Annotated in this window: 47 protein-coding genes and 1 rRNA gene (1 of these 48 only partly in view); 24 read left to right on the top strand and 24 right to left on the bottom strand. The window is 71.4% G+C overall.

The annotated features are described in order from the left end of the window. Positions 1-1,065 carry the 3' portion of a DEAD/DEAH box helicase gene (locus tag BXA11_RS34380; protein ID WP_030511864.1) on the top strand. 651 nt of this gene lie to the left of the window's left edge, so 1,065 of the gene's 1,716 nt are visible here — the last part of the coding sequence; the start codon falls outside the window, past its left edge; its stop codon occupies positions 1,063-1,065. Positions 1,066-1,090: 25 nt separating this feature from the next. Here BXA11_RS34380 and BXA11_RS34375 read toward each other — a convergent pair whose 3' ends face one another. Next, a complete protein-coding gene (locus BXA11_RS34375) occupies positions 1,091-2,953 on the bottom strand; it encodes a bifunctional copper resistance protein CopD/cytochrome c oxidase assembly protein (RefSeq protein WP_143734687.1) in 1,863 nt (620 codons plus the stop codon). An 810-nt stretch (positions 2,954-3,763) separates the two neighbouring features. Here BXA11_RS34375 and BXA11_RS34370 point away from each other — a divergent pair. The 3 genes from BXA11_RS34370 (at position 3,764) to BXA11_RS34360 (ending at position 7,323) form a co-directional block, all read left to right on the top strand. After that, a complete protein-coding gene (locus BXA11_RS34370; RefSeq protein WP_083744787.1) occupies positions 3,764-5,518 on the top strand; it encodes a glycoside hydrolase family 27 protein in 1,755 nt (584 codons plus the stop codon). A 377-nt stretch (positions 5,519-5,895) separates the two neighbouring features. After that, positions 5,896-6,486 carry a hypothetical protein gene (locus tag BXA11_RS34365; protein WP_076441322.1) on the top strand — a complete coding sequence of 197 codons (591 nt, stop codon included), beginning with the start codon at positions 5,896-5,898 and terminating at the stop codon, positions 6,484-6,486. Positions 6,487-6,588: 102 nt separating this feature from the next. Beyond that, positions 6,589-7,323, top strand: a complete 735-nt coding sequence (locus tag BXA11_RS34360) for a YcnI family copper-binding membrane protein (RefSeq protein ID WP_076441320.1) — start codon at positions 6,589-6,591, stop codon at positions 7,321-7,323. Positions 7,324-7,350: 27 nt separating this feature from the next. Here the strand turns inward: BXA11_RS34360 and BXA11_RS34355 are convergent, their stop codons facing one another. Beyond that, entirely contained in the window at positions 7,351-7,647 is a 297-nt protein-coding gene (locus BXA11_RS34355) for a hypothetical protein (protein WP_076441317.1), read from the bottom strand. 492 nt (positions 7,648-8,139) lie between these two features. On the opposite strand from BXA11_RS34355, the gene BXA11_RS34350 reads away from it, so the two are divergent. From BXA11_RS34350 to BXA11_RS34335, 4 genes are all read left to right on the top strand, one after another. Next, the gene (locus tag BXA11_RS34350; RefSeq protein ID WP_159454891.1) at positions 8,140-10,590 is read left to right on the top strand and encodes a DUF222 domain-containing protein; all 2,451 of its coding nucleotides are present in this window, start codon (positions 8,140-8,142) and stop codon (positions 10,588-10,590) included. 313 nt (positions 10,591-10,903) lie between these two features. Then, positions 10,904-12,226, top strand: coding sequence for an alkyl sulfatase dimerization domain-containing protein (locus tag BXA11_RS34345; protein ID WP_076441313.1), 1,323 nt, complete (start codon positions 10,904-10,906; stop codon positions 12,224-12,226). A gap of 67 nt (positions 12,227-12,293) precedes the next feature. Continuing rightward, positions 12,294-13,127: a HipA family kinase gene (locus tag BXA11_RS34340; RefSeq protein ID WP_076441311.1), complete on the top strand. Its 834-nt coding sequence runs from the start codon at positions 12,294-12,296 to the stop codon at positions 13,125-13,127. Next, a complete protein-coding gene (locus tag BXA11_RS34335) occupies positions 13,124-13,555 on the top strand; it encodes a DUF3037 domain-containing protein (RefSeq protein ID WP_076441309.1) in 432 nt (143 codons plus the stop codon). The genes BXA11_RS34340 and BXA11_RS34335 overlap by 4 nt, the downstream gene beginning before the upstream one ends. Here BXA11_RS34335 and BXA11_RS34330 read toward each other — a convergent pair. The 3 genes from BXA11_RS34330 to ispG all read right to left on the bottom strand — a co-directional run bounded on the left by BXA11_RS34330 (position 13,536) and on the right by ispG (position 17,405). Beyond that, positions 13,536-14,378 carry a GNAT family N-acetyltransferase gene (locus BXA11_RS34330; protein WP_076441307.1) on the bottom strand — a complete coding sequence of 281 codons (843 nt, stop codon included), beginning with the start codon at positions 14,376-14,378 and terminating at the stop codon, positions 13,536-13,538. The genes BXA11_RS34335 and BXA11_RS34330 overlap by 20 nt on opposite strands. A gap of 56 nt (positions 14,379-14,434) precedes the next feature. Continuing rightward, the gene (locus tag BXA11_RS34325; protein WP_076441389.1) at positions 14,435-16,114 is read right to left on the bottom strand and encodes an alpha/beta hydrolase; all 1,680 of its coding nucleotides are present in this window, start codon (positions 16,112-16,114) and stop codon (positions 14,435-14,437) included. A gap of 124 nt (positions 16,115-16,238) precedes the next feature. Further along, positions 16,239-17,405: a flavodoxin-dependent (E)-4-hydroxy-3-methylbut-2-enyl-diphosphate synthase gene (gene ispG, locus BXA11_RS34320; RefSeq protein WP_076441305.1), complete on the bottom strand. Its 1,167-nt coding sequence runs from the start codon at positions 17,403-17,405 to the stop codon at positions 16,239-16,241. Between the two features lie 336 nt (positions 17,406-17,741). On the opposite strand from ispG, the gene BXA11_RS34315 reads away from it, so the two are divergent. Next, positions 17,742-18,902 (top strand): lytic polysaccharide monooxygenase, encoded by a 1,161-nt coding sequence (locus BXA11_RS34315; protein ID WP_208865592.1) that lies wholly within the window; start codon positions 17,742-17,744, stop codon positions 18,900-18,902. A 48-nt stretch (positions 18,903-18,950) separates the two neighbouring features. Here BXA11_RS34315 and dxr read toward each other — a convergent pair whose 3' ends face one another. Together dxr and BXA11_RS45045 are read right to left on the bottom strand one after the other, a co-directional pair. Beyond that, positions 18,951-20,138: a 1-deoxy-D-xylulose-5-phosphate reductoisomerase gene (gene dxr / locus BXA11_RS34310; RefSeq protein WP_076441303.1), complete on the bottom strand. Its 1,188-nt coding sequence runs from the start codon at positions 20,136-20,138 to the stop codon at positions 18,951-18,953. 193 nt (positions 20,139-20,331) lie between these two features. Continuing rightward, entirely contained in the window at positions 20,332-20,952 is a 621-nt protein-coding gene (locus BXA11_RS45045) for a hypothetical protein (protein ID WP_239105314.1), read from the bottom strand. Between the two features lie 16 nt (positions 20,953-20,968). Here BXA11_RS45045 and BXA11_RS45040 point away from each other — a divergent pair, with 16 nt between their 5' ends. Beyond that, complete coding sequence (locus BXA11_RS45040; RefSeq protein ID WP_239105315.1) at positions 20,969-21,505, top strand: trypsin-like serine peptidase; 537 nt, start codon at positions 20,969-20,971, stop codon at positions 21,503-21,505. 51 nt (positions 21,506-21,556) lie between these two features. Further along, positions 21,557-22,675: a trypsin-like serine peptidase gene (locus BXA11_RS45035; RefSeq protein WP_204054068.1), complete on the top strand. Its 1,119-nt coding sequence runs from the start codon at positions 21,557-21,559 to the stop codon at positions 22,673-22,675. A gap of 51 nt (positions 22,676-22,726) precedes the next feature. On the opposite strand, the gene ppk2 is transcribed toward BXA11_RS45035, so the two are convergent. Further along, the gene (gene ppk2, locus BXA11_RS34295) at positions 22,727-23,665 is read right to left on the bottom strand and encodes a polyphosphate kinase 2 (RefSeq protein ID WP_081904006.1); all 939 of its coding nucleotides are present in this window, start codon (positions 23,663-23,665) and stop codon (positions 22,727-22,729) included. A gap of 92 nt (positions 23,666-23,757) precedes the next feature. Beyond that, complete coding sequence (locus tag BXA11_RS34290) at positions 23,758-24,723, bottom strand: aldo/keto reductase (protein ID WP_076441299.1); 966 nt, start codon at positions 24,721-24,723, stop codon at positions 23,758-23,760. Positions 24,724-24,818: 95 nt separating this feature from the next. Between BXA11_RS34290 and BXA11_RS34285 the strand changes: the two genes are divergently transcribed. Beyond that, positions 24,819-25,391: a TetR/AcrR family transcriptional regulator gene (locus BXA11_RS34285; RefSeq protein ID WP_076441297.1), complete on the top strand. Its 573-nt coding sequence runs from the start codon at positions 24,819-24,821 to the stop codon at positions 25,389-25,391. Between the two features lie 11 nt (positions 25,392-25,402). Here the strand turns inward: BXA11_RS34285 and BXA11_RS34280 are convergent, their stop codons facing one another. Both BXA11_RS34280 and BXA11_RS34275 read right to left on the bottom strand, forming a co-directional pair. Further along, the gene (locus BXA11_RS34280; RefSeq protein WP_076441295.1) at positions 25,403-26,494 is read right to left on the bottom strand and encodes a HAMP domain-containing sensor histidine kinase; all 1,092 of its coding nucleotides are present in this window, start codon (positions 26,492-26,494) and stop codon (positions 25,403-25,405) included. After that, positions 26,491-27,144 carry a response regulator transcription factor gene (locus tag BXA11_RS34275; protein ID WP_076441293.1) on the bottom strand — a complete coding sequence of 218 codons (654 nt, stop codon included), beginning with the start codon at positions 27,142-27,144 and terminating at the stop codon, positions 26,491-26,493. The genes BXA11_RS34280 and BXA11_RS34275 overlap by 4 nt, the downstream gene beginning before the upstream one ends. 87 nt (positions 27,145-27,231) lie before the next feature. On the opposite strand from BXA11_RS34275, the gene BXA11_RS34270 reads away from it, so the two are divergent. Next, positions 27,232-28,587: a S41 family peptidase gene (locus BXA11_RS34270; RefSeq protein WP_076441291.1), complete on the top strand. Its 1,356-nt coding sequence runs from the start codon at positions 27,232-27,234 to the stop codon at positions 28,585-28,587. A gap of 24 nt (positions 28,588-28,611) precedes the next feature. On the opposite strand, the gene BXA11_RS34265 is transcribed toward BXA11_RS34270, so the two are convergent. Then, entirely contained in the window at positions 28,612-30,057 is a 1,446-nt protein-coding gene (locus tag BXA11_RS34265; protein ID WP_030511997.1) for an aldehyde dehydrogenase family protein, read from the bottom strand. Positions 30,058-30,275: 218 nt separating this feature from the next. Here BXA11_RS34265 and BXA11_RS34260 point away from each other — a divergent pair, with 218 nt between their 5' ends. After that, positions 30,276-30,905, top strand: coding sequence for a TetR/AcrR family transcriptional regulator (locus tag BXA11_RS34260; RefSeq protein ID WP_030511998.1), 630 nt, complete (start codon positions 30,276-30,278; stop codon positions 30,903-30,905). 28 nt (positions 30,906-30,933) lie between these two features. On the opposite strand, the gene BXA11_RS34255 is transcribed toward BXA11_RS34260, so the two are convergent. Further along, the gene (locus BXA11_RS34255) at positions 30,934-32,682 is read right to left on the bottom strand and encodes a PucR family transcriptional regulator (RefSeq protein ID WP_076441289.1); all 1,749 of its coding nucleotides are present in this window, start codon (positions 32,680-32,682) and stop codon (positions 30,934-30,936) included. A 129-nt stretch (positions 32,683-32,811) separates the two neighbouring features. On the opposite strand from BXA11_RS34255, the gene gabT reads away from it, so the two are divergent. After that, the gene (gene gabT, locus BXA11_RS34250; protein WP_076441287.1) at positions 32,812-34,170 is read left to right on the top strand and encodes a 4-aminobutyrate--2-oxoglutarate transaminase; all 1,359 of its coding nucleotides are present in this window, start codon (positions 32,812-32,814) and stop codon (positions 34,168-34,170) included. A 161-nt stretch (positions 34,171-34,331) separates the two neighbouring features. Further along, positions 34,332-34,580: a hypothetical protein gene (locus BXA11_RS34245; RefSeq protein WP_030512001.1), complete on the top strand. Its 249-nt coding sequence runs from the start codon at positions 34,332-34,334 to the stop codon at positions 34,578-34,580. Between the two features lie 142 nt (positions 34,581-34,722). On the opposite strand, the gene BXA11_RS34240 is transcribed toward BXA11_RS34245, so the two are convergent. Both BXA11_RS34240 and BXA11_RS34235 read right to left on the bottom strand, forming a co-directional pair. Next, complete coding sequence (locus tag BXA11_RS34240) at positions 34,723-37,590, bottom strand: lectin (RefSeq protein ID WP_143734686.1); 2,868 nt, start codon at positions 37,588-37,590, stop codon at positions 34,723-34,725. A gap of 408 nt (positions 37,591-37,998) precedes the next feature. Continuing rightward, entirely contained in the window at positions 37,999-38,589 is a 591-nt protein-coding gene (locus BXA11_RS34235; protein ID WP_030512003.1) for a TetR/AcrR family transcriptional regulator, read from the bottom strand. A gap of 86 nt (positions 38,590-38,675) precedes the next feature. Here BXA11_RS34235 and BXA11_RS34230 point away from each other — a divergent pair, with 86 nt between their 5' ends. Then, positions 38,676-39,299, top strand: coding sequence for a hypothetical protein (locus BXA11_RS34230; protein ID WP_076441282.1), 624 nt, complete (start codon positions 38,676-38,678; stop codon positions 39,297-39,299). A gap of 48 nt (positions 39,300-39,347) precedes the next feature. Here the strand turns inward: BXA11_RS34230 and BXA11_RS34225 are convergent, their stop codons facing one another. The 4 genes from BXA11_RS34225 to BXA11_RS34210 form a co-directional block, all read right to left on the bottom strand. Then, the gene (locus BXA11_RS34225; RefSeq protein WP_083744785.1) at positions 39,348-40,544 is read right to left on the bottom strand and encodes an extracellular solute-binding protein; all 1,197 of its coding nucleotides are present in this window, start codon (positions 40,542-40,544) and stop codon (positions 39,348-39,350) included. A 79-nt stretch (positions 40,545-40,623) separates the two neighbouring features. Further along, positions 40,624-42,117, bottom strand: coding sequence for a CoA-acylating methylmalonate-semialdehyde dehydrogenase (locus BXA11_RS34220; RefSeq protein WP_076441277.1), 1,494 nt, complete (start codon positions 42,115-42,117; stop codon positions 40,624-40,626). Further along, complete coding sequence (locus tag BXA11_RS34215) at positions 42,104-43,399, bottom strand: aspartate aminotransferase family protein (protein ID WP_076441275.1); 1,296 nt, start codon at positions 43,397-43,399, stop codon at positions 42,104-42,106. Before BXA11_RS34215 ends, BXA11_RS34220 begins: the two co-directional genes overlap by 14 nt. Before the next feature lie 69 nt (positions 43,400-43,468). After that, positions 43,469-44,938, bottom strand: a complete 1,470-nt coding sequence (locus BXA11_RS34210) for an MFS transporter (protein WP_076441385.1) — start codon at positions 44,936-44,938, stop codon at positions 43,469-43,471. Positions 44,939-45,021: 83 nt separating this feature from the next. Here BXA11_RS34210 and BXA11_RS34205 point away from each other — a divergent pair, with 83 nt between their 5' ends. From BXA11_RS34205 to BXA11_RS34190, 4 genes are all read left to right on the top strand, one after another. Continuing rightward, complete coding sequence (locus tag BXA11_RS34205; protein ID WP_076441272.1) at positions 45,022-45,744, top strand: TetR/AcrR family transcriptional regulator C-terminal domain-containing protein; 723 nt, start codon at positions 45,022-45,024, stop codon at positions 45,742-45,744. Positions 45,745-45,807: 63 nt separating this feature from the next. Further along, entirely contained in the window at positions 45,808-47,418 is a 1,611-nt protein-coding gene (locus BXA11_RS34200) for a PucR family transcriptional regulator (protein ID WP_076441270.1), read from the top strand. Positions 47,419-47,654: 236 nt separating this feature from the next. Next, on the top strand, positions 47,655-47,858 hold the full coding sequence (locus BXA11_RS34195; protein ID WP_076441269.1) for a hypothetical protein: 204 nt from the start codon (positions 47,655-47,657) through the stop codon (positions 47,856-47,858). Between the two features lie 132 nt (positions 47,859-47,990). Further along, a complete protein-coding gene (locus BXA11_RS34190; protein ID WP_076441267.1) occupies positions 47,991-49,460 on the top strand; it encodes a phosphodiester glycosidase family protein in 1,470 nt (489 codons plus the stop codon). A 42-nt stretch (positions 49,461-49,502) separates the two neighbouring features. On the opposite strand, the gene BXA11_RS34185 is transcribed toward BXA11_RS34190, so the two are convergent. After that, positions 49,503-50,393, bottom strand: coding sequence for a phenylalanine 4-monooxygenase (locus tag BXA11_RS34185; RefSeq protein ID WP_076441265.1), 891 nt, complete (start codon positions 50,391-50,393; stop codon positions 49,503-49,505). A 131-nt stretch (positions 50,394-50,524) separates the two neighbouring features. On the opposite strand from BXA11_RS34185, the gene BXA11_RS34180 reads away from it, so the two are divergent. Then, positions 50,525-50,995 carry an Lrp/AsnC family transcriptional regulator gene (locus BXA11_RS34180; RefSeq protein WP_076441263.1) on the top strand — a complete coding sequence of 157 codons (471 nt, stop codon included), beginning with the start codon at positions 50,525-50,527 and terminating at the stop codon, positions 50,993-50,995. 143 nt (positions 50,996-51,138) lie between these two features. Here the strand turns inward: BXA11_RS34180 and BXA11_RS34175 are convergent, their stop codons facing one another. The 3 genes from BXA11_RS34175 to BXA11_RS34165 are packed head-to-tail and all read right to left on the bottom strand — an operon-like array spanning position 51,139 to position 53,675. Further along, positions 51,139-51,804, bottom strand: a complete 666-nt coding sequence (locus tag BXA11_RS34175) for a formylglycine-generating enzyme family protein (protein WP_076441261.1) — start codon at positions 51,802-51,804, stop codon at positions 51,139-51,141. A gap of 4 nt (positions 51,805-51,808) precedes the next feature. After that, positions 51,809-52,969: a sensor histidine kinase gene (locus BXA11_RS34170; protein ID WP_275409788.1), complete on the bottom strand. Its 1,161-nt coding sequence runs from the start codon at positions 52,967-52,969 to the stop codon at positions 51,809-51,811. Positions 52,970-52,979: 10 nt separating this feature from the next. Then, complete coding sequence (locus tag BXA11_RS34165; protein ID WP_076441259.1) at positions 52,980-53,675, bottom strand: response regulator transcription factor; 696 nt, start codon at positions 53,673-53,675, stop codon at positions 52,980-52,982. A 102-nt stretch (positions 53,676-53,777) separates the two neighbouring features. On the opposite strand from BXA11_RS34165, the gene BXA11_RS34160 reads away from it, so the two are divergent. Together BXA11_RS34160 and BXA11_RS34155 are read left to right on the top strand one after the other, a co-directional pair. Then, positions 53,778-54,482, top strand: a complete 705-nt coding sequence (locus BXA11_RS34160; protein WP_076441383.1) for an ABC transporter ATP-binding protein — start codon at positions 53,778-53,780, stop codon at positions 54,480-54,482. After that, complete coding sequence (locus BXA11_RS34155; protein ID WP_076441257.1) at positions 54,482-56,893, top strand: ABC transporter permease; 2,412 nt, start codon at positions 54,482-54,484, stop codon at positions 56,891-56,893. The genes BXA11_RS34160 and BXA11_RS34155 overlap by 1 nt, the downstream gene beginning before the upstream one ends. A 346-nt stretch (positions 56,894-57,239) precedes the next feature. Here the strand turns inward: BXA11_RS34155 and rrf are convergent. Continuing rightward, positions 57,240-57,356 (bottom strand): 5S ribosomal RNA (gene rrf / locus BXA11_RS34150). Between the last annotated feature and the right edge of the window lie 133 nt (positions 57,357-57,489).

Genomic DNA, 57,489 nt, shown 5'->3' with positions numbered 1-57,489 from the left:
CGGATCAGGATCGAGCGGGAGGCGCCCGCCGCCGGCGAGGCCCCGCTCATCCGGCAGAGCGCCTACATCGTGAGCCGGGCGTACAAGCCGGCCGCGCTGGGCCGCGTGCTCGACGTGGAGGCGCCGACCGCGGCGATCGTCTTCTGCCGCACCCGTGAGGAGGTCGACAGCCTCACCGAGACCATGAACGGCCGCGGCTACCGCGCCGAGGCCCTGCACGGCGGCATGGGCCAGGAGCAGCGCGACCGGGTCATGGGCCGGCTGCGCAGCGGGACGGCCGACCTGCTCGTCGCGACCGACGTGGCCGCGCGCGGCCTCGACATCGAGCAGCTCACCCATGTCATCAACTACGACGTGCCGTCCGCGCCCGAGTCGTACGTGCACCGCATCGGCCGGGTGGGCCGCGCCGGGCGCGAGGGCGTCGCGATCACGCTCGCCGAGCCGCGCGAGCACCGCATGCTCAAGACCATCGAGCGCGTCACCCGCAGCAAGATCGCGGTCGAGAAGGTGCCGACGGTCGCCGACCTGCGCGCCCGGCGGCTGGAGCTGACCAGGGCCGCGCTGCAGGAGAGCCTGATGGAGGACGGCGACCTCGACCGCTTCCGCGTGGTGGTCGAGACGCTCGCCGACGAGTTCGACCTGGTCGACATCGCGCTCGCGGCGGTCAAGCTCGCCCACGAGTCGACCGGCGCCGCCGCCGACGAGGAGGAGATCCCCGAGGTCACGCCGCGCCCGCAGCGGGCCGAGCGCGGCGCGCGCGACGACAGGCAGGGCCGCGACGACCGGCGCGGGCGGCGCGGGGGCGGCGCGATGAGCCGCGTCTTCGTCGGCGCGGGCCGCAGCGCGGGCGTGCGTCCCCAGGACATCGTCGGCGCGATCACCGGGGAGACCCGGGTCAGCGGGCGCGAGATCGGGGCGATCGAGATCGCCGACCGGTTCACCCTGGTCGAGATCCCGGACGGCGCCGTGGACGAGGTGGTCGCGGCGCTGCGCCACACCACGATCAAGGGCAGGAGGCCGATCGTGCGCAGGGACCGCGACGGGGCTCCCCGAGGCCGCCGCTGACCTTCCCGCGCGGCGCCGCGCTCCGTCAGCGGGCGCCCACGGACGTCCCCGAGGGGGCGGCAGCGGCGGTCCTGCGCCGCGCCGCCCGCCAGCGGACGAGCAGCAGTGCGAGCAGGCCCGCGAGGACGGCGACGGTCACGCCGGTGCCGAGCAGCGCCCCCAGCCGCTGGTCGGCCGCCCGGTCCGGCGCCCACGGCAGTCCGAGCGCCGCATACCACTCCGGCGCCTGCGGCGGCCCGGCCAGCACCACCAGGCCCGCCCACGCGCGTACGGCGATCGCCCCGGCGAGCATCCAGGCGCGGATCTGCGGCCGGATCGCGCGGGGGAGCGGGTCCACGCCGGCGGCCACCGCGAGGAACAGCACCGCGGTGACCGTCACCGCCGTCTGCGCGGCCAGCCGCAGGGCGAGGCTCGGCTGGGCGTCCCCGAACAGGCCGGTCAGATACAGCGCCGGATACGGCAGCGCGTATAGGACCAGGGCCGTCACCGGGTGGGACAGCGCGCGGCCGGCGGGACCGCCGGTGGGGTCCGCATCCGGACGGGCACGTCGCCACAACGTCATCGGCGCGCCGAACACGAGCAGCACGGGGCCGACGGCGCCGAGCAGCGCGTACTGCGCCGCGTGCGCGGAGAACAGCGCCGGCGCGTACGCCGCCACGCCTCCCGAGGTGGCATAGCCGATCACGGCCAGACCGGCCACCCAGGAGGCGGTCCGCCAGGCCGGCCACCCGTCGCCCTCCCCCGGAGCGCGCGACAGCCGCCGTACGCCGGACAGGTACGCGGCGAGCGCGGCGGCCAGCAGGAGCAGCGCGAGCGGATCGGGCCGCACCTCGGTGACGAGCGCGCCAGGGGTGAAGGGAGGCAGGGCGTACCCCAGGGCGTCGTGCTGGTGGACGGCCGTCTCCGTGGGCGGCGGGGGCGTGCGTCCCAGTGCCACGGCCAGGCCCAGCGTGCCGGCCATCACCGCGATCTCGCCGCAGGCGAGGCGGAGGAACGGCGCGCGGGCCCCGCCGGTGTCCATCGCCTCGATGGTCCTGCGCCGGTGCCGCCACCCGAACCAGCCGAGCGCCGCGAGCGCGGCGATCTTGGTCAGCACGAGCAGGCCGTACCTCGACTGCCACAGCAGAGGCACAGAGCCGAGCCGCACCCAGGCGTTGAGGGCGCCGGACGCCCCGACGGCGACGAAGCAGCCCAGCGCGAGCGTGCTGAAGCGGCGCACGGCGACGGTGAGCCCGGGCGCGGCGCGCAGGTGCGCCACGAGGGCGTACAGTCCGCCGGTCCACAGCGCGACGGCCGCGACGTGCGCCATCAGGCTCAGTACGGCGAGATTGTGGTCGGCGGCCGACGCGGAGTGGCCCACGTACACCGGGGGCAGCACCGTGAGGAGCGCCACCGCGAGCAGCGTGAGCCGGAGCAGGGGACCGTCCGGCAGACGCGTCCCGGCGGCGACCGCCAGGGCCGCGAGCGTCACCGTCAGGAACGCCTGACCCTGCGGGATGTGGAGAAGGAAGGCGGGCAGCGCGCCGGAGCGCAGTGCGTCTCCCGGAGGCAGTCCGATGAAGTCCGACAGCGTCAGGACCTCGGTGACCGCCGCGCTCGCCGCCCAGCCGAGCGCCCAGTCTCCGGCCGCCCGCACGACGGCCCGGCCGCTGGCGGGGGCCAGCACGACGGCCGCCAGCAGGGTCCCGACGGTGGCCGCGGCGCAGACGTCGTGGACGAGTCGCGCGACCGGCAGGCCCCAGGTCGTCAGGGCGCCGGGGGAGGGCAGGCCCTGGATCGCCGGTTGCGGTCTGCCGCCGCCGAACCACAGGGCGAGCGCCAGTACGGCGAAGGCCGTCGCGGCGACAGCGGGGACTACCACGCCGTGGCGGCGCTGGGGGGGTGTCATCGTCGGACGTCCTCGGCTCGGCACCGTTGATCGTTAGCGAGTATGACCGAAATGTCGTTCTCAGGGGAGTCCCCGCGGCGGGATCGGCCGCCATCCCCGATGCCCCGACTGAACCGTTATGTCGGGCTGAAACGTGCAACGCCCACTTTTGTGGTCGATGTCCGAGCTCTCTTTCCTCCCTCAGGGTGAGCCGGGTGGGGGACGGGCCAGTGTGTTCGCGCTGTCTCGCGGGGTCGGACGCGAGACGCCGCGCGCTTGCGGGACGGCTGGGCATTCCTTCCGGCGGTTCTCGCCGAGTGTGGTTCTCGCGGAGTTGTTAGCGTTAACAATTCGGGGGCGGAGATGTCCTCCTTCCGGGAGTCACCCGAGGGCGTGGTGCAGCGGAGCAAATACGACGCGGCGGGCACTGTCAAGAGCCCGGGCCGGGCCACCCGCCGGATTGCCGTCCATCGGAATGCTCGCGTTCTCGTCGGCCGCGAAACGTGCTGAAACTTTCAGCCGCCGGGGCCGGGATGCTGAGCACCGCGCGAAACGATTCGCTCAACGGTCTTGACACGTCCCGCGGTGGTTTCGACACTGAATCCGCGTTCGGCTTCCTCCTGCCGGGGTCGGTGATGAGCGGCAGGGGCCTGCGGTGGCGCCGGTCGTGTCGCGTCCGGCGACCAGCCATGCGGTGGATCTCGCGGGTGTCTCCGGCTTCCTTGCCGCCGTACCGCCATGCCGCTCGGACCTGGACGCGGGATCAGCCGTCTCTCCGGAGATCGGCCGTGCCCGCACCTGTCGAGGGCCCCCTACCAGAAGGAGAAACGAATGCGCCTGCGCAGGCCTGGCCGGCGACGGCCCCCCGCGCACACCGTGAGCGGCACTTCCCCCCGCGTCCGGCGGCTGCGGCGGCTGGTCGCCGCCGTGCACCTCGCGATCGCGGCGATGGTGCCGGCGGGGTGGGTGGTCGCGGACGGTGCTTCCGCCGCCACGACGAGAACGGTCACCGCCGCGGCCGTGGCGGCCGTGGCGACGCCGCCGATGGGCTGGGCGTCATGGAACACCTTCGCGGCCCAGATCAACTACAACGTGATCAAAGCTCAGGCGGACGCGATGGTGTCGTCCGGGATGAAGGACGCCGGCTACGAGTACGTCAACATCGACGAGGGCTGGTGGCAGGGAACGCGTGACGCCTCCGGCAACATCACGGTCGACACGGCGGAGTGGCCGGGCGGGATGAAGGCGATCGCCGACTACATTCACAGCAAGGGCCTGAAGGCGGGCATCTACACGGACGCCGGCCGGAACGGATGCGGCTACTACTACCCGACCGGCCGTCCGGCCGCGCCCAACACGGGCAGCGAGGGCCACTACGACCAGGACTTCCTGCAGTTCTCCCGATGGGGCTTCGACTTCGTGAAGGTCGACTGGTGCGGGGGGAACGCCGAGGGTCTCAACTCCCGCACCGCCTACCAGGCGATCAGCGACGCGATAGACCGGGCCACGGCGCAGACCGGGCGGCCGATGGTGCTGTCGGTGTGCAACTGGGGTGTCCAGAACCCCTGGGACTGGGCGCCCGGAATGTCAACCATGTGGCGGACCAGTGGCGACATCATCTACTGGGGTCAGACCGCGTCGATGGACCGGGTGCTGGCCAACTTCGACTCCGCCCAGCATCCCGCGGCCCAGAGCCCGGGGCACTACAACGACCCCGACATGCTCGTCGTCGGCATGAACGGCTTCTCGGCCGCGCAGAACCGCACGCACATGGGCCTGTGGGCGATCTCGGGCGCGCCGCTGCTGGCCGGCAACAACCTCGCCACGATGAGCGCCGAGACCAGGGCGATCCTGACCAACCGGGAGGTGCTGGCGGTCGACCAGGACCCCCTCGGGCGGCAGGGGGTGAAGGTGGCCGAGGACCAGAGCGGACGCCAGGTGTACTCCAAGGTGCTGTCGGGGACCGGCCGGCGCGCGGTGCTCCTGCTCAACCGGACCACGTCGTCCGCCGCCATCACCGCCCGCTGGGCCGACCTCGGCCTGACCGGGCCGGCGACCGTACGGAACCTCTGGACGGGGACCGACTCCGGCACGTTCGACGGCGGCTACACCACGACCGTGCCCGCCCGTGAGGCCGTCCTCCTCACCGTCACGGGGACCGGCGCCACCCCGTCCGCCAGCCCTTCGCCCACTCCTGCCGGGGGGAGCGCGATCAAGGGTGTGGGGTCGGGCCGGTGCCTGGACGTCAGCGGCGTTTCGCAGGCCAACGGCGCCCAGGTGCAGCTGTGGGACTGCAACGGCCAGTCCAACCAGCGGTGGACGCCGAGCGCCTCGGGTGAGCTGCGGGTCTACGGCAACAAGTGCCTGGACGTGTACAACGCCGGCACCGCCGACGGCAGCAACGTGGTCATCTGGGACTGCAACGGGCAGAGCAACCAGCAGTGGCGGCTCAACTCCGACGGCAGCATCACCGCCCTCGGCGCGAACAAGTGCCTGGACGCCTACAACGCCGGCACCGCCAACGGCACGAAGATCATCATCTGGACGTGCAACGGCCAGTCCAACCAGCGCTGGACCCGCGTCTGAACCCGCTCCGCTGAATCCGCTCCGTTGACCCCGCCCTGCTGAACCCTCTCCGCTGACCCTTCTCCGCGCATGTCCTTCGCGCGGGACGGCACGATCCGTGCCGGCGAAGGCCGTGCGCGGCAGCGGCGGGCCACGGCGAAGCGCGGCTCCTTCCCCCGCCGACGCCGCCGTGGCCCGCTGGGGTGGTCCGCCGCCCCGGCCCGCCGGGGTGGCCTGCCGCAGTGGTCCACCGCCGTGGTCCCGACGCCGTGGCCTGCTGGGTGGCCTGCCGCAGTGGCCTGCCGCAGTGGTGCGCCGCGGTGGTCCGCCGCCGTGGTCGGTGGCGCGATCGGCGGCGGACCGCCGAGATCGCCGGGGTGTGAGACAATCCCGGCGTCATGCGCGCCACGCTCTCCTTCAGGCTCGCGCGGTCGGCCGCCTTCTCCGCCGTCTGCGTGCTCCTCGCCGTCGGCGCGCACCGGTTCGCCGGAGGAGGCGGGCCGGCGCCCGCCGCGCTCCTCACGGGGGTGCTCACGGTGACGGCCGGCGCGGCCGTCGCGGCGGGCCGGGAACGGTCACCCCAGGCGATCATCGGTCTGCTGGTCGGCGCCCAGGTGTTCCTGCACTGTCTCCTCGACATGACGGGGCCCGGCGCGGCGTCGCACCCCACCTGGCACGGCGGCCTGACCGCGCAGACCGGCATGCTCACCGCCCACCTCACCGCGGCGCTGCTCACCGGATTGTGGCTGTCGCGCGGCGAGGAGGCCCTGTGGTCCGTGCTGCGCGCGATCGGCGCCGGGGCGGTCCGCTGCCTGCGGACGGTGGCCGTGCTGGCCCGTGCGCTGCTGGCGCTGTGGGGGGCCGATCTCGCGGGCACCGGACGTCCCCACCGGCCCACGGCACCGGGTTCCGGGCGCGCACCCCGCACCGCGGGCGTGCTGCGGCATGCGGTCGTCCGCCGCGGGCCACCGCTTCTCCCCGTCTTCTGAGCCTCACGCGCGAGCGGCGCGTACCTCCCCACGGGACCCTCTTGTCCCCCGAGGGCCATGCTCGCGCGCCTCCGTAATCTCGCAGACGACTGGAGAACCCCCATGACCTCGTACGTCCGTCGTGCGGCCGCCGTCACCGCCGGTGCCCTCGCGCTCACCGTCGGTCTGGCCGTGCCCGCCCTCGCCCACATCACCGTCAACCCCGGCACCGCCGTGCAGGGCTCCTGGACGAAGATCGCCTTCCGGGTGCCCAACGAGCGCGACAACGCCTCGACCACCAAGGTGGAGGTCGATTTCCCCACCGACCACCCGCTGCCGTTCGTCTCGGTCCGCCCGGTGCCCGGCTGGGACGTCAAGCTCACCCGCGGCAAGCTGCCCAAGCCCGTCGTCTCGGACGCCGGCGACACGATCACCGAGTCGGTGCTGAAGATCACCTGGTCCGGCGGGAAGGTCGAGTCCGGCCAGTTCCAGGAGTTCGAGGTGTCGGTCGGCCCGCTGCCGAAGAACGTGGACGCGCTGGCGTTCCCCACCGCTCAGACCTACTCCAACGGTGAGGTCGTCAAGTGGGAGGACGCGGCGACGACCGACGGGTCCGAGCCCGAACACCCCGCGCCGACGCTCAAGCTGGTCGCCGCCGAGGAAGGGGAGGACGACGAGCACGGCGCGGCCCCGGCCTCGCCGGCCGCCGCCCCCACCGTGGCGGCTGCGGCGAGTGACGACGACGATCGCGAGGGCGGGAACAGCACCCCGGCCCTGGTGCTCGGCGGCCTCGGCCTCGTCGCCGGACTGGTCGGAGCCGGGGCGGGCGTCACCGCCCTGCGCCGTTCGCGCGGCTGAGTCGCCCTACCGGGAGCCCGTCCCGGGTCACACGCGACCCGGGACGGGCTCCCTCTTCTCCGGCATGCTTCTCTGGGCGTGCTTCTCCGTGCGTGCCGTTGTGTGAGCTGGCCGGTCGGCAACGCCCGCGCCCACGGTCACGTCAGCGTTGAGGTCCGCGCCCGTGCCCGCGCCAGTGTTGAGGTCCGCACCCGCGCCCACGCTCACGTCAGCGTTGAAGTCCACACCCACGCCCACGTCAGCGTTGAGGTCCACGCCTGCGTCAGCGCCGACTCCGAGGCCAGTGTCGGCCTGCCGCACGCTGCCTCTGAGAACGCCCTCCATTCGCGGCCGGTGCGATCCCTCGCGAGTGGCTGTGACTCCACGTTTGTGCTGGTAGAGGGTTGGAGTCGATAGCCTGTTCGAGATATGGTGAGGGCAGCCGTTACAGGTGAGCCTAGTGGGCGGGCCCTCAGTGGCCGTACGCCGTGTGTTGAGCCGAGTCTGCGTGAAGGAAGTCCCGGTCCGGGCGGCCGGGAGCCGTTCAGTCGCCTTCGTCTCCGCTCCCGGGGGTCCCGCACCGTGTCCACGCCCATCTCGGCGTCTGCGTCCGCGCCTGTGTCCGCGTCTATATCCACGCCTGTGTCGGCGTCTATGTCGGCGTCTGGGTGGGGGCCGGGTTCGACGTCTGGTGCCGCGGGGTCGTCTTCGTGTCGGGGGGGCGGGGCGCCGCTGGCGATTCCTGCAGGGCTGGCGGCGATGCCGCCGGGGGCCGAGCTCGCCCGGGTGCTGGACGGTATCGATGTGGGGCGGGTGTCGGGGTTCGACACCGTCGAGGTGCTCAAGGCCGCCTACCGCCAGTCCTGCCATGAGCGGGCGCGTTTCCTGTACGCGCTGTTGGAGGTCGGGCTGCGTGAGCAGTTCACCGGCGACCGCGTGGTCCGTCTGGAAGTGCCCGATGAGTTCGCTCCCGATGAGGCGCGGGCGGCGCTGGTGTGGTCGCGCCGCCGGGCGGACTCGGCGTTCGACCTGGCGTGGAACCTGCACCGCCGCCTTCCTGTTCTGGGTGAGGCCATGCTGGCGGGGGAGCTGGACGAGCCGCGGGCGGCGGCCTTCATCCGCTGGACGGGTGGTTTGACCGATGCCCAGGCCGGCTGGGTCTGCCAGCACCTGATCGGTCGTGCTCCGGCCTGGACGGTGGGGCAGCTGATCGAGCACATCCAGCGTCTGGTGCTGGCCATCGACCCTGATTGGGCGGAGAAGCGCTACCGGGAGGCGGTGCGCAGACGGCGCGTGGTCGGCATGCGCACCGACGACGGCACCGCGACGGTTTCGGGGCTGGATCTGCCGCTTGATCGGGCGGTGGCCGGGTGCGAGCGTATCGACGAGCTGGCTCGCGCCTGCAAACGCGCGGGAGACCACCGTCCCGTCGACCACATCCGGGCCGACCTCTTCCTCGGCAGCCTGGACGGCAGCTTCGAGGGCCTGTCCGACGCCGAGATCGTCACCCACGTCCGCACCCACCCCTTCCTGGACGCCACCCCCTCCGATGCCCCAGCCGACACCCCCGACCTCCGGCCTGCAGACGGCACCACCAACGCCACCGACACCACCGCCGAGCCCACCGCCGCGTCTGATGACACGGAGGCCGGCACGGCCGCCGACGCCGCCACGGAGCCCGCCGCCACGCCCTGCGGCGCGAGGAGCTGCTCTGGAACCCAGAGTGGGACACGTCCTGAAGCCCACAGCGGGACCGGAGGCTCGACCAGCATCGGAATCCACGGGCAGGCGCGCGATGGAGATCTCCCACAGGCTCGCCCCGACAGCCACACGGGCGACCACACCGCTCTTGCCGGCGACCACGCCGACGATCACGCCGGTGTCGCCGTTGGCGGCCGTGCAGGCAGGGCCGATAACACGAGCGACGGCGAGACCCGTGACCACGACGAGACCCGTGACCACGACGAGAGCGCCCCCGCTGATGTCGGAAACGATCCTCCCAGGCGGGAGGGCGTTGGCGGCCACGCCGATGACCGTGGCCGCGACATCGCCGACAAGACTGGCGGCAAAGCCGCTGACCGGGCTGCCGACGAGGCCGTTGACATGGCCGTTGACGTGGCCGCCGACGACGGCGAGACCGCACTCGCTGACAGCCGTGCCGGTGGCGGAGAAGGTGACGACAGTGCCCAGTCCAGCCCGGTGTCACCGCTTGCAGCAGACGCGTGGCCGGTGCAGGCGTGGTTGGTGCGGGCGTGGTCGGTGCGGGAGATACGGGTGGAGCTGACCACCCTGCTCGGCCTCGATGAGCACCCGGCCCATCTGCCCGGCTGGGGCATGGTCCACGCCGCTCAGGCCCGCCGGATCGTCGCCTCCATGCTCACCGGGCAATGGCGCTATGCCGTCTGTGCCGACAACGGGCATCTGCTGCTGACCGGCATCACCGGGCGGCGCCCCTGCCCGCCCGCACAACGACCCGCACGCGATACACGACGCGGCGGCATCGTCGAGCTCCAAATCACCCTCACACGACTCCGCGAACTGGCCGCCACCCCCACCGCCACCGGCGTCTGGGCCCCCCTGATCGCCGACCTGACCCGCAACGCCCAGCACGCCGAGACCCGACAATCGCAAAACGGCCGCCCCCGCACTCATCCACCCGACGCAGCCCAGCCCACTCAGTCCACCCAATCCGCCCAGCCCACTCAGCCCGGTGAGTCCGCACAGCCTGCCGAGTCCGGCGAGTCCGGCGAGTTCACCGAGTCCGAGTCCATCGAGTCCGATGAGTCCGCCGGTCGGCGGCATGCCGGTGCGGCCTTACGCCGCTATGTCCAGATTCGCGGCCGGGTCTGCTCCTGGCCGGGCTGCCGCATGCCCGCCACCCGGACCGACCAGGACCACATCCACCCCTGGGCCGACAACGGCGCCACCACCGCCGACAACCTGCACCTGGCCTGCCGCCACGACCACCGCGCCAGGCACATCGGCGGCTGGCGGGTCACCTCGGCCGGCCCCCAGCTGATCGTATGGACCAGCCCGCTCGGACACACCTACCCCAGCCCGCTCCCGAAGATCATCCAACCCGCCCCCGAACCCCAGCCCCGCAACTGGCCCGGCGCCCCGCCCGGACGCCCGCCCGCCGACCCCGCCGGAGCACCGGACACGATCATGGCTCCACCAAGCCCTCCTCCGCCCCACAACGGCGGACGTGACGGCACGACCAACGGCGCGGCGGACGGCGCAGCCGTAGCGATATCCTTCGACACCGACCTCGACGTGCCGCCGTATTGAACGCCACATGTCTTTGGCACCGGCCCTCGGGACACCGGTGCCGATGGCTCGGCTCCCGGGCCGGACCGCCACGTCGGCACCGGCACCGGCACCACGGTCGACACCGGCACCGGCACCGGCACCGGCACCGGCACCGGCACCGGCACCGGCACCACGGTCGACACCGGCGCTGGTCAGCACAAGTCGGCACGGTCGGCAGGTCGGCACAGGTCGGCGCTGGTCGGCACGGGGCGGTGCGGGGGGCGCGGGTGCGGCATGGACATTAGGGATCTCCCTACTGTGCACCGTCCGCCCCGAGGATCAGGCTCTGACCATGGAATCGCCGATCCTTTCGTACGCCGACGAGGTCTGGCGTGGTTCGGTGCGCCCCGAGGACGTGCCCTACGCGGAGCTGCGCCGCGACGGAGTGCAGGAGATCGCCTACGGCGTGGCGATGTGGCCGGCGTGCGGCAACGTGTACGTGGTCCGTGGCGAGGACGGACTGGGTCTCTTCGACACGGGCGACGCCCGTGAGGCCGAGCAGTCGTACCGCGCGATCAGGAAGTGGTCGTCGGAGCCGCTCAAATACGCGATCTTCTCCCGCAGCCGGGCCGACCGGCTGGCGGGGATGGAGGAGTTCGACGCGGAGCCGGGCCCCCGCCCGCTGGTGGTGGCGCAGGAGGGGCTGGCCCGCAGGCTCACCCAGCAGGGCAGGACGGCCGGATACAACGCGATCGTCGACCTGCGTGAGCAGGGCCTCCCCCGGCTGGTCTGGCCGCCACCGCAGCGACTCCCCGACCTGACCTACCGCGAGCGGCTGTCCCTGTCGCTGGGAGACGTCACCTTCCAGCTCAACCATGCCTGCGGTGACACCGACGACGCCACCTGGGCGTTCCTGCCCGAGCGGGGCGTGCTGCTGACCGGCGACCTGTTCGCGTGGACGGTCCCCGGGGCGGGCCACCCACAGCGGATCCAGCGCTATCCGGACGACTGGTCGGTGGCGCTGAGGGCCATGGCCGCGCTCGACGCCGACCTGCTGCTCCCCGGGCGTGGGCTGCCGATCCGCGGGCCGGCCCGGGTGCGCCGGGCGCTCAACGACACGGCCGACTATCTCGACAGCCTGGTCGAGCAGACCCTCGACCTGATGAACGCCGGCGCGCGCCTGGACGAGGTCCTGCACTCGGTCAAGCCGCCGCCCGCGCTCGCCGGACGGCCCTACCTGCGCGAGCGCCACGACGAGCCCGAGTTCATCGTGCGCAACATCTGGCGGCTGCACGGCGGCTGGCACGACGGCAACCCCGCCAACCTCAAGCCCGCACCGGCCGCCGTGTTCGCCCGCGCGGTCGCCGAGCTGTCGGCGGGGGCGGCGTCGGTCGCGGGCCGGGCCGTCGCCGCCGCGGCCGACGGCGACCTGCGTCTGGCCTGCCAGCTCGCGGAGCTCGCCGCGCAGGCCGAGCCGGAGAACCGGAGGGTGCACGAGATCAGGGCCCTCGTCTACGCGATGCGGGTCCAGCAGGAGCGCGGCTCGATCGCACGCGGCGTGTACGCCTGGGCCGCCGCCGAATCGCGCAGCAAGATCACCGGAATGGACCTGCTCGACGTCTACCACGACGTCGCGGAGGGCCGGATGTGGTGGCTGCCGAGCAAGGCCAACTGAGCCGGCCGGGTGGCCGGCGGGCGCGGGGAGGGGAGCGCCCGCCGGCCCTGCCGGTAGCCTTCCTTCCGTGCTCGAACAGATCACGGCGACCCGGTATGTCGCGCCCCTGCGCGAGGGCGGGTCGCTGCCCGGAGTCGTCGAAGCCGACGACCTCGGCACGTACGTCGTGAAGTTCCGCGGTGCGGGACAGGGCCGGCGGGTGCTCGTGGCCGAGATCGTCTGCGCAGAACTCGCCAGGCGGCTCGGCTTCGCCACTCCCGAGCTCAAGGTCATCGACCTCGACCCGCAGCTCGGCGTCCGCGAGCCCGACGAGGAGATCCAGGACCTGCTCACGGCGAGCGCCGGGCACAACCTCGCGATCGACTTCCTGCCCGGAGCGCTCGGTTTCGACCCGCTCGCCTGGGAGCCCGACGCCGAGTTCGCCTCCCGGGTGCTGTGGTTCGACGCGTTCGTCCACAACGTGGACCGGAGCTGGCGCAACCCGAACCTGCTCGTCTGGCACGGCGGGGTGTGGCTGATCGACCACGGCGCCGCCCTGTGGTTCCACCACAACTGGCCGACGGCCGACCCGCGCCGCCGGTTCGACGGCCGCGACCACGTGCTCGCGCCGTTCGCGACGAAACTGCGGCAGGCCGACGACGAGCTGGCCGCGCTCGTCACCCGGCCGCTGCTCGACGAGGTGACCGCGCTGGTGCCGGACGAGTGGCTGGAAGACGAGCCGGGCTTCGCGGACGCGCACGCCGTACGGCGGGCCTACACCGAGCACCTGCTCGCGCGGGTCGCCGGGCCCCGCGACTGGCTGCCCGACACCGCCGGCGCCGCCGCTCCCGCTCCGCACCGGGGCCGGCCGGGCGCGACGATCGGCGGCTTCTGGCGTACGGCGCGAGAGGGCGGCCGATGAGCGACTTGGACGTCTACGAGTACGCGGTGATCCGCGTGGTGCCCAGCGTGGAACGGGGCGAACTGGTGAACGCGGGGGTCATCCTCTACTGCCAGCCGCGCGGCTACCTGTGCGCACGGGTGGAGCTGGACGAGGCGAGGCTGCTGGCGCTGGGCGTGCCGGTGGACCTGCCCGGCGTACGGCTGGCCCTGGCCGCCTACGAGCGGGCGTGCGGCGAGGAGGCGGGCCCCCTGTGCGGGGAGCCGCTGGGCGCCCGGTTCCGCTGGCTGACCGCGCCGCGCAGCACGGTCGTGCAGACCGGGCCGGTGCACGCCGGGCTGACCGGCGACCCGGCGGCCGAGCTGGACCATCTGCTGACCCGGCTGGTGCGGCCGGCGCAGGCCGGCCTCGGCTCGGGCGAGAACCCGGCTAGAACAGCACGGACATGAACGTGTCGACCTCCTGGAAGCCCACCTTGCGGTAGACGGCCCTGGCCGGGAGGTTGAAGTCGTTCACGTAGAGGGTGACGACCGGGGCGAAGTACTTCAGCGCCTGCTCGACCACGGCGGCCATGCCCGCCGCGGCGTGGCCGCGCCCGCGCAGGCCGGGGTGGACCCACACGCCCTGGATCTGGCACGCCTGCGGCGTCACCGCGCCGATCTCGGCCTTGAAGACCACCTGGCCGTCGTCGATCCGCGCGTACGACCGTCCGATGCGGATGAGCTCGGCGACCCTCGATCGGTAGAGTGCTCCGCCGTCGCCGTTGTCCGGCGACACGCCCACCTCTTCGGTGAACATCGCCACGCAGGCGGGCAGCAGGATGCCGAACTCCTCGGGACGGACCCTCCGTACGAGCGGGTCCGGCTCGACGGCGGGCGCGGAACTCGTGGCCATGACCGGCTGGGCCCACCGGATCGCCCGGGCGCCGCCCCAGTGCGGCTCCAGCCGCTCCCAGAGCTGCTCCACGGCGCCGGCCGGGCCCACGATGGACGAGCAGCGACGGCCCTGCTTGCGCGCCCGGTCGGCGAAGGCGTGGACGGCCTCGCGGGTGGCGTTCACGGGCACCAGGTTGGCGCCCGCGTAGCACAGGGACACCAGCCCTCCGCGGGGGCCGTAGCCCCACATCTGGCCGCCGAGCCGTGAAGGGCTGAGGCCGACGGCCCTGACCCGGGCCGCTACGAACACATTGGCGACCGGATCGGTGTCGAGGAGTGCCAGCACCTCGTCACGATCGCTGTCGTCGAGCACGCGCGACGCCGATGTTCGCAGCATCACGGGCCCAGCCTACGCGAACGGTTCCCGTTTGGGAGGTATCGGCCCGGCCGGGCTCACCGCCGTGTGGCGGAGACGTGGGACGTCGTTCCCGGCGCACCCGTCGTGACCTTCATCAGCGTGGCACGCGGCTCCGGCTGGCCCGGGCAGGTCGCGTCGGCGCCCCGCCTGCCTCTGCGCTGCGGCGACAGCGCCGCGTCGCGCAGGTAGGCCGCCAGTTGCCGGTCGACGCACGCGTTGCCGGCGAGCGACACTCCGTGGTTGCCGCCGCCCGAGGTGAGCAGGCGCGCGGTCGGGAACAGGCCGCGCATGCGTAGCGCCCCCTCGTACGGCGTGGCGGCGTCGCGCTCGGCCTGGATCAGCAGGACGGGCGGCAGATGCGACGTGCCCACCTTGACCGGGGTGCCGCCCTTCTCCGGCCAGAAGGCGCACGGCGCGTTGTAGACGGCGTTGGGCCAGGCCATGAACGGCGCCTCGGCGTGCGCCCGGCGCGTGTCGGTCCGCCAACGGTCCCACGACCGGGGCCAGGCCGCGTCGCGGCACTCCACGCCCAGATAGACCGCGTAGGAGTTCTCCTCCTCCGCGTCGATCTCGGCCTCCGCGTGGAACAGTTTCACCAGGACCGAGGCGTCGCCGTTGCGGACGTACGACGAGAAGGCGGAGCCCAGGTAGGGCCAGAGCCGGTCGCTGTAGGCGCCGTTGGAGAAGACGTCGTCCAGTTCGCTCGGGCCCACGACCCCGCCCGCGGGTCTGCCGCGCAGGCGGGAGCGCATGGAGTACCACGCGAAGGACACCGCCGCCTGCGTCGCCCCCAGCTTGTAGACGTCGTCGTGCTCGGCCACCCAGGCGAGGAAGTCGCGGTGCCGCCGGTCGAAGCTGTGGTCCTGGGCGATGTTGGCCGCGTACCAGACGCCGCCGGGGTCCACCACGCTGTCGAGGACGAGGCGGCGCACGCGCTGCGGGAACAGGGTGGCGTAGACCGCCCCCAGGTAGGTGCCGTACGAGTAGCCGAGGTAGCTGATCTTCTCCTCGCCGAGCGCCGCGCGCACCGCGTCCATGTCCCGCGCGGAGTTCTCGGTGGTCAGGTAGGGCAGGAACCAGGCCCAGCGGTTGCCGCACCCCTCGGCGTACTGCTTGGCCCTGCCGACCAGCACCTGCTCCTCGGCGTCGTTCTTCGGCACGTTGTCGGGGCGGGGCGCCGCGTAGAAACGGGCCGGGTCCACGCACGACATGGCGGGCTGGCTGGGCGCGACCCCGCGCGGCGCGAAACCGATGATGTCGTATCGGGCCGCGACCTCCTTGGGCAGCCGCGCCGCGACATACCTGGCCAGGCTGAGGCCCTCGCCGCCCGGTCCGCCGGGGTTCACCAGCAGTGCGCCGAGGTGGTTGGCGTCACGTGAGACGGTGCCCCTGACGCGGTTGAGCGCCAGCGTGATCTGCTGGCCGTACGGCTCGCGGTAGTCGAGCGGGACCCGCAGCTCCGCACACTCCTGCACGGGCTCCCGCCGAACGGCCCGCCGGGCCGGCTCGGCCGGCTCGACCCGCCGGGCCGAGCCGAGGCCGAGCAGGCCGCCTGAGGCCGACTTGGTCTCGGGCGGGCACTGCTTCCATTCGAGCGGACGCTGCGGCGGCCCCCAGTGCCCCGGCCGGTCCGACCCGGCGGCAACCCCTTCCGGCCCGACCAGCCCGGCGACCAGCGTCGCCACGCCCGCGACCACACCAACGACCCGCTTCACCGGCATTGCTCCTCTGCTTCCGAACAGCAGAGGACAGCTTCGCCATGTGATCGACCGAGTACGGTCCGTACTACCCGTTCATTGCCATTGTGTAGTCAGAGCATTGCGAACTGTAATGCCGGGGTCAGCGGACGACGACCTCGGGACCGGCGGCCTCGTCGTCGTCGAGGTCCACGTCGACACCCATCTCCTCGGCGAGGCGCAGGGCCTCCTCGATGAGGGTCTCGACGATCTGCGACTCCGGAACGGTCTTGATGACCTCGCCCTTCACGAAGATCTGGCCCTTGCCGTTGCCGGAGGCGACGCCGAGGTCGGCCTCCCTCGCCTCGCCCGGGCCGTTGACCACGCAGCCCATCACGGCCACGCGCAGCGGCACCTTGAGCCCGGTCAGCCCGGCCTGCACCTGCTCGGCGAGGGTGTACACGTCGACCTGGGCACGGCCGCAGGACGGACAGGAGACGATCTCCAGGCCGCGCTCGCGCAGGCCGAGCGACTCCAGGATCTGCGTGCCGACCTTGACCTCCTCGACCGGAGGCGCCGACAACGACACCCGGATGGTGTCGCCGATCCCCTCCGCCAGCAGCGCGCCGAACGCCACGGCGGACTTGATCGTGCCCTGGAAGGCCGGCCCCGCCTCGGTCACGCCGAGGTGCAACGGGTAGTCGCAGCGCTGGGCGAGCAGCCGGTAGGCCTGGATCATCACGACCGGGTCGTTGTGCTTGACCGAGATCTTGATGTCGCGGAAGCCGTGCTCCTCGAACAGGGAGCACTCCCACAGCGCCGACTCGACCAGGGCCTCCGGGGTGGCCTTGCCGTACTTCTGCAGCAGGCGCGGGTCGAGGGAGCCGGCGTTGACCCCGATCCTGATCGGCACGCCGGCGTCGGAGGCCGCGCGGGCGATCTCGCCGACCTTGTCGTCGAACTTCTTGATGTTCCCGGGGTTCACCCGGACCGCCGCGCATCCGGCGTCGATCGCCGCGAAGACGTATTTGGGCTGGAAATGGATGTCCGCGATGACCGGGATCTGGGACTTCCTCGCGATGGCCGGCAGCGCGTCGGCGTCGTCCTGCGAGGGGACCGCGACGCGGACGATCTGGCAGCCGGTGGCGGTGAGCTCGGCGATCTGCTGCAGGGTGGCGTTGACGTCGGCGGTCAGCGTGGTGGTCATGGACTGCACAGAGACCGGCGCGTCCCCGCCGACGGGGACCGAGCCGACCATGATCTGACGTGACACCCGCCGCTTGGCGATCGGCTGGGTTCGTACGGCGGGAATCCCGAGATCAACAGACATTTCTGCACCTTGTTTGATAGGCGACGCCCGGTGGGGGGCCCTCCCAGTCTAAGGAGTGCCGCGACGCCGGGCGGCCCGAAACCTTTTCACGAGGAATGAAGGTTTCATGACCCGCGGCTGAAGGAAGAGCCGCCACCTGCGAGGACGGGCACGGCGGCCGTCGCCCGGGTGGGCAGGCGGCGGAGGCCGACCTAGAGTCCGAATCGCGAGAGCGCTCTACGCACCACCTGGTCGGTAAGTCAAACGGCTGTCCCCCCGGGCCGACGTGCTCGCGCCGTCGGCGGTGCCGTGCTGCACCACGAGTGCGGCAGCCATGACCACGCGAAAGGGTAGCCCGTGGGTAGACCACGAAGAAAACTGTCGACAGCGACGATCGGCCTGATCGTCGCCGCGCTGTCCGCCCTCGTCTCCGCCGTCGTGATCGCCTCCCCGGCGTCCGCGCACGGCGCCCCGATGATGCCCGGCAGCCGCACCTACCTGTGTTGGAAGGACGGCACGACCTCAAGCGGAGCCATCCAGCCGAAGAACCCCGCCTGTGCGGCCGCGGTCGCCAAGGGCGGGACCAACGCGCTGTACAACTGGTTCGCCGTGCTGCGCTCGGACGGCGCGGGCCGGATGTCCGGCTTCATCCCGGACGGGCAGCTGTGCAGCGGCGGTGCGGTCGTCTACGACTTCAGCGGTTTCGACCTCGCCCGCGACGACTGGCCGGTCACCCACCTGACCTCCGGGGCGACCGTCGAGTTCAAGTACAACAAGTGGGCCGCGCACCCCGGCACGTTCCGGTCGTACATCACCAAGGACTCCTGGAGCCCGACCCGCGCGCTGGCGTGGAGCGACCTGGAGTCGACGCCGTTCGACAGCGTCACCAACCCGCCGAGCGTCGGCTCGGTGGGCACCGAGGACGGCCACTACTACTGGAACGCCCACCTGCCCTCGGGTAAGAGCGGCCGCCACATCATCTACACCGTGTGGCAGCGCTCGGACAGCAACGAGACGTTCTACAGCTGCTCCGACGTCGTCTTCGACGGCGGCAACGGCGAGGTGACCGGCGTCGGCACGGGCAACCCGAGCCCGTCCCCCAGCCCGCGCGTCTCCCCGTCCCCCAGCCCGCGCGTCTCTCCGTCGCCCGGCACCTCCCCCAACACCTCGCCGAGCCCGAGGGTCAGCCCCTCGGCGAGCCCGACCCCCGGCGGCAACGGCGGAGCCTGCTCCGCCACCTACAAGGTCGTCAGCTCGTGGGGCGGCGGATACCAGGGTGAGGTGACGGTGACGGCCGGCTCCTCGTCCATCGGCAGCTGGGCGGTGAGATGGACCCAGCCGAGCGGCAGCACGATCACACAGGTCTGGAACGGCACGCTCAGCCAGTCCGGCAGCGAGATCAGTGTGAGGAACGTGAGCTACAACGGCAGCGTGGGCGCCGGCGCCTCGACCACGTTCGGCTTCCTGGCCAACGGATCGAGCAGCGGTTCCCCGACGCTGAGCTGCTCGACGGCCTGACCCGTCCGCCCGTGGCGCGGCCCGCCTGACCCGGGTCGCGCCAGGGGCTCAGCTCGTCAGCTCGGCCGCCCGCGCCCTCGCCCACGCGTCCGCCGCGAGGACCTCCTCCACGGACGCCGCCGGGCCGGGGGTGTGGGCGGCCACCACGCGTTCCACGGTGTCCACGATGCCGAGGAACGGCAGAGCGCCCTTCAGGAACGCCTCCACGCACACCTCGTTCGCCGCGTTGTAGACCGCCGGCGCGGTGCCGCCCAGGGCGCCCACGTGACGGGCCAGCGCGACCGACGGGAACGCCTCGTCGTCGAGCGGCTCGAAGGTCCAGGTGTGGGCCGTGGTCCAGTCGACCGCCCGCGCCGCGCCGGGCACCCGCTCGGGGTAGGCCAGCGCGAGCGAGATCGGCAGCCGCATGTCGGGCGGGCTCGCCTGCGCGATCGTCGAACCGTCGGCGAACTCCACCATCGAGTGGATGATCGACTGCGGGTGGACCACCACCTCGATCCGGTCGAACCCGATGTCGAACAGCAGATGGGCCTCGATCACCTCCAGGCCCTTGTTCACGAGCGTCGCCGAGTTCACCGTGATGACCGGCCCCATGCTCCAGGTCGGGTGGTTCAGCGCCATCTCGGGGGTCACGTCCGTCAGCTCGGCCCGTCTCCTGCCCCGGAACGGGCCGCCGCTCGCCGTCACCACCAGCCGCCGTACGGCCGCCGGGTCGGCCCCGCCCGGTCCGGCCGCCCACAGACACTGGGCGAGCGCGGAGTGCTCGGAGTCCACGGGGATCATCTGCCCCGGCCCCGCCAGGCGCTTGACCAGCGGACCGCCCACGATCAGCGACTCCTTGTTGGCCAGCGCGAGCACCCGGCCCGCCTCCAGCGCGGCGAGCGTGGAGGTCAGCCCCAGGGCCCCGGTGATGCCGTTGAGCACGATGTCGCAGGGCGAGGCCGCGACCTCCGCCACCCCATCGGGGCCCGCCAGCACCCTCGCCCGCGCGCCCGCCGCCGCCAGGGCCTCGCGCAGCGCCGGCACGGCCGCCGGGTCGGCGACCGCCACCGCCTCGGCACCGAAGTCGGCCGCCTGCCTCGCCAGCAGGTCGACCCGGCCGCCGCCCGCGGCGAGCGCGGTCACGCGGAACCGTCCGGGGGCGTTGGCGACGACGTCGAGAGCCTGGGTGCCGATGGAACCGGTCGAACCCAGCACGACGACAGACCGGGGCTGCGGCAGGGATTGGGAACTCATCCCCTCATTGTCTCCGAGACGGCCCGCGGGCCCGCAACGGCACGCGCCCGTACGGGAAACGGCCGGAGCCGGGAAGGCGGGCGCTGCGCACAAAGATACTGAGGAGAAACAAGCACATATATGCCCGAATCTGCCCATAACCGTATAGGCAGATCGCGAGAAATCCGGTTGAAGGCGTCGCTACTTTCCCGCGTCAGGACATCCCGACACGGAGGTAGCCAGGCATGCACCCCAGGGCACGACGTCTCGCCGTTCTCGCGGTCCCCGCCCTCGCCGCGGCGGGGGTGATGCTCCCCGCCGCGCACGGCGCCGCGGCGACCGCGACAGGAACCACCACGCGGTCGGCCGCAGGCCCAAGGCCCGCCGTGCGCGAGGCCGCCGACACGGCGACGGAACAGCGCACGGTGAAGAAGTTCTGGACCGTCGCGCGCATGGAGGCCGCGGAGCCGCTGGACGCCCCCGGCGCCGGCGACCGGCACTTCGCCGCGGCCGGATCGACGACCGGATCCGCGACCGGATCCACGCCCGCCGACGCGTCGGCCACGGCGTCGGCCAGCGCCTCGGCGGCGCGCCCCGCCACCGTCGCCCCCACCCTGAGCGCCTCCACCTTGAGCGCCGCCGCAACGTCCACCTCGATGTCCGCCGCCGCGGCCCGCGTCTCGTCGCGGACCTCGGGCTCGTCCTGGACGGCGGGCGGGACGGTGGCGAAGACGACGGGGAGGGTGTTCTTCACGGTCACGGCCGGGTCGGACGCCGGGCGGAACGCCTCCTGCTCGGGCACCGCCGTCACCAGCGCCAACAAGAGCGTCGTCATCACCGCAGGGCACTGCGTGAAGCTGAACGGCGCCTTCCACGCCAACTGGGTCTTCGTTCCCGGCTACGACCAGGGCGACCGGCCAAACGGCACCTGGCCGGCGACCACCCTGCTCACCACCGCGCAGTGGAACTCCGGCGAGAACATGAACTACGACGTCGCGGCCGCCGTCGTCGCGCCCCAGGGCGGCAAGAGCCTCACCGACGTCGTCGGCGGCCAGGGCGTCGCGTTCAACCAGCCGCGCGGGCAGCAGACGTACGCGTTCGGCTACCCCGCCGGCGCGCCGTACGACGGATCGAGGCTGGTCTACTGCGGCGGGCGCACGTTCGACGACTACCTCAGCTCCCAGGACCAGGGGCTGAGCTGCGGCATGACCGGCGGCGCCAGCGGCGGCCCCTGGTTCGTGAGGTTCGACACGAGGACCGGCAGCGGCCAGCTCAACTCGGTGAACAGCTTCAAGTACAACTTCGCCTCCTACTGGATGTTCGGGCCCTACTTCGGCCCCGAGGCCGAGGCGGTCTACAACACGGCCCAGAAGACCGCCCTCACCTGATTCACGGAAAGTAGCGGCAAGAACACGCGAGGTGGTCCACACTCGGGAGCCATGACTCCGAGCCTCCCCTTGCTTGCCGTCACCGCCCTCCTCACCGGACTCCCGGGAGTCCCCGCCCCGGGGGTCTCCCCGGTGGGAGACGTCGTGGAACACGTCGCCGGGCACGCCGCCGGCACCTACTGGACGCCGCAGCGGATGGCGGGCGCGGTCCCGATCGGACTGCTGGGGGGCCTGCAGAAGATCACGACCGGCCGGCCCGGCGCCCCATCGGTGCTGCCGCCGGACGCTCCCTCGGGATCGGTGCTGCCACCCGTCGCCCGGACCGCCCTGCCGCCCGTCGCTCACGCCGCCCTGCTGCCGGCCGCCGGAGCGGTCCTCGCCCCCGGCCAGGCGGCGCGCAGGTCCACCGGAACGGCCACGACGAGCACAGCAGATAAGACGAGCAGGACGGCCAGGACCCGGCAGGCGGCGGCGATGCCCCCGGCGACCACGACCGGCACGCGCTGGGCGGCGGGCGGTTCCGTGACGAGGACCACCGGCAGGGTCTTCCTCACGCTGAACGGCGTGGACTTCTCCTGCTCCGCCAGCGCCGTGCGCAGCGCGAACAGGGACCTCGTCGTCACCGCCGGGCACTGCGTCAAGGACGGCGCCGGGGACTGGGCGGAGAACTGGACCTTCGTCCCCGGATACGACGACGGGCGGCAGCCGTACGGCGCCTTCCCCGCACGGCGGATGTTCGTCGCCGGGCCCTGGTCGCGGTCCGGGAACGACGACTACGACGTGGGCATGGTCGCCGTGGACGACCTGGACGACCAGCACCTGACCGACCTGGTGGGCGGGCAGCCCATCGCCTTCGACCCGCCCCGTGCACGCCGGACCTACGGTTTCGGGTTCCCCGCGGATCCCCCCTACGACGGCGAGCGGCTGCTGTACTGCGCGGGCGTCCCCCACGCCGACCCGCAGAGGCAGACCCGCGACCAGGGCCTGCGCTGCGACCTCACGGCCGGGGCCAGCGGCGGGCCCTGGCTCAGCGGCTTCGACCCGGCCTCCGGCAGGGGCACGCTGACGTCCGTCAGCAGCTTCAAGTACAGCAACGACCACCGCACGATGTACGGCCCCTACTTCGGCTCCGCCGTACGCGACCTGTTCCGCACCGCCGAGCGGGCATGACGAACGACGGCCGGGGCCGGCCCCCGCCCGCGGCGGAGGGCCGGCTGAGGGTCAGAACGGCGACAGCGGCTCGGCGTTGTCCTCGTCCACGATGTCGGCGGCGGACCGGACGATCAGGGGGTCGGGCTCGCCCACGACGGAGGCGTCCTTGTCGTCGTAGTCGTACAGGGACAGGACGTAGCGCATCGCCTCCAGCCTGCCGCGCTTCTTGTCGTTGCTCTTGATGATCGTCCAGGGGGCGTCCTCGGTGTCGGTGCTGAGGAACATGTCCTCCTTCGCCCGGGTGTACTCGTCCCACAGGTCCAGCGAGGCGATGTCCATCGGCGACAGCTTCCACTGCCGCACGGGGTCCACCTGGCGGATGACGAACCGGGTGCGCTGCTCGGCCCGCGACACCGAGAACCACAGTTTGACGAGGCGGATGCCGTCGCGCACGAGCATCCGCTCGAACAGCGGCGCCTGGTACATGAACTCCATGTACTCCTCAGGAGTGCAGAAGCCCATGACCCGCTCGACTCCGGCCCTGTTGTACCAGGACCGGTCGAACAGCACGATCTCGCCGGCGGCCGGAAGGTGCTCGACGTACCGCTGGAAGTACCACTGGCCACGCTCGCGCTCGCTGGGCTTCTCCAGCGCCACCACGGTCGCGCCGCGGGGGTTGAGGTGCTCCATGAAGCGCTTGATGGTGCCGCCCTTGCCGGCCGCGTCCCGTCCCTCGAACAGGATGACCAGGCGGCCGCCGGTGTCCTTCAGCCAATACTGCAGTTTCAGCAGCTCGATCTGCAGCAGACGCTTGTGCCGGTCGTACTCCTGCCGGGAGATGCGGTGGTCGTACGGGTAGTGCTCGCGCCAGGTGTCCACCGGGCCACCGTCGGCGCGCACGAGGACGGGATCGTCGTCATCGTCGTCCAGCACCATCAGCCCCGGCGTACGGCGCAGCAGCTCGACTCCGTCGGGATGCTCCCCTACCTGCGGTGATACTTCCGGCATCTCAGGCGTCCCGTTCACTCGGCCAGCATGTCCGCGGACGTCCCGCTGCCCCGCGCCGGGTCTCGTACACCCGGCGCCGCCGTTCGTGTCCCTCAGCGGGAGATCTCGTCGAGATGGGCGGCGACGTCGGACGGCAGGACGAGCTCGAGCCCGGCGAGGTTGCCGCGCAACTGGTCGAGCGTGCGCGGGCCGACGATGACCGAGGTCACCTCCGGCCTGCTCCGCACCCAGGCCAGCGCCACGGCCGCCGGGGCGACGCCGAGCTCCGCGGCGGCGTCGGCGACGTGCCCGGCGATCGCGAGGTTGGACTCGGTCAGAAAGCCCTCGGCCCAGGTACGGGCCGCGGGGATGGGCGACGCCATGAGCCGCCCCAGCCGGGTGTCGGCTCCGGGGGTCTCACCGCTGCGGTAACGGCCGCTGAGCACGCCGCCGCCGAGGGGCGACCAGACGAGCGTGCCGAGCCCGTGCCGCAGGCAGACGGGCAGGATCTCCGCCTCGATACCCCTGGCCACCAGCGAGTACTCCGGCTGGAGGCTGACGAACGGCGTCCCGCCCACGCGCTGCGCGGCCCACTGGGCCTCCACGATCTGGGCCGCGGTGAAGTTCGAGCAGCCGATGTACCGCACCTTGCCGGACCGTACGAATCCGTCCAGAGTCGCCATGGTCTCCTCGATCGGAGTCGAGTCGTCCCAATGGTGGCATTGGTAGAGGTCGATGTGGTCGGTCCCGAGCCGGCGCAGGCTGTCCTCCAGCGCCCTGGTGAGGTGGGCCCGGGACAGCCCGCGGTCGTTGGGCCCGGACCCCTGCGGCAGGAACGCCTTGGTGGCGAGCACCACCTCGTCCCGCCTCCCCCGCACGGCCCGCCCGACGATCCGCTCCGCCTCGCCGCCGGTGTAGGCGTCGGCGGTATCGATGACGTTCCCGCCCGCCTCAAGGAAGGCGTCCACGATGCGGGTGGCCTCCGTCTCGCCGCACCCTCCGGGGGCGCCGAAGTTCATCGTGCCGAGGCCCGCCGTGGAGACCCGAAGTCCCGACCGGCCGAGCGTTGCGTACTCCATCACGTATTCCCCCGTAGTATCAGGAACATCTGTTCCGGTTGATTCGGGACGATACGGAACACGTGTTCCGGCTGTCAAACGCGACGAGGAGGACGATGAGCGGCGAAGTGAGGCCCCGGCGTGCGGACGCGCAGCGCAACCGGGAGCGCATCCTGGAGGCGGCCGAAGCCGTGCTGGCCCGCGAAGGGACATCCGCGTCCGTGCGCGCGGTCGCCGGGGAGGCAGGGGTGGGGCTCGGCACGATCTACCGGCACTTCCCCACTCAGGAGGCGCTCTACCAGGCGGTGATCGTCGACCGTACGCGACGGCTCCTCGCGGAGGCGGACAGGCCGTCGCCGGATCCGGGCACGGCCTTCCTCACGTTCCTCGAGCGGATCGTGGTGCACGCGGCCCAGAAGAAGACCGCCGCCGACCTGCTCGCCGGGTCCGGCGTCGACCCCAAGGCCGGGACGGCCGACGTCAGCCGCGACATGCGGCAGGCGATCGGGAGGCTGCTCACGGCCGCGCAGGAGGCGGGCGCGGTGCGGCCCGACCTCCGGGCGCCCGAACTGCTGGCCCTGCTGTGCGGGGTGTGCCTGGCGGCCGAACGCGACGAGTGGAGCGACGAACTGCGCCGACGCGCCCTCGACGTCCTCTTCGACGGCCTACGCCCCCGCCCCTTGTCCTAGGGCGACCGCTGTCATGTGACGCCCGCCGGGAACGTCACGGCCACCTCGAGGCCGCCGCCGGGATTCGGACGCGCCCGGACGGCCGCCCCGTGCGCCGTCGCGATCGACGCGACGATCGACAGCCCGAGCCCGGCGCCCTGTCCTCGCGTCGTGTGCAGGCGCCGGAAGGGCGCGAAGAGCTCGCCGAAGCGTTCGGCCGGCACCTCGGGACCGGTGTTGCGGACCGTCAGCACGCCTCCGGCGAGCGTCACCTCGACGGCGCCGCCGGGGTGGTTGTAGCGCACGGCGTTGTCGACCAGGTTGGTGACGAGCCGACTGAGCAGGACCGGGTCGCCGTGGACGGTGAACGGTTCGATCCGCGCCGCGACGGTCACCTCGCCGCGGTCCGCCTCCGCCAGGACCAGCCGTACGACCTCGTCCAGGGGCACCGGGCTCCGCCTCTCCAGGCCGTGCTCGGCCTGGGAGAGGACCAGCAGGGCGTCGATGAGGCCCTCGATGCGGTGGTTGTGGAGCAGGAGCGTGTCGCGGATCTCCCCGACGTCCTCGGGGAGGCCGACCTCGATCGCCGTCCGCTGCACGGCCAGCGGAGTCCGCAGCTCGTGGGAGGCGTTCGCGATGAACCTCCGCTGCCCCTCGACCGAGCGCTCCAGCCGGTCGAGCATGGCGTCGAAGGTGTCCGCCAGGTCCTTCAGCTCGTCGCGCGGCCCGGTGAGGGCGATCCGCTCGTGCAGAGTGGACAGGGACAGCCGCTGCGCGGTGGCGGTGATCCGGTGGACAGGCCGCAGGATCCGCCCCGCGATCAGCCATCCCACGACCACCGACACCAGGGTCAGGGCTCCGATCGCCAGCGCGCTCACGTCCCACTGATAGTGGATCACGTCCCTCGCCAGCTCGGACAGGGGCGGGAGCCGCTCCACCCCCGACCCGAGGAGCGGGGCGGCCGGGGCCGCCGGGGCCTCTCCCGCGGGAGACGGGAAGAAGCGCTCGATCCGCGCGTGCAGCGCCTGTCGCAAGAGCGTGTTGACGATGACCAGCAGCACGACGGAGGTGAGCAGGAAGAGCCCCGAGTAGATCAGCGTCAGCCGGACCCGGACCGTCGTCACAGCAGGTATCCGGCGCCGGGGACGGTCTGGACGCACGGCGGGTCGCCCAGCTTCGCGCGCAGGCGGCTGACCACGACCCGCACCACGGTCGTGAAGGGGTCGGCGTTCTCGTCCCACGCCTCCTCCAGGAGCCGCTCGGCGCTCACCACGGCGCCATCCGCCCGCATCAGCACTTCCAGGACGGCGAACTCCTTGAGCGACAGATGCAGATGCCTGCCGTCCCTGGACGCCTGGAGCCGATGCGTGTCGAGCACGATCCCGTGCCGGGTCAGCACCGGGGGCACCTGGTCCCGGCTGCGCCGTCCCAGCGCCCGCACCCGCGCGACCAGTTCGGTGAAGTCGAAGGGCTTGGGCAGGTAGTCGTCGGCTCCCATGCCGAGCCCGGCGACCCGCTCCGGCACCGACGACGCCGCCGTCATCATCAAGATCCGCGTACGGCTCCCGCGCGCCACCAGCTCACGGCACACGAGGTCGCCGTGCAGCCCGGGCAGGTCGCGGTCGAGCACGAGGACGTCGTAGTCGCTCACCGCCAGCCGCTCTGCCGCCGCCGCCCCGTCGTACACGACGTCGACCGCCATGGCCTGGCGGCGCAGGCCCATCGCGACGAGGTCGGCCAGATCGCGCTCGTCTTCGGCCACGAGAATCCGCATGCGATCGTGGTACCCGAAGCGGGGTAACAGCGGCGTTAACGGTGTCGTTCACGGCCGCGCAACCCGCCGGCGGCCACGCTGACCGACATGATCAGAGCTCTCTGCGCCGCCGTCCTGCTGACGGCCGTCCCCCTGTCCGCCTCCCTCCCGGCCCCCGCCGCGCGGGCCGGCACGATGCCACTGCAGGCCACGACGGGCGCCGCGTGTGCGCGGATAACCGCGCCGCCGCCCGAGTCCGCGCCGCCGACGTCGGTGAACACGCTCCGGCAGGCGTACGAGTGCGTGCTGGACAACTACTACAGCGGGCCCACGCTGGACTCGAAGGTCCTGCTGCGGGACGCCCTCGCCGCCTACACCCAGGAACTGATGCGCCGCGGGGCCGACAGGCCCGGCCTCCGCCTGCCCGCGCTGACGGGGAACCGCGACGCCGACTGGGCCGCGTTCGCCGGCATGGTCGGCGCCGGCGACCCGGAAGCGCTGCGCGCCGCGATCACCGGCATGGTCGCGGGGCTCCACGACGACCACGCCAGGGTGGAGCGCATCACTCCCCCGTCGGGCGACGGACCGGTGGGGACGGGCATCGCCGGCCTGTCGGCCGCGCAGGGCCCACGATTGGATCCGGCCGCCCGGCCGCCCCTGTTCATCACCCGCGTCCTGCCCGGCAGCCCGGCGGACAGGGCCGGCGTCCGGCCCGGCGACATCGTCGAGAAGGTCGACGGCATACCGGCGTTCATCGGGGACAAGGTGAACCAGAGCCTTGTCGACGCGTTCGCCTCCGGCACCGTACGGCTCACGCTGAAGCGGCCCACGACGGGACGGGTCCGCACCGTGAAGCTCACGGAGGGTCCCCTCGAAGAGCAGGAGCGGGCGGTGACGTCGAAGGCGCTCCCCGGAGGCGTCACCTACGTCAAGGTGCCCGGCTTCTTCGAGGGCGCGGCCGACCAGGTCATCGCCGCGCTGAAGGACACGTCCACGACCGCGGTCATCGACCTGCGCGGCAACGGCGGCGGGTCGCCGCGCGAGGTGACCCGGCTGCTCGGCGCGTTCGCGCACGGCAAGGTCACGAGCTACTTCTGCCCGCTGAAGGGCGACTGCACGGCCAACCGCACCGACGACTCGGTCCCGCTGCTCGGGCTGCGCCTGGTCGTGCTCACCGACCGCGCGTGCGCCTCGGCCTGCGAGGACTTCAGCGCGGCCGTGAAGGACAACGACCTGGGCACTCTGGTCGGGACCCGCACCGCGGGGGCCGTCTCCGGGCCGGCCGAGGCCTACCTTCTCGACGACAACAGCGTGCTGCTGCTGCCCAGGGTCCGGCACCTCGGCCCGGCCCGGGAGCTCATCGACACCGTCGGCGTCCCCGTCGACCACTACGCCCCCATGACGGCCCTCGACCTGGCCAAGGGCCGCGACCCCGGCCTCGCCAAGGCGCTGAGTCTCCTCTGAACGGGGCCCCTCGGACGCTTGGTTCTACAGCGTGAGTCCGGTGAGCACCATGACCTTCTCGTAGGTGAAGTCCTCCATGGCCGAGCGCAGCCCCTCGCGGCCCACGCCCGACTCCTTCACTCCGCCGTACGGCATCTGGTCGGCCCGGTAGGACGGCACGTCGCCGATGATGACGCCGCCGACCTCGAGCTCGCGGTTGGCCCGGAAGGCGACGTCCAGGCTGCGGGTGAAGACCCCGGCCTGCAGGCCGTACCGGGAGTCGTTGACCGCGGCGAACGCCTCGTCGACCGAGGCGACCCGCTGCACGATCATGACGGGCCCGAAGACCTCCTCGCAGGCCACCTTCGCGCCGGAGGGCACGTCGGCCAGCACGGTGGGGGCGACGGTCGAGCCTTCTCTGGTGCCGCCCGCCAGCAGGCGCGCCCCGGCCGAGACGGCCTCGTCGACCCAGCTCTCGACGCGGATCGCGGCGGCCTCGCTGACGAGGGGACCGACCTGCGTCTTGTCGTCCGCGGGGTCGCCGATCACGAGCGAGCCGACGGCGGCGACGAGCTTGTCGGTGAACGCGTCGGCGACCGCGTCCTCCACGATCACCCGCTGCACCGCGATGCAGCTCTGGCCTGCCTGGTAGTTGGAGAACAGCGCCACCCGGCTCGCCGCCCAGTCGAGATCGGCGTCGGCCAGCACGACCGCGGCGGCGTTGCCGCCGAGTTCGAGCGTGACGTGCTTGCGCGGCACGCTGTCCATGATCGAGTAGCCGACCGGGCCGGAGCCGGTGAAGGAGACGACCGGCAGCCGCGGGTCCTCCACCAGGGCGGACGCCCGGTCGTTCGGCACCGGCAGCACGGAGAACATGCCCTCGGGCAGATCGGTCTCGGCCAGGATGTCGCCGAGGACGAGCGCCGACAGCGGGGTCGCGGGCGCGGGCTTGACCACGATGGGCGCGCCCACGGCGATCGCGGGAGCGACCTTGTGGGCCACCAGGTTGAGCGGGAAGTTGAACGGCGTGATCGCCAGCACCGGGCCGTACGGCACGCGCGAGACGTAGGCGAGGCGCCCCTGCGCCGCGGGCTCGGTGTCGAGCCGCTGCACCTCGCCGCTGAAGCGGCGGGCCTCCTCCGCGCCGAAGCGGAACGTCGAGATCGCACGGCCCACCTCGCCGCGCGCCCAGAAGATCGGCTTGCCGTTCTCCGCGCTGATCAGACGGGCGATCTCCTCGGCGCGCTCGGTCAGCCGGCGGGCCACGTGGGCCAGCGCCTCGGCGCGTACGTGGATGGGCAGCGCGGCGGCCTGCTTGCGCACGGCGTCCGCGGCGGCCACCGCCTGCTCGACCTGCTCGGGGGTCGGCACCGAGTGGACGCCGACGACCCGGCCGTCGTGAGGATTGGTCACGGCCTGCTCGGCGTCTCCCGTCGCGGGACGCCCGGCGAGCCAGAAGGGGCGGGGTTCGGAAGTGCGGCCTACGTCCATGTCTTCACGCTATGCCCCCTGGTGCGAGCCGGTCGCTACTCCGGACAGGCCAATCGTCGCCCCCCGTCACGCCATCATGGACAACTTCTCAGATGTCACAGATGCGCGGCAATTTCATGATGTTTTCTGTTTCATCGCGGTTTGAAAGTCGAGCGGCATGGTTAAGTCATCATCCGGGTCTGTCGCGGGACCCCCAATATGAGAAGGGCTCGTCGCTGATGGGTACGCCGGCGCCGCTCGGGCTTCAGGGTGCCTACGCACGCGGCCATCGCAGCAACTACGACGAGCTGCGCACCCGTCTCCTCGACGTCGCCAACGACCTGCTCACCAGGGCCGGGCCGGAGAGCCTCACCGTGCGCAGGATCGCCGCCGAGGCGGGCTGCTCCACCCAGGTCATCTACACGATGTTCGGCAGCAAGGAGGGCCTGGCCGAGGCCCTCTATCTGGAAGGCTTCGAGCGGTTCCGGCGCAGGCTGGAGGCAGTGCCGCAGCGCAGCGACCCGCTGGAGCACCTGAGCCTGCTCGGTCCGGCCTACCGGGAGGCGGCGCTGGCCGAGCCCGGCTACTACAGCCTCATGTTCGAGCGGGCCATCCCCGGCTTCGTGCCGAGCGAGCGCGCCCGCACGCTCGCGAGGGCCGCGCTCAACATCGTCGACCGGGTGATCGCCGACTGCATCTCCGCAGGTCACCTCGTGCCCACCCAGCCGAGGAAGATCGCCGATACCCTGTGGGCCGCGGCTCAGGGCGCGCTCAGCCTGGAACGTGCCGGGCATCTGCCCGACGGCAAGACGTACGAGATCGTCACCGAGGCCGCCATCCGCGCCTTCCTCGCGCGCCCCTCGGCCTGACCCGCGTCCCAGGCACACCTGGCCGGCGTCACAGGCACAGCGCGATCCACAGCTCGGCCCGGACCGCGGGATCGTCCAGATCGCGCCCGAGCAGCTCGCTCACCCGCTTCATCCGGTATCGCAGCGTGTGCCGGTGCACGCCCAGGCGCTGGGCGGCGGCGTCCCAGTGGCCGTTGCTGGCCAGGTAGGCGCGCAGCGACTCGACCAGGTCGGCGCGCGAGCCGTACTCGCGGAGCGGCGCGAGGATCGCCGCCGCGAACGACGCGGCGGCGGCGGGATCGAGCAGCGACAACAACCCGCGCCCGGCGAGCTCGCTGAAGCGCGCCACCGGCGACGCCGAGACGAGCGCCCGCCGCGCCTGGTCGAGGGCCCGGTCGAGGGCCTTATCCGGGACTCGGTCGGGGACGCGATCGGGGATGCGATCGGAGAGACGGTCGGGGCCCCGATCGAAGGCACGGTCCGAGACGCGATCGGAAACAGGATCGGAGACGCGGTCGGGTCCGGTGGCGGGAAGCGGGCGGGACGCGCCCCGGTCCGCCGGTCCGGCCGCGGCAGGTTCCACACGGCTGTCCATACGGCTGTCCATACGGCTGTCCACGCGGCTCTCGGAACGGACGATCTCCACACCGGGCGCGCTGACGCCCACCCGGCCGTGCTGTGCGGCCAGCGCGACGACCTCGTCGGCGTGCGCGTCCGGGGCCAGCACGACGAGCAGCCCTTCCCAGGACGCGGTGAAGGTCGTCACGGCCGCGGAGGCGCCGCGCGGGCCGGGCGCCGCGCCGGTCAGGGCCTCGGTCAGCGCCTCGGGATCGGAGGTGTCGCAGGCGAGGACCGTAACCGGCTCCCCCGGCAGCCGCAGGCCCAGGGCCGCCAGCGTCTCCGCTGCCGCCCGTGTCTCACCGGCCAGCAGCAGCCGGAGCACCGCCGACCGCACCCGCGCCGCCGCCGACCGCTGCTCCCTGCCCTGTTCCAGCGCCAGTGTCAGCAGGGACCCGGCGGCGTTGACGACCGTGTGCGCGACGGGCGTGAACGGCCGGGGCGACCCCACCGCGAAGAACCCCCTCCGGCCCAGCGGCTGGACCACGACGTGCTCGTCCGGGGTCGACAGGGCGAGGCTCGCCAGGGACGGCGCGCTCCGCAGCCGGGCGATCTCGGGCGCGAGCGACCGGGCCGCCTCGCACGCCCAGTCCCCCGCCGCGCCGCGACTGTCACCGGGGCCGGCATGACGGCCGGTCGCGTCGGCGGCGTGCCGTACGTCGCCCGCGGGGTCGAGCAGCACCGCCCACCCGCCGATCTCCCTGGCCAGCCGGTCCACCACGGCCACCGGCCCCTGCCGCTGGAGGGCGGCGCGGGTGAGCCTGCCCTGCGCCGCGAACGCGCGGCTGATCTCCTCGTACTGCTCCCCCGCGAGCAGGTCGCTGACGGCCTTGCCGATCGCGATGAAGGGGGTGGCCCTCGGCACCTCGACCAGCGGCAGCCCGGCGGCCTCGGCCGCCTCGGCGAAGGCGGGCGGCACGGCGTCGTGACTCAGCCCCACCCCGAACCCCAGCCCGGTGACGCCGCGGGCCACGAGCCGGGAGACGTACGGCACGGCGTCGCCGCCGGACAGGCGCATGCCGGTCGTGAGCACCAGCTCGCCGCCCTCCAGGAACGGCGTGGGGTCCTCCAGCTCGCTCACCGCGACCCAGCGGACGGGGCGGTCGAGAGCGTCCCGCCCGGCGAGAACCTCCAGGTGGAGCGGTACGATCGCGGTGATCCGGCGCAGCGTGGGTGGCACTGCTCTTCCCCCCGAACAGCCGGTCTTTCTCCCCGGACGGCCGGCTTGTCCTCACCGGCCAAAAGTACGCCTTCATTCTGACATAGCGGCATATCGGCTGATGGCAGTGACGGCCGTACCGTCGGAGATATGAGCACTGCCACCACGCACGGCGGCCCGCAGCTTCCGCAGGAGCGCCGCCTCGTCACCGAGATCCCCGGCCCGCGGTCGCGCGAGCTGTTCGCGCGCAAGCAGTCCGCCGTGCCTCCGGGCATCGGCACCACGCTGCCCGTCTTCGTGACCCACGCGGGCGGCGGTGTGATCGTCGACGTGGACGGCAACTCGCTGATCGACTTCGGCTCCGGCATCGCCGTCACCAACGTCGGCAACGCCGCCCCCCGGGTCGTCGAGCGCGTGCAGAAGCAGGTCGCCGACTTCACCCACACCTGTTTCATGGTCGCCCCGTACGAGTCGTACGTCACGGTGTGCGAGAAGCTCAACGCGCTCACGCCCGGCGACCACGAGAAGCGGACGTTCCTGGTCAACAGCGGCGCCGAGGCCGTCGAGAACGCGGTCAAGGTCGCCCGGCACGCCACCGGACGGCAGGCGGTCGTCGTCTTCGACCACGGCTACCACGGCCGCACGCTGCTGACGATGACGCTGACGGCCAAGAGCATGCCGTACAAGCACGGGTTCGGGCCGTTCGCGCCCGAGGTGTACCGGGTGCCGCTCGCCTACCCGTTCCGCTGGCCGACCGGCCCGGACAACTGCGCCGAGGAGGCCGCGGCCCAGGCGATCGACATGATCAGCAAGCAGATCGGCGCGGAGAACGTGGCGGCGGTGCTCATCGAGCCGATCGCGGGCGAGGGCGGCTTCATCGAGCCGGCCCGGGGCTTCCTGCCGAAGATCGTCGAATTCTGCCGCGCCAACGGCATCGTCTTCATCGCCGACGAGGTGCAGACGGGCTTCGCCCGCACCGGCCACATGTTCGCCTGCGAGGACGAGGGCATCGTCCCGGACATCATCACCACCGCCAAGGGCATCGCGGGCGGTCTTCCGCTGGCGGCCGTGACCGGCAGGGCCGACCTGCTCGACCACGTCCACAGCGGCGGCCTCGGCGGCACGTACGGCGGCAACCCGCTCGCCTGCGAGGCGGCCCTGGGCGTGCTGGAGACCATCGAGCAGGACAAGCTCGTCGAGCGCGCCCGGCACATCGGCGAGACCATGCTGCCCCGCCTGCGCGCCATCCAGGAGCACAACCCGATCGTCGGGGACGTGCGCGGGCGCGGCGCGATGATCGCGGTCGAGCTCGTCGTCCCAGGGACCAAGGAGCCCTATCCGGCCGCGGAGATCGCGCGCAGGTGCCACGAGCAGGGACTGCTGGTGCTCACCGCCGGCACGTACGGCAACGTGCTGCGCTTCCTGCCCCCGCTGGTGATCCCGGACCACCTGCTGGAGGAGGGCCTCACCATTCTGGAAAAGGCGCTCAACGTGGACCAGAACGTTTAACAAACACCAAAAGGGGCACCCGGTCTGTTCCGAGGTGTCCCTTTTGTTGTTGTACGGCTTGCGTTATGCCTCGATTTAACCATCGCTTGGCCCGACTCGCGCCGATCACGAAGGGTAACCGCGTTATAACGGTTCCGATAGGCGATCGAGGGGGGACTTTGATGGGCTGGAACCCGAACGGCGCCGAGCGGCTCATGCTGACGTTCGACCCTGCCGGCCTCACCATCACGCAGCGCGACGGCGACGCCTGCGTCGTCTGCCACAAGAAGTGGCCCCGTCCCCGGATCAAGGTCGGCACGCTGCCCGACAACGCCCCCGTCCACGCCTGCGACGACTGCGCCGAAGCCCTGTTGCCCGCCCCCGAGGGCAAGGTGCCGCTGCCCCGCCGCTCCCGGGCGGCCATGTCCTGACCCCGGTTCGCGGGCGGAAGGCCGTGGCCGACGATGAGCACCGACTCGTCGTGGCCACGGCGATCCTCAAGCAGGCACGGCTGGACGCCCAGCACACCCCCGCCGCTCCGCCGCCGAGCAGCGCGCAGGCGAGACAAGCGGTTCAGCCCCAGAGGGCCGAGTTGCCGAAGCCGGCGGGCTCGCTCTCGCCCGCCGCTCCGGCCGTGTCGACGGTCGTGATCGTGATGGCGACGTCGGGCAGTCCCGCCGACTTCGCCGTGACGGTGGTCGTGCCGGCGTAGTAGGAACGGAACTCGATCGCCGCCTTCCCGTTGAAGGCCGAGACGTTCGGGGTGAAGGTGTACGACTTGCCGCCGGGCAGGATTCCCGGGCCGCTGGTGACGGTCAGCGTGACGGTGCGGGTGTCGTTGACCCAGGCTCCCGACGAGTTCCGCATCGTCACCACGAGCTGGGTGTCCGTGGTGCCGTCGTCGGTGATCGTCGTCGGGGAGTACTTCCCCGCCTCCAGCGTCATCCGGGTCGCCGTCCCGCTCGTGGACTGTTCGCGGGCCACGGGCGTGGGGTCGGCGACATCGGTGATGCCTGTCCACCTCGACTTGTTGGCCCGGTACCAGTACCACTGGTCTTTCGGCAGCCGGTAGTAGTCGATCATGCCCATCCGGGCGAAGGCGGCGCTCATGATCGTGCCATGGTCGAAGCCCGCCCAGATGGCCAGTCCGGCGCTTCCGGTCGTGAGCCTGAACCTGGTGCCGTCGGACGGATCCGCCACGTCACCGTACGTGGGACCGTAGGTGCCGGGCCGATCGGAGGTGTACGACCCGTACTCCGAGACGACGTTCGGCATCCACGTATTGGTGATCTTCCCCCCGTCGCCGTTGTACCCGGCGACGTCAGAGACCGAGAGCTGGTCGAGTGAGCTGCGTTGCACGCCACCCAGCCCGGCCTTGCGCGTCGGATCGAGCTGGTGGGAGTAGTCGCGCATCTTGCTCACCAGCGCCTTGGCGTTGCTCAGCGTGGATGAGGAGGTGAAGAACACCTCGTTTCCCATCGACCAGTTGATGATCGAGGGGTGGTTGCGGTTGACCCGGATCATGTCGCGCAGGCCGTCCATGGCGCTCTGCTCGAAGGCCGCCTGGTCGGCCGTCTTCTGCGGATAGCCGTCCGCCTGGTAGTCGTTGACGGTGCCGCTCGGCGTGGGCTCCCTGCCGGCGGTCGCGGTCGCCCAGAAGGTGGCCTCCGACCAGAGCATGACGCCGAGCCTGTCCGTGGAGTCCGCGAAGGACGGGTCGTGGGGGTAGTGCGAGCCCCGGATGAAGTTCATCCCGGCCTCACGGATGTAGCGGACGTCGCGGTCGAATCCCGAGTTGGTGACGGCGTTGCTCCAGCCGCCGTGGTCCTGGTGCACGTCCGCCCCGACGAGCAGCGTCTTGACACCGTTGAGGTAGAAGCCGTCCACCTTCCACTGTGCGCTCCGGAAGCCGAACGTGGTGTCGTAGCTGTCGACGACGACCCCGTCGTGGACGGCCCCGTCCGGGGTGCGGTCGACCACCAACGATGTGGTCACGGTGTAGAGCGCGGGGTTGTCCGGCGCCCAGAGGTCGAGACCCTGCAGCATCGCGGAGGTGTTCGCCAGGGATCCGCTCAGCGCGTCGAGCGTCGTCGTGGCCGCGGCGCCGAGCGTCCGCACGGGCGAGTCGAACGTCGCCAGCACGCCGGCCGATCCCTGCTTGCGCACCTCCTGGCGTGCGTACACGTCGACCGCGGAGGAACCGTCGTTGCGGACCTCCGTCTGCGCTCTGACGTTGGAACGGCGGGCGGCGATGTTCGCGCGAAGGTCGGTCTCGCTCGGATACTGCGACAGGTCGATGTTCCGGTAGTACGCGGAGTTGCCGGTGTCCCAGGCCGGGTTGGTGAGCGCCGGGGTGGTCACGAAGGTCCCGTACCAGGTGACGTGGACGTTGTCGGTGACGTTCAGGTAGACGTCACGGTAGAGGCCGCCGCCGAACTGGTGGTCGCCCGTCCGAGGGGCGAGGTCCGGCTGCCACCGGTTGTCCACGCGCACCGCTATCACGTTGTCGCCGGTCCGGATCGCGTTGGTGATGTCGAAGGCGAATCCCGTATAGCCGCCCCGATGCGTGCCTGTCTTGGTTCCGTTGACCCACACATCGGTGACCGAGAACGCGCCCTCGAACTCGAGCTCGACGCGCTTGCCGCCCCAGGACGAGGGAACGGTGACGTGCTTGCGATACCAGCCCGCACCCACGTAGAAGTTCTGCCCGCCGGTGGAGCCGCCCACGTTGTACGGGGCGTCGAAGTCGTGCGGCAACGCCACGGGGACCCATCGCGAATCGTCGAAGCCGGTGTTCTGCGCCCCTGTCACATCCGAGCGGATGAACTTCCACCCCCGGTCGAAGTCGACCTTCTGCCGTGAGCTCGAACCGGTCGGCGGGCTGCTCGACGGCGAAGGCGACGGGGTGGGGGAGGCGGACGGCGTCGGGCTGGGGCTGCCTCCGGCGGTGCTCCACCTCTGGTTGGCCTGGCCGCTGCAGGTCCACAGGATGACCGCGGTCCCGTTGGCCGTGCCGTTGCCGTTCACATCCAGGCACAGACCCGACTGCACGCCCGTGACCGACCCGTCGGCGTTCTGCCGCCACTTCTGGTTGTTCTGTCCGTTGCACGACCAGATGACCACCTTCGTGCCCGGCGAGGTCCCTCCGCTGTAGGCGTCCACACACCGTGTGCCGGTGAACGTCCGCAGCTCACCGGCCGAGGTGAACTCGAACGCCTGGTTGGCCTGCCCGTTGCAGTCCCAGATCTGCAGGGCGGTGCCCGGCGCGTCGCTGTTTCCCGCCACATCCAGACACCGGCCCGAGGCGGCGCTGACCAACGACGACGACGCCGCCGCCTCCGCCGGCGTCGCCCATGCCAGCGCCGCCACGAGCATCGTCACCATCGCGGTGGCCATCGCGGCCGGCCACGCCTTCGTACGTACGTGCGTGGGGGAATGCAACGATCCTCCTGAAGGTCCGAGCGTGACCGCGGGGGCGGCCAAGCGGTGTCGTCGCCTCGTTTTGTGAGCGTTAACATGACGCGGCCGGGGTGGACTCCGCCTCAGGCGGCCAACCGTGACTTCCGGGATGCTGCCGATACCGATGCCGATCGTTTCCTGCTCGGGAAGCTATTCAGCGCAACGATCTCCGTCAATAGACCCGATCAGTGCGCCGTGGAGGACCCTGGGATCGCCGCCGCACAGTGAGCAGAAGCCGCAGTTGAATCGCCAGGTGGGGACGGAATTCACGGTGCGGCGGCTCCGCCGGAAGGCGGAAAACCTGGGATGTAAGGGCTGGAAAGTTTCAGCCGGCACTCGCCTGTCGGCGTGAGGCGCGGTGTGCCGCGACGGAAGGCCCGGTGCGCCTCCTCAGGTCGCCAGATCGTCCAGGTGGGCGGCCAGCACGGCGCTCATGCGCTCCGGAGACATCGACTCCGGCCGGGCCAGGACGTGCACGGTCAGACCGTCGATGAGGGCGTGCAGCCGCGCCGCCTCGAACTCGGCGTCCCGATGGGCCGCGAGCTCCCCCTCCTCGGCGAGCGCTCGGACAGCCAGGGTCGTCGCCTCCCCCACCCCGTCGTCCGCGCGGCGCAACCAGTCGGTGGCGGCCGGGTCGCCCTGGGCGCGCGCGGCCAGCTGCAGCCAGACCTCGGCCTCCGCGCGCCGTTCCGCGTCCATCGGCAGCAGTTCCTCCAGCAGGCGGCGTACGGCGACGCGGACGGGTCCGTCGTAGACGGTGGTCTCGATACGCGCGCGGGCCCGCGCGATCACGTGCTCCATCGCGAAGGCGAGCAGCTCCGCCTGGGTGGAGAAGTAGTGCCGCAGCGCGCTCGGCGACCAGCCCGCCTCCGCCGCGATGCTGCGGACCGTGGCGGCGGCCACGCCGTCCCGGCGCACGACCCGCCACAACGCCTCGGCGATCTCCTCGCGCCGCACCCCGTGGTCCACGATCTTCGGCACAGCTCCTCCAACCACGCGTCCGCGCGCTTTTTATAGCACAATGGGCGAGAAAGGTTTGTAGCACGCCGTGCGAAAAAGGGGGCCGGATGCTGTTCGGACTGATCGTCGTCTGCGAGGTCGCGTTCTGGGTGCTGCTGGGCGCGGGGCTCGCCGTCCGTTATCTCCTGCGCAGGCGGCGGCTCGGCGGCCTGCTGCTGCTCGCCGTCCCCCTGGTCGACCTGGTCCTCCTCGTCGCGAGCGTGGCCGACCTCCGCGACGGCGGGCGGGCGGAGTTCACGCACGGGCTGGCCGCGGCCTACCTGGGCTTCACCGTCGCCTTCGGCCACGACATGGTGCGGTGCGCCGACGTCAGGTTCGCCCACCGCTACGCCGGAGGGCCGCCGCCCGACCGGCGCAGGCGTTACGGCCGGGAACGGGCCCGATACGAATGGCGCGCCTGGGGCAAGGGCATGATCGGCTGGGCCGTCGCCTGCGGCCTGCTGCTGGCCGGCGTCGTGGTCGTCGGCGACTCCGACCGCGCGGCGGCGCTCCTGGAATGGGCCGGTCGCCTGACGTTCGCCATGGTGGTCTGGCTGGTGTTCTGGCCGCTCGCCTGCACCGTCTTCCCCACCCGCGCGCCGCGGGATGCCCAAGCACCCCATGCCCGAGCACCCCATGCCCGCGGGTCCCACCCCGACCGGGTGCCGCACGGCACCGGCGAGCCGAAGTGACCGTAGCCCTCGCCGGATCAGGACACCCGGATCAAGACACTCAAGGGGTCAGGACACGACGCGCGACCAGCGCTCCACCCACTTGTCGTAGTCCTTGGGACGCACCGCGAAGTAGACACCCCGGAACGCCTGGGAGGTGCCGACGCGGTAGTCCGTGCAGATCCGGCGGGCCGCGCCGGTGCACCCCGCCGGGTTGGCCGGGGCAAGCCCCATCCAGGCGGACACCTTGCGCTGCACGTCGGCCGACATCGTGAAGTCGAGCCACTTGTACGCGCACGACGGATGCGGGGCCTCGGCCGACATCATCCACGCGTCGGCCCATCCGGTCACCGGCCGGTCCGTCAGCGCTCTGACCTGCTTGTTCCCGCGCCCGAGCACGTCCAGGTGGTACGGCGTGGCCTGCGCGAGCCGTACGGACCCGGTCGCGAAGCCCTGGACGACCTCGACGGGATCACGCCAGAAGACGCGGCGGCCGTCGTCGCCGGACGTGAACAGCTCGGCGGCGGCGTCGAGCTGGGCGTCGGTGAGGTCGAAGGGGTCCTTGATGTCCTCGCCGACGTCCGTGCCCTGAGCCTTGAGCACCAGCGCGGCGTCGGCCAGCGACAGCGGACGGTCCCGGAGCATCACGGGCCCCTCGTCGGTGAAGAGCGACTCCGGCCCGTCGGGGCTGACCTTGCCGGCGTCGTAGAGGATCTCGTTGGTCGCCCACACGTACGGCACGCCGTAGACCTGCTCGTCCCGGGTGACCGACGGCAGCGTACGCAGCCGCTTGGGGATCTTGTCGTAGCCGTCCAGCAGACCGGTGTTGAGCGGGGCGGCCTTGCCCTCGTCCATCAGCCGGCCGCCCACCTCGGGCGTCGCGGAGATCACGTCGAACGACGACGGCGGGAAGTCGCCCGGCCGCTCCTCCTGGCGCGGGTCGTAGTAGCGCAGGCTGACCTTGCAGCCCGTCTCCTTCTCGAACGTGCCGACCCACTTGACCTTGGGATCGACGCCGCCCCACTCGGCGTACCCGTCGATCGCGACCACGCTGACCGTCCCCTCGCCGCGCCCGACGGACGCGAGCGGGCTGGGCGTGGGGCCGGACGAGGAGGGGGACGACGGGCTGGGGCCCGCGGACGTCGTCGCGGCGGCCGCGACGGCGCCCGGCGTGGCCACCTCGGTCGCGGGCGCGGGCCGGCCGGCGCAGGCGGCGGCGAGCAGTCCCACGGCCGCGACCGTCGCGACCAGGTGTGTACGGCGCACGCACGACCCCCCTGCCCTGACAAAAGACGGACGCCCCGAGCCTACTGGGCCCCGCCGGCTCGGGGCGTCGCCTGCGCCGTCAGGCGTTGGTCGGGAAGCCCAGGTTCACGCCGCCGTGGGAGGGATCGAGCCACCGCGAGGTGACGACCTTGCCCCTGGTGTAGAAGTGGACCCCCTCGGTGCCGTGCACGTGGGTGTCGCCGAACAGCGAGGCCTTCCAGCCGCCGAAGCTGTAGAAGGCCATCGGCACCGGGATCGGCACGTTGACGCCGACCATGCCGACCTCCACCTCGTTCTGGAAGCGCCGGGCGGCGCCGCCGTCGTTGGTGAAGATCGCCGTGCCGTTGCCGTACTCGCCGGTGTTGATCAGCTCCAGGCCCTCCTCGTACGAGCGGACGCGCACGATCGACAGCACCGGGCCGAAGATCTCCTCGCGGTGGACGCGGGAGTTCGGCGGCACGTGGTCGAGGACGGTCGGGCCGAGCCAGAAGCCCTTCTCCCGGCCGCCGCGCACGGGGGTCTCCCTGCCGTCGACCACGAGCTTGGCCCCCTCCTCGACGCCGAGGTCGAGGTAGGACGCCACCTTGTCGCGGTGGGCGGCGGTGACGAGCGGGCCCATCTGCGACTCGGGGTCGTCTCCGGGACCGATCTCGAGCTCTCGCACCCGCGACACGATCTTCTCGACCAGCTCGTCGCCGATCGGGTCGACCGCGAGCACCACGGAGATCGCCATGCACCGCTCCCCCGCCGAGCCGAAGCCCGCCGAGACGGCCGAGTCGGCGACCAGGTCGAGGTCGGCGTCGGGCAGCACGAGCATGTGGTTCTTGGCCCCGCCGAGCGCCTGCACCCGCTTGCCGTGTGCCGTGCCGGTCTCGTACACGTACCGCGCGATCGGCGTGGAGCCGACGAATGACACGGCCCGCACGGACGGGTGCTCCAGCAGCCGGTCCACCGCCGCCTTGTCGCCCTGCACCACGTTGAACACGCCGTCCGGCAGGCCGGCCCGCTGCCACAGCTCGGCGAGGAGCAGGGAGGCGGAGGGGTCACGCTCGGAGGGCTTGAGCACGAACGTGTTCCCGCAGGCGATCGCCACCGGGAACATCCACATCGGCACCATCGCCGGGAAGTTGAACGGCGTGATGCCCGCCACCACGCCGAGCGGCTGGCGGATCGAGTAGGAGTCGACCCGGGTCGAGACGTTCTCCGAATAGCCGCCCTTGAGCAGGTGGGGAATGCCGCAGGCGAACTCCACGACCTCCAGGCCGCGGGCCACCTCCCCCAGCGCGTCGGAGTGCACCTTGCCGTGCTCGGCCGTGATCAGCGCGGCCAGGTCGTCGCGGTGCGCGTCGAGCAGCTCGCGGAACCGGAACAGGACCGCGGCGCGCTTCACCAGCGAGGCGTCACGCCAGGCGGGGTAAGCCCGCGCGGCGGCCTCGACCGCCGCGTCGACCTCCTCGGCCGAGGCCAGCGACACCTGCCCGCTCACCTCGCCGGTCGCCGGGTCGAACACCTCGGCCGTACGGCCGGCGCCCTCGACGATCTCGCCGCCGATCCAGTGGTTAACGTGCTTCATCGTTGACGGCCTCCAGAGCGGTGACGAGGATGCCCAGGCCCTCGCGGGCCTCGTCCTCGGTGAGCGTGAGCGGCGGAGCCATGCGCAGCGTGCTGCCGTACAGCCCGCCCTTGCCCGCGAGCAGGCCGAGCCTCTTGGTCTCCTCCATGAAGCGGGCGGCCAGCGCGGGGGCGGGCGCGCCGGTGGCGGGATCGACCAGCTCGATCGCGAACATCAGTCCCTTGCCCCGCACCTCCCCCACGACGGGCAGCCGCCCGGCGGCCTCGCGCAGCCCGGAGATGATGATCTCGCCGGTGCGCGCCGCGTTGGCCTGCAGGTCGTGGTCGAGCACGTAGTCGAGCGTCGCGTTGGCCGCCGCCATCGAGATCGGATTGCCGCCGAAGGTGGACAGTCCCACGGCGTGCGGGCCGTCCATGAGGTCGCCGCGCGCCACGATCCCGCCGACCGCGAAGCCGTTGCCGAGCCCCTTGGCGAAGGTCATCATGTCGGGCGTCACGCCGTGGTTCTGGATCCCGAAGAACGCCGAGCCCGTACGGCCCCAGCCGGTCTGCACCTCGTCGGAGACGAACAGGATGCCTTCCTCGTCGAGGACCTCCTTGTAGGCGGCGAACAGCCCGTCGGGGGCCATGGTGAAGCCGCCCACGCCCTGGATCGGCTCGGCGATCAGGGCGGCGACGTCCTTGCTGACGGCCGTGGCGAGCACGTGGCGCAGGTCGTCCACGCAGGCCGCGATGTAGTCGGCGTCCGACATGCCGCGAAACTGCGTCAGGTGCCGGTCGGCGCCGTGCAGGAAGTGCACGTTGAGCGGCGACAGCGAGTTGTTCTTCCACGACCGGTTGGAAGTCACGCTGATCGCGCCGAACGACCGGCCGTGGTAGCTCTGCCGCATGGCGAGCACCTGGTCGGACCCGCGGGCGTAGGTGGCCAGCAGCAGGGCCGTCTCGTTGGCCTCGGTGCCGGAGTTGGTGAAGAAGACCTTGGCGTCCGGGATGCCCGACAGGCGGGCGATCTTCTCGGCCAGCTCGACCTGGCTGCGGATGAGGTACAGCGTCGAGGTGTGGACGACGCCGGTGGCGAGCTGGCGCTCGACGGCGTCGCGCACCTCGGGCACGTCGTACCCGATCATGTTGGTGAGGATCCCGGCGAAGAAGTCCAGATAGCTCTTCCCGTTCGCGTCGACGACGCGGTTCCCCTTGCCGCCGACGATTTCGATCGGCTCGTTGTAGTAGAGGGCCATCCAGTTCGGCATGACCGCGCGATGGCGTGCGAGAAGGTCCGACATGCTCCGAGTATCCCGGCTGACGGGCGACCGACTCACCTGTCAGCCTGTATGGGATACCTCGAACGCCAGTTACACAGTGCTGGGCTCTGCGGATTCCTGACCGGGAGCCGGCGCTGCGGCCTTCCGCCGCAGCACCAGCAGCGCGACCAGGGCCGCCGCGAGCGAGCAGCCCGCGCCCACCCACGAGCCGACGGACATCGCCGACACGAACGCCTCGCGCCCGGCGGCGGCCACGGCGGGGTCGCCCAGGGTCACCGCGACGCCGATCGACTCGCGCGCCGCCGGCGGCGCCGACTCCGGCATGGCCGCGGTGTACGCGGCGGCGAGCACGCTGCCGAGGACGGCCACGCTCAGCGCCATGCCGACCTGCTGCACGGTGTCGTTGAGCGCGGAGCCGACCCCGGCGCGCTCGGGCGGCACCGCGCCCATCAGCGTCGCGTACGCCGCGGGACCGGCCAGGCCGCCGCCCACCCCCATGACCATCAGACCGGCGATCAGCGTGCCGTATCCGCCGGTGAGCGTGGACAGCAGGACGAACCCGGCGGCCATGACGACCAGGCCGGAGACGATGAGCACGCGGTTGCTCCCCTTCTTGCCGAGCGACGCGCCCAGGCCGTTGAACACCAACGCCGCCACCACGTAGGGCAGCAGGGCGAACCCGGCCTTCAGCGGGTCGTAGCCGAGGACGAACTGCAGATACTGCGTGATGGCCAGCATGAGCGCGCCCGCGCCGAACGACAGCAGCACGATGGAGAAGCACGCCCCGCTGAACGAGCGGTCCCGGAACAGGCCGAGCGGCAGCATCGAGTGGGGGGTGCGGCGCTCCCACAGCACGAACGCCAGCAGTGCGGCCGCCGAGAGCGCCACCGCGAGAGGGTTGAAGTGCCCGCCGGGCGCCGAGATGACGGCCCAGACCAGCCCGCCCATCCCGGCCGTGGACAGGATCACCCCGAGCGGGTCGGCCCGCCGCGTCTCGCCGTACGTCTCCGGCATGAGCGCGAAGGCCGCGACGATCGCCAGCACCGCGATCGGCACGTTGATCAGGAAGACCGAGCCCCAGTAGTAGTGCTGGAGCAGGAACCCGCCGACCGTCGGGCCGGCGATGACGCCGACCATGGCGACCGAGCTCCACGCGGCGATGGCCTTGCGCCGCTCGCTCTCGTCGAACACGGTGATCAGGATCGACAGGGTCGACGGCATCACGCAGGAGCCGCCGACGCCCATCAGCGCGCGGGCCGCGATGAGCTGCCAGGGCTCGGTGGCGAGCGTGGCCACCACCGAGGCGCCGCCGAAGAACGCCAGGCCGATCACGAGCATGCGCCGCCTGCCGTACCGGTCGGACAGGCTGCCCGCGGTGAGCAGCAGTCCCGCGAAGACCAGGACGTAGGCGTCGATGACCCACTGCACGTCGGACGGCGTGGCGCCGAGGTCGCGCATGAGAGACGGGATGGCCAGGTTCAGGACGGTGTTGTCCACGACCAGGGTCAGCAGGCTCAGGCAGAGGACGCCGAGGATCCACCAGCGTCGGGGATGGGACATGAAGGTCACCTCGAACAGTGTGCGAGTAGTGTCGGACACTGTACGACTCAATCGAACACCGTGCGAGCGAATATTGTGAGGCCGTGTCAGCGAAGCCGTTCTCCTCGGTCTGGACCCGCGCGCGCAAGGGAGGGCGCGAGCAGGGCCTCAGCCGCGACCAGATCGTCCGGGCGGCCGTGGAGCTGCTCGACGCCGAAGGCCTCGACGCGCTCAGCATGCGCAAGCTCGGCGCCCGGCTCGGCGCGGGGGCGACCAGCCTCTACTGGCACGTGGCCAACAAGGACGAGCTGATCGAGCTCGTGATGGACGAGGTCTACTCGGGCGTCGTGGTGCCAGAGGCGGCCGGCTGGCGGGAGGCGGCGAGCGTCTTCGCCTACGCCATGCGCCAGGCGGTCTTCGACCATCCGTGGAGCGCGAGCCTCATCGGCGTGGTCCCCGCGCTCGGGCCGAACGCGCTCACCGCGTCCGACCGGCTGATGGGCGCCTTCGTCCGCGCGGGGTTCGAGGGCATCGACGTGGACTACGCCATGACGGCCGTCGTGTCGTACACGCTGGGCGCCACGATCCCCGAGGTCGCCTTCATCAGCTCGCTGAAGGCGAGCGGCACGAGCATGACGGAGCTGCAGGCCGCGGTGGACCCGATCATGACGAAGCTGGCCTCCGACCGGCCCAACCTGCTGGAGCGCTACCAGTCCTACGCGCAGCAGGACTTCGACCCGCTCGTGGCCCGGCGGCTCGCCTTCGAGTTCGGGCTGATGGCCCTCCTCGACGGTCTCGGCACACGCCTACGGGGAGTGTCCGGTTGAGACCTGCACACTGTCAGCCAGTGGGGGGTCATCCTTACATAATGATCAGGTAGCCTCTGAAACATGCTCCCCACGGTCGCGGACGTGCTCGCACTGGACACCGTCCGGCGCGGCAGCCCCCGGGTGGTGGCGGGCGACGACCGGCTGGACACCCGGGTCCGGTGGGTCCACGTGGGCGAGGTCCACGACATCGCCCACCTGTTACGCGGCGGCGAGCTGGTCCTCACGACCGGGGTGGCGCTGCCGAGCGAGCCAGACAAGCTGGCCGACTACATCGGCGAGCTGGCCGCCGTCGGCGCCTCGGGCCTGATCGTCGAGCTCGGCCGGCGGTTCGTCCGCGAGCTGCCGAGAGCGGTGGTCAAGGCCGCGGAGGAGCACGGGCTGCCGCTGATCACGCTCTCCCGTGAGACGCCCTTCGTCCAGATCACCGAGTCGGTCCACGCGCGCATCATCGACATCCAGCTCCAGGAGCTGCGGGCCTCCGAGCAGCTGCACGAGGTGTTCACCGAGCTGTCGGTCGAGGGCGCGTCCCCGGCCGAGGTCCTCAACCAGGTCGCCCGCTTCTCCGGCCACCCTGTGCTGCTGGAGAACCTCGCCCACCAGGTCCTGGCGTGCGACGCGGCCGGGGGCGACACCGGGAGCTTGCTGGCCAACTGGGAGACCAGGTCGCGCGCGGTCATGCCCTCGGAGCGGACCGCGTACGACGCCGCGGCCGGCTGGCTGGTGACCATGGTCGGCGCCCGCGGCCAGGACTGGGGACGGCTCATCCTGTTGTGCGACGGCCAGCCCAGCCCTCGTGACATCGTGCTCGCCGAACGCGCGGCGACCACGCTCGCGCTGGGCCGCCTGCTGGAGCGACACCAGGAGTCCCTGGAACGGCAGGCGCACGGGACCATACTGACCGGCATCCTCACCCACGCGTACGCCGACCCCGACGAGGCCGCCGCCCGCGCCCGCGCCGTCGGGGTCCCGCTCACCGGCCGCAGGCTCGTCGGCGCCGTCATCCGGCTGACCGCGCCCGCCGGCACCGCGCTGGGCGAGCAGGCCAGGCTGGGCGAGCTCGCCGAGGCCGGCGCCGCCGCCTGCCGCGAGGCCAAGCTGCCCGCCCTGGTCGGGGCGCTGGACCAGAGCCGCGTCGGAGTGCTGCTGCCGCTGCCGCCCCGCATGACCGCCGAGACCGCGCTCGGCGCGCTGGCCGAACGCCTGCGGGCGAACTTCGCCACGCCGTTCGTGCTGGCGGCCGGCTCGGTCGTGGAGTCGATCAAGGACGTACGGCGCGGCTTCCTGGAGGCCGAGCAGGTGGCGGAGGTCGCCGTGCGCCAGCCCGACGGGCGGCCGTTCTACCGCCTGCCCGACCTGCGGCTGCGCGGCCTGCTGCACCTGCTCCGCGACGACGCCCGGCTGCAGACCTTCGCCGAGCGCGAGCTGGGGCCCCTGCTGGCCTACGACGCCCAGCGGCACGGCGACCTGACCAGGATCCTGCGCATCTATCTCGACGCGGGACGCAACAAGGCGGTGGCCGCGCAGAAGGCCCACCTGTCCCGGCCCGCGTTCTACGACCGGCTGCGGCGGCTGGAGCGGGTCCTCGACACCGATCTCGACGACGTCGAGTCGTGCCTGTCGCTGCACGTCGCGCTTCTGGCCCTGGAGACCTTCCGCCGCGAGACCACCTGATCGAGAAGGGCCGTCGTTCCGGCCGGGAGGCCGTCGTCACCGCGCTCGTCGCAGCGGAGACGATGGCCGGAGCAGACGATTTGACCGTTACAGGGTTCGATGGGCGGCTCCTTGCGGAGATGCCGACACCCGGAAGGTAGGTATGTCGTCCCGGGTGTAAGTCCTATCGCACCTGACTACTCTTCGTATACTCGCGCTCACTGCCTGAATCGTGCTTACCTCAAAACGTGCCCACGATGAGCGAACCCAAAATCAGCCCGACGGTCGTGGTTCGGGCTCTGTCCGCACGTTTCCCCAAATGGACCATTTGGTGGGGCGAGGCCACCGCCCACTACTGGGGCATGTCCCGGCGGCGCGACGGGCTGCTCGTCCACATCGAGGCCCGGTCCGCGCAGGAGTTCGTCCAGCGGGCCCGGGAGATCGACTCCGCCACTCCCTGACATTTATGGGCCTATGTCCCCAAGTGCCCGTTTATTGTTGGGAATTTCATGCGCTTTGCCGCGTTTCGCTCGTCTCGGTTGGTGATTGTCGCCACGATGGTCCCGCAAGGATCAGCAATGGGGAGTAATCGCATGAGACGCCGCCTTGTCGTCGGGGCCGCCGTACTGGCCCTGACGACGACCGTCCCTTCGGTTCCGGCCGCCGCCGAGCCCGTCGCCGGGCTGCCGGCGACGAGCTTCCCGCTCGGCGAGCCCGGGATCCCGAAGTCGGCGGCCAAGAGCCTGGCCCCTGGGGTCGGTTACTTCACCCTCCACCACGGCACGCCGCAGGACGGATACACGGTCAGCGTCGTCGTCAAGGGCAAGGACTTCATGTCGGAGGCCAACGCGCAGGCCCAGGCGACGGCCGTACAGATGGCCGGCCTCGAACCCGTCATCGTGAAGTTCACCCGGCCCGCCGTCGCGGACCACCCCGCCGGCGACTACTTCATGGTGCGGGTGGGCAGCTGGCCGCTCGACCGGAAGGCCGAGGCCGCCGAGGTCGTCAAGCAGCTCAAGGACGCCGGGGTGAGCGCGAAGGTCGACTTCCAGGGCGACGACGGCTTCGTCACCACCGGCCCGTGGAGCGTGCGGGTCATCGTCGTCGACCCGCGCACGTTCCGCGGCTCCTACCGGGCGTCCCTGGGTACGAGCGTCGCCACTCGGGAGAAGGTCTCGGCCATGGCCTCCGCCGCCAAGGCGCTCGCCGCCGTGAACGGCGGCTTCTTCGACATCCACACGCTGCCGGCCTTCCGCGGCGACCCCACCGGCATCTCCGTCGTCGGCGGCAAGCTGCTCAGCGAGGCCGTCGCCGGCCGCGTGGGCCTGGTCCTGCGGGGCCGTACGGCCCGCGTCACCGAGCTGTCGTCCTCGGTCGCCGCCCGGGCCGCAGACGGGGCCACGGCCGAGGTGACCGGCCTCAACCGCGTGCCGAAGCCGGACGAGCTGGTCATGTACACCGAGGAACTCGGACGGGACACCCCGCAGGACGACGGGACCGAGGTGGTCCTCGACGCCGCCGGCAGGGTGACCGCCGTCCGCGGGTCCGGCGGTCCCGTGAAGCCCGGCACCCGTGTGCTGCACGGCGTCGGAGCCGCCGCCGGCTGGCTGGCGCAGCACGCGGGCGAAGGCACGACCATCACGGTCACGACCCGGGTCACCGACCTGCGAACGAACAAGGCGATCCCGCTGACCCCGGAGACCAACATCATCGGCGGCGCGATCGGCCTGGTCCGGAACGGCAGGACCTCCATCACCGCGGCGCGGGACGGCATGGCCAACACCAACATGATCCTGCGGCGCCACCCGCGCACGCTCGCGGGCGTCACCCGCGACGGCAAGCTCCTCATCGCGGTCGTCGACGGCCGCGCGCCGGGCAGCACGATCGGCGCCTCGTTCTTCGAGGCCGCCGAGCTCATGCGCTGGCTCGGCGCACGCGACGCGATCAACCTGGACGGCGGCGGGTCTACCACCATGGTCATCGGCAAGAAGGTGGTCAACCGTCCGTCCGACGGCGCGGAGCGGGGAGTCGGCGACGCCCTGCTGATCGTCGGCGCGCGCTGAACCTGCTTCCGGGCCTGCTGCCGGGTCTGCTCGGGGGCCTGCTCACGCCGAGGACGTAGCGAGCAGACGGGCGATCGTGTCGTCGTCGCAGGTGTCCCAGAACGTCCCGACCGTGTCTTCGAGGTGGTCGAACGAGGCCGCCTCGAAGAGCACCTCCTGGTATTTCGTGATGTCGTAGTGGGTGGTCCCCATCGCGGCGAGGTCGAGCGGGCGGATGTCCATCCCGCGGAACTCCTCGATCTCGCCGTACGAGCTGAGGATCCCCGCGCCGTACGCCCTGAGTTCGCCGTCCTCCCGCATGACGCCGAACTCCATGGTGAACCAGAACACCTTGGACACGAACTCCAGCGCCTCGTCGGTCTCCATCCGGCGCGCCGCCCGGCCCGCCGCCCGGTACAGCGCGGCGAAGCGGGGCGAGGCCAGGGTGTTCGCGTGCCCGATCACCTCATGGATGACGTCCGGCTCGGGGGTGTAGAAGGGCACGGAATGATGCCGGATGTACTGGGTGGAGTGGAACAGGCCGTCCGCCAGGACGCCGTAGAACTCACGGAGCGGAACCAGCCCGGCCGCCGGCAGGTAGCGGAACCCGGTCAGCGGTTCAAGGAGGTCGCCGACCTCCTGGAGTTGCGGAATGCGGTCCTCCGGCAGGCCGAGCCGCTTGGCCGCGTCGAGGAACTCGCGCACCGCGTACTTCTGGTGCTTGACCGCCAGCTCCTTGGTGACGAGCGCCCACACGTGGTGCTCCTCGTCGGTGTACTCGGCCATGGGGATGGGATCACCGGGGGTGTGACCGAGCGCCAGCGCCGCGATCGCGTTGCGCCGCTGGCGATAGACGGCGTCCGCGAAACCGGGGTGGCTCGTGGCCAACTCGACGACGACGGACCCGTCATCCTTCGTCGCCACCGGGGCGAAATACTGCGCTTCTTCGAACATACTCCCATAGGACAGCAAGTAATCGTTTGGCTGGCAAGAGTGACCAGTTGAGGTGTGCGAAACGCTCAAAACGGCGCGTTCGGGGTGGGTAGCACTGGTCGATCCGCTCAGTCGAGGCGTACCCTCGGCGCATGCTCGACGCGCTCGACAGCCGCCTGCTGACCACCATGCGGGCCCACCCCCGAATCGGGCTCACCGAACTGGCCCGCCTCCTCGGCGTGGCCCGCGGCACCGTGCAGGCGCGGCTCGACAAGCTCACCGCGCGCGGCGTCATCAGCGACTTCGGCCCGACGATCGCGACGGAGCAGATCGGCTACCCGATCCTCGCCTTCGCGTCCCTGCAGATCGCCCAGGGCCGGCTGACCGAGGCCGTGCAGTGGCTGACCGACGTCCCGGAGATCCTCGAGGTGTACGGCACCAGCGGCCAGGCCGACCTGCTGTGCCGTGTGGCCGCGCGCAGCACCCCGCACCTTCAGGAGATCATCGCCCGGATCCTCGCCTCACCCGCCATCCAGCGGACCGACACCACGATCGCCCTGTCGACCCAGATCCCCTTCCGCATCGAGCCCCTGCTGAAGGCCGCGGTCACGCCGCCGGCATAACGGCCACGCTCCGGCGGAGCGCAGCGAGACGGAGCAGATTCGGACTGAGCCGGTTCAGACAGAGCCGGTTCAGACAGAGCCGGTTCAGACAGAGCCGGTTCAGACAGAGCCGGTTCAGACAGAGTCAGCTCAGACAGAGCGGTTCAGACAGATGGGCTTCGGACCGATCGGGCGAGGCGGAAGCCGAGGTCGTCGATGCGGAACGTCGGGTGGCTCTTGCGGCGGCACGACGCCCGGCATCCCCGGGGCAGGTCATGCGCTCCTCCCCCGCGGAACACGCGGTAGGGGCCGTACACCGTGGCGTCGTAGACGTCCCAGCACCACTCCCACACATTTCCGATCATGTCGTACAGGCCCCACGCGTTCGGCTCCTTGGACCCGACGTCGTGCACCCGCCCGTCCGAGTTCTCCCGATACCAGGCGATCTCGTCAAGCTCCCCGTACCGCACGCCGGTCGTCCCGGCCCGGCACCCGTACTCCCACTCCGCCTCGGACGGCAGCCGGTAGCCGTCGGCATCCCAGTCGCAGATCACGTCCTGGGCGTTGGCGTCTCCCCCGATCGAGTAGCACGGAGTCAGCCCCGCCGTCTCCGAGAGGAGGTTGCAGAACCGAACGGCGTCGTTCCACGAGACCTCGGTCACCGGCGTCAGCGGCTCCCCTGAGTTCGACGGAGTCTCGTTAGTGATGCATCGATACAGCTCGGCGGTCACCGGATATGGCGCGAGCAGGAATTCCTCGACCTCCGCCACCCGGTTCGTCTGTGTCCCCTCGTCCCGAAGGAGAATCCTCCCTGCGGGGACCCGGACCATTCGCTCAGCGGTCACCTCGGGCGGCGTCGATCCACGGCTCACCGTCAGGTCCTATCCCCCGCTGCTGACCGGTGTCAATTCGCGTGCCTGACTGTTCGCCCGCCTTCGATGGTGGTGCGGGCAGCTCGACGACGACACGGAGTCCGCCCGCGGGGCGGGGGACGACGGTGAGGAATCCGCCGTGTACCTGGGTGATCCTCTTGACGATCGCCAGGCCGAGACCGACGCCTGTGTGGTCGTCGCGTACTCTTCCGGTGCCCCGCTGGAACGGTTCGGTGAGCGTCGAGACCAACTCTGGAGACAGTCTCTCGCCGCTGTTTTCGACGGTGAGCACCGCGGTCTCGGGGCGGACGCTGGTCGTGACCCGCACGCTGCCCCGTTCGGGCAGGTTGTGCACGATCGCATTGTGCAGGAGATTCGTCGTCATCTGCAGCAGGAGCGCATGCGATCCGCCGACCATGGTGATCTCACCGGAGGTCTCGATCGTGACACCGCGCTTCTCGGCGAGCGGGAGCAGTGTCTCGGCGGCCTCTTCCCCGAGCAGGGACAGGTCGACGGGTTCTCGGGCGACGGACTCCTGGTGAGGGCGGCTGAGCAGGAGTAGCGCCTCCGTGAGGGCGATCGCTCGAGCGTTGACAGCGTGAAGGCGGCCGACGAGTTCGCCGTGATCGTGTGCCGGATCGCTGCGGGCCACGTCGAGAAGTGACTGCGAGATCGCCAGCGGGGTGCGCAATTCGTGCGAGGCGTTGGCCGCGAATCTCTGTTGCTCGGCGACATGTGCTTCGAGCCGCGCGAGCATGGCGTCGAAGGCGTCGGCGAGTTCGCGGAACTCGTCCCCGCGGCCTTCCAAGTGGATGCGGTGGGAGAGCGACCCGCTCGCGGCCACGCGTGTCGCGTCCGTGATGCGGGTCAGCGGAGCGAGCATGCGGCCGGCGAGAATCCACCCTCCCACGAGGCCGAACACCAGCAGGAAGACCAACACGACGGCCGCGGCCGGCGCGAAGGTGACCAGGAGGAGGTACCGGTTGGGTGTTACGCCGAGAAGGCCGGGCCAACCGTCGGGTACGTAGCGCAGCAGGAACATCCACACGGCAGTGAGCAGCAAGGCGCCGGCAAGCATGAGGAACCCGGCGTAGCTGAGGGTGAGTTTGATGCGAACGGTCAACCCAGGCGCCCTATCCACGGACCCGTTCCTCACGCCCGGCGTCGGGTTTCGTGTGGATGCGGTAGCCGACGCCGGGCACGGTGGCGATGATCCCGGGTTCGCCGAGCCGTTTACGCAGTGCCGAGACAGTGATGCGGACGGCGTTCGTGAAAGGGTCGGCGTTCTCGTCCCATGCCCGCTCCAAGAGTTCTTCGGCGCTGACGACGCCGCCGTCGGCGGCCACGAGGACTTCGAGCACGGCGAACTGTTTCCGGGTGAGTGCGACGAAGCGGCCGTCGCGGAAGACCTCACGGCGGAACGGATCCAGACGCAGGCCTGCCATCTCGCGTACGGGTGGTCTGTTGTGGGCACGCCTGCGGTCGAGTGCTCTGAGACGGAGCACGAGTTCTTTGAGTGCGAAGGGCTTCGTGAGGTAGTCGTCGGCGCCGAGCCCGAACCCGGAGGCCTTGTCGTCGAGCCGGTCGGCAGCGGTGAGCATGAGGATGGGCATGCCGCTGCCGGAGGCGACGATGCGCTTGGCTATCTCGTCCCCGGAGGGGCCGGGGACATCGCGGTCGAGGACGGCGATGTCGTAGGCGTTGACGGTCAGCAGTTCGAGAGCGGTGTCGCCGTCACCGGCGATGTCGGCGGCGATCGCTTCCAGGCGCAGGCCGTCGCGGACGGCTTCTGCCAGGTAGGGCTCGTCCTCGACGATCAACACACGCATACTCTCGAGCCTACGAGCCGGAACATATCCTCGGCATATCGAAAACCGCATACGCGCCGGCAACCCCACGATGCCTTGACTGCAGGCATGACCTACAGCCCCATGACGGCCACCAGCGGGCAAGCCACTCAGGGCACCGTGGCCGCCAGCGCGCGGAACCTGACCAAGACCTACGGCCAAGGCGACGCCGAGGTGCATGCCCTGAGGGGCACCGACCTCGACCTCCCGCGAGGCAGGTTCATCGCGATCATGGGGCCGAGCGGGTCGGGCAAGTCCACGCTGATGCACTGCCTGGCCGGACTAGACCAGCCCAGCGGTGGCACCGTCACCGTGGCCGGCACCGACCTCGGATCTCTCGACGACGACGCGCTCACGGTCTTCCGCCGCGAGCACATCGGCTTCGTGTTCCAGTCGTTCAACCTGCTGCCGATGCTCACCGCGGGCGAGAACGTCATGCTCCCGCTCGAACTGGGCGGTCGCCGGGTCGACGACGCGGCACGGGAGCGCGCGGACATGCTCGCCGACATCCTCGGCGTGGCCGGCAGGCTCGGCCACCGGCCCGCGGAGCTGTCCGGCGGTCAGCAGCAGCGGGTCGCGATCGCCAGGGCGCTGATCACCCAGCCGGACCTGCTGTTCGCCGACGAGCCCACCGGAAACCTGGACAGCACCACGTCGGCGGAGGTGCTGGATCACCTGCGCCGGTCGGCGCGCGAGCTCGGCCAGACCGTCGTGATGGTCACGCACGAGCGGGACGCGGCGGCGTACGCCGACTACGTGGTCACCATGCAGGACGGGCGGATTGTCTGATGCATACCGTCTTCCTCGCGTCGCTGCGCACCCACATCCGCAGGTACGTGGCAGCGGCCGTCGCGGTCGCCGTCGCGGTCGCCTTCGTCGTCGTGGTCGGCGTGCTCACGTCCGGGGCACACAGCGGACTCATGGACGGCCTGGGGGCGCCGTACCGCAATGCCGACCACGTGGTCTCGGCGGCGGGGTGGCCGTCAAACGAGCTGGACCCGAAGACCGCGATCGCCTACGCCGAGCAACACGATGAGAACGCGGCCGCGACAGGCCGGGCGACGCTGCCGGCGCGCGCGAACGGCCGGCGGCTCTCCGAGACGACCGTCGGGCCGATCGCCACCTCGGAGGAATGGCGCTGGCAGAAGCGCAGCTCGGGCCGCTTCCCGGCAGCGATGGGCGAGGCGGTGGCGGACGTGTATTTCGCGCTGGCCGAGAATGTCGAGGTCGGCGACCGGGTTCGGATCGGCGAGGGCGCCGCCGCTCGCGACGTACGAGTGGTCGGTCTCGTGGAGTCGCCCTCGCCTCCGGCCCAGGCCTCGATGTACGTCACCTGGACGCAGCTGCTGCAGTGGCGCGACCAACTCCACGTGAGCGCGGTGGCGGTGCGCGGGGAGGTGGGCCGGCTCCCGGAAGGCGCCAAGGCGCAGTCGCCGGACGGGTTCGCCGCGGAGCGGCTGACCTATGTCCAGAACAGGGTGGACAGCCTGTCGGTGATGCTGCTGTTGTCCGCCGGCATCGCGATCTTCGTCTCGGTCCTGGTCATCGCGAACACGTTCTCCATCCTGTTCGCCCAACGCCTCCGCGACTTCGCACTGCTGCGCTGCATCGGCTCGACCCGGCGGCAGGTGGTGCGTTCGGTACGCCGCGAGGCGGCCGTCGTCGGGGTGCTCGCGTCGCTGGCCGGGACACTGATCGGTATCGGTCTCGGGTACGGCCTGGTCGCCCTGATCAACGCCTTCACGCCCGCCATTCCGATGGGCGCCGCCGCACTGCCCACGCCCTGGCTGCTCGGGGGGTTCGCCATCGGCCTAGTGGTCACCATGGTCGCGTCCTGGTTGCCGACCCGGCGGGTGGTGCGGGTGAGCCCTCTGGCGGCGCTGCGCCCAGATGCCCCGGTCGACGTGCGGACGGCCACCGGCCTGGTGCGGCCGGCACTCGCCGCGATCCTCCTGGTCGTCGGGCTGGTCCTGCTCGGGGTGGCGATGGCCCGGGGCAGTACGCCGGTCATGGTGGCAGGCGGCGGAGCGGTGTTCGCCGGCGTGCTCATCTTCGGACCGGTGCTCGTTCCCCGCCTGGTTCGGATCATCGGCGCGTTGCTCGGCCCCGCCGGGACGCTGGCGACCAAGAACGCCGTGCGCAATCCGCGGCGGACCGCTACCACCACTGCCTCCCTGCTGGTCGGCATCACCCTGACGACCGCCGTGCTCACCGGGATGGCCACGTGGCGTTCGTCGATGGACGAGCAGATCGGCAGGGACCACCCCGTCGATGTCGCTCTCACCTCGCCTAAGGAGCCGGTCACCACCGACCTCCTCGAACGCGTGCGTCACACTCCCGGTGTGGACCAGGCCATTGCCGTCGACGGCGCCGTGGCCCGAGTGGCCGGACTCGACAACCCGATCCCGGTCGTCGCCGCACCGGCCGCGGCGCAGGTGGCCCGCGACGGCGGGGCGTTCGCCCGGGTCGGACCGGGAAAGATCAGAATCGACTCCGAGGCCTTCGGCAAGAACCTGAGTCTCCGAGCCGGCGACCCGGTCACCGTGCGCGTCGGCGACCGGCGAGCCCGGTTACAGGTCGCCGTCGGCACCGGCTGGGGCCCAGCCGGCGTGGTCGCGCCCGAGACGCTGGCGACGCTCACCGACGCCGCCGAACCTCGTGTCATCTGGATCCGCGCCTCCTCCGGAGCCGACCCGGCTCGGCTCGGTGTCGCCCTGGACGAGTTGGCGGATCCGGTCGGCGCGACCACCGAGAACGGGTTGCGGACCTGGCAGTCGCTGGACCAGCAGCTGGGAATCTACACCTGGTCGGCGCTCGGCCTGCTCGGCATCGCCGTCCTGATCGCCCTGATCGGGATCGCCAACACCCTGGGGCTCTCCGTGCTCGAACGCGCCCGCGAACACGCGATGCTGCGCGCACTCGGGCTCACCCGCAGACAGCTACGGCGGATGCTGGCGACCGAGGCGGTGCTGCTGTCAGTGGCGGCCACCCTGCTCGGCACCGTTATCGGCGTCGGGTTCGCCTGGGTCGGCTACGAGACGATCGTGAAGCGGGCTCTCAGCGACGCCACCATGCACGTCCCGTGGTTGTCCCTCGGCATCGTCGTCCTTGTCGCCGCCCTTGCCGGACTCCTCGCCGCTGTCCTCCCGGCGCGCCGAGCCGCCCGGGTGACTCCAGCCGCAGGGCTGTCCCTGCCTTGATGACCTCGTCAAGCGTCTGCCCGGTGGTTGAGGTCGGGTGGGTCGGGACGTCACTACGCCCGCCGGAAGCTCCGGTCCTCCCGCACCGCATTCCCCATGGCGTCCCGGAACACCTCAACACACCTCAGCAACGCCGCCGACACCCCGCAAAACGGGCCCTGGACATGCGAAAGCCCCGGCCAACCATGACCGGGGCACCACCCACCACACCCGCAACCAGCCGCGGGGGAAAACAAACACACCCGCCGGCGAAACACCCACCACGGGAACCCGGAAGAAGGAAACACCCCCCGGAAATGCGGAAGGGCCACCCCAACCAGGATGGCCCTCCCACATACCAAAGATTGTCCGGCGGCGTCCTACTCTCCCACACCGTCCCCGGTGCAGTACCATCGGCGCTGGCAGGCTTAACTTCCGGGTTCGGAATGTAACCGGGTGTTTCCCTACCGCCATAACCGCCGTAACCCCACGAAACACACAACCACAAGGGTTGCTGTCTCTGAGATCACATAGTGAACGCGAGCATAATATGGTCAAGTCCTCGGCCTATTAGTACCGGTCAGCTCCACACATTACTGCGCTTCCACTTCCGGCCT

Origin of the sequence: Microbispora rosea, from assembly GCF_900156315.1 — a bacterium.
Lineage (GTDB): Bacteria > Actinomycetota > Actinomycetes > Streptosporangiales > Streptosporangiaceae > Microbispora > Microbispora rosea.
Note: the sequence above shows the minus strand (reverse complement) of the source record. Positions and strands in the feature narration are given on the sequence as shown.

Bases quoted from the DNA above. Each gene is read 5' to 3' on its own strand.
- BXA11_RS34375 (WP_143734687.1), bottom strand. From the start codon at position 2,953: ATGACACCCCCCCAGCGCCGCCACGGCGTGGTAGTCCCCGCTGTCGCC.
- BXA11_RS34370 (WP_083744787.1), top strand. From the start codon at position 3,764: ATGCGCCTGCGCAGGCCTGGCCGGCGACGGCCCCCCGCGCACACCGTG.
- BXA11_RS34365 (WP_076441322.1), top strand. From the start codon at position 5,896: ATGCGCGCCACGCTCTCCTTCAGGCTCGCGCGGTCGGCCGCCTTCTCC.
- BXA11_RS34360 (WP_076441320.1), top strand. From the start codon at position 6,589: ATGACCTCGTACGTCCGTCGTGCGGCCGCCGTCACCGCCGGTGCCCTC.
- BXA11_RS34355 (WP_076441317.1), bottom strand. From the start codon at position 7,647: ATGGAGGGCGTTCTCAGAGGCAGCGTGCGGCAGGCCGACACTGGCCTC.
- BXA11_RS34345 (WP_076441313.1), top strand. From the start codon at position 10,904: ATGGAATCGCCGATCCTTTCGTACGCCGACGAGGTCTGGCGTGGTTCG.
- BXA11_RS34335 (WP_076441309.1), top strand. From the start codon at position 13,124: ATGAGCGACTTGGACGTCTACGAGTACGCGGTGATCCGCGTGGTGCCC.
- BXA11_RS34330 (WP_076441307.1), bottom strand. From the start codon at position 14,378: ATGCTGCGAACATCGGCGTCGCGCGTGCTCGACGACAGCGATCGTGAC.
- ispG (WP_076441305.1), bottom strand. From the start codon at position 17,405: ATGTCTGTTGATCTCGGGATTCCCGCCGTACGAACCCAGCCGATCGCC.
- dxr (WP_076441303.1), bottom strand. From the start codon at position 20,138: ATGAGTTCCCAATCCCTGCCGCAGCCCCGGTCTGTCGTCGTGCTGGGT.
- BXA11_RS45045 (WP_239105314.1), bottom strand. From the start codon at position 20,952: ATGACGACGCTCTTGTTGGCGCTGGTGACGGCGGTGCCCGAGCAGGAG.
- BXA11_RS45035 (WP_204054068.1), top strand. From the start codon at position 21,557: ATGACTCCGAGCCTCCCCTTGCTTGCCGTCACCGCCCTCCTCACCGGA.
- ppk2 (WP_081904006.1), bottom strand. From the start codon at position 23,665: ATGCCGGAAGTATCACCGCAGGTAGGGGAGCATCCCGACGGAGTCGAG.
- BXA11_RS34290 (WP_076441299.1), bottom strand. From the start codon at position 24,723: ATGGAGTACGCAACGCTCGGCCGGTCGGGACTTCGGGTCTCCACGGCG.
- BXA11_RS34285 (WP_076441297.1), top strand. From the start codon at position 24,819: ATGAGCGGCGAAGTGAGGCCCCGGCGTGCGGACGCGCAGCGCAACCGG.
- BXA11_RS34275 (WP_076441293.1), bottom strand. From the start codon at position 27,144: ATGCGGATTCTCGTGGCCGAAGACGAGCGCGATCTGGCCGACCTCGTC.
- BXA11_RS34270 (WP_076441291.1), top strand. From the start codon at position 27,232: ATGATCAGAGCTCTCTGCGCCGCCGTCCTGCTGACGGCCGTCCCCCTG.
- BXA11_RS34265 (WP_030511997.1), bottom strand. From the start codon at position 30,057: ATGGACGTAGGCCGCACTTCCGAACCCCGCCCCTTCTGGCTCGCCGGG.
- BXA11_RS34260 (WP_030511998.1), top strand. From the start codon at position 30,276: ATGGGTACGCCGGCGCCGCTCGGGCTTCAGGGTGCCTACGCACGCGGC.
- gabT (WP_076441287.1), top strand. From the start codon at position 32,812: ATGAGCACTGCCACCACGCACGGCGGCCCGCAGCTTCCGCAGGAGCGC.
- BXA11_RS34245 (WP_030512001.1), top strand. From the start codon at position 34,332: ATGGGCTGGAACCCGAACGGCGCCGAGCGGCTCATGCTGACGTTCGAC.
- BXA11_RS34230 (WP_076441282.1), top strand. From the start codon at position 38,676: ATGCTGTTCGGACTGATCGTCGTCTGCGAGGTCGCGTTCTGGGTGCTG.
- BXA11_RS34220 (WP_076441277.1), bottom strand. From the start codon at position 42,117: ATGAAGCACGTTAACCACTGGATCGGCGGCGAGATCGTCGAGGGCGCC.
- BXA11_RS34215 (WP_076441275.1), bottom strand. From the start codon at position 43,399: ATGTCGGACCTTCTCGCACGCCATCGCGCGGTCATGCCGAACTGGATG.
- BXA11_RS34210 (WP_076441385.1), bottom strand. From the start codon at position 44,938: ATGTCCCATCCCCGACGCTGGTGGATCCTCGGCGTCCTCTGCCTGAGC.
- BXA11_RS34200 (WP_076441270.1), top strand. From the start codon at position 45,808: ATGCTCCCCACGGTCGCGGACGTGCTCGCACTGGACACCGTCCGGCGC.
- BXA11_RS34195 (WP_076441269.1), top strand. From the start codon at position 47,655: ATGAGCGAACCCAAAATCAGCCCGACGGTCGTGGTTCGGGCTCTGTCC.
- BXA11_RS34190 (WP_076441267.1), top strand. From the start codon at position 47,991: ATGAGACGCCGCCTTGTCGTCGGGGCCGCCGTACTGGCCCTGACGACG.
- BXA11_RS34185 (WP_076441265.1), bottom strand. From the start codon at position 50,393: ATGTTCGAAGAAGCGCAGTATTTCGCCCCGGTGGCGACGAAGGATGAC.
- BXA11_RS34180 (WP_076441263.1), top strand. From the start codon at position 50,525: ATGCTCGACGCGCTCGACAGCCGCCTGCTGACCACCATGCGGGCCCAC.
- BXA11_RS34175 (WP_076441261.1), bottom strand. From the start codon at position 51,804: ATGGTCCGGGTCCCCGCAGGGAGGATTCTCCTTCGGGACGAGGGGACA.
- BXA11_RS34165 (WP_076441259.1), bottom strand. From the start codon at position 53,675: ATGCGTGTGTTGATCGTCGAGGACGAGCCCTACCTGGCAGAAGCCGTC.
- BXA11_RS34160 (WP_076441383.1), top strand. From the start codon at position 53,778: ATGACGGCCACCAGCGGGCAAGCCACTCAGGGCACCGTGGCCGCCAGC.
- BXA11_RS34155 (WP_076441257.1), top strand. From the start codon at position 54,482: ATGCATACCGTCTTCCTCGCGTCGCTGCGCACCCACATCCGCAGGTAC.